The organism is Curtobacterium sp. P97 (genome assembly GCF_023712445.1).
GTDB lineage: Bacteria > Actinomycetota > Actinomycetes > Actinomycetales > Microbacteriaceae > Curtobacterium.
The window spans coordinates 287,221-335,727 of sequence record NZ_JAMAYF010000003.1 but is presented as its reverse complement, the minus strand read 5'-3'; the positions used below and the strand labels follow the sequence as shown (position 1 = coordinate 335,727).

The following is a 48,507-nucleotide window of genomic DNA, read 5'->3' as shown; positions in this document are numbered from 1 at the left end:
GTGGACCCCCGGACGGTCAGGTGGGTCGGCAGCGCGACGGCGCCCGACGGGTGCTCACCCGGCGGCTCGTCGGCCGGCAGCGCATCGAGTCGACCGAGCAACATCCGGATCGCCACCCGACCGGCGCGTTCGATCGGCGACGTCATGGTCGTCAGGGGCGGGTTGCAGAAGTCGGCACCGAAGATGTCGTCGCAGCCGACCACGCTCACGTCCTCGGGCACGCGGACGCCCCGCTCTCGGAACCGCGTCAGCATCCCGATCGCGATGAGGTCGTTGAAGGCGATGCACGCGGTGGCCCCGGCGTGCACGGCGGCGTCGGCGGCGGCCGCTCCGGAGTCGACGAACGGCGCGTGCGGGCCGATGCGGGCGACCCGGACACCCAGGCGCCCCGCCACGCGGACGAGCGCCCGCCAGCGGCGTTCGTTCGACCAGGAGCTGTCCGGGCCGGCCACGTAGAGCACGTCCCGGTGCCCGAGGGACACCAGGTGCTGCACGGCCTGCTCGACGCCTCCGGGGGTGTCGATGAGGACCGACGGCACCCCGGCCGGGCGACGGTTCACGACGACGAGCGGGGTGCGCTCGGCGAACCGGGCGATCTGCGCGTCGGACAGGCGGGACGCCGTGAGCACGGCGCCGTCGGCCTTGCCGGCGACGGCACGCAGCGCCGCGACCTCGGCCTCGGCGGACTCCTCGGTGTCGACGAGCAGCTGCGTCCACCCGGCGGCGGAGAGCTGGTGCTGCGTGCCGCGGATGACGTCGAAGTAGAAGGGGTTGGTGATGTCGGACACCAGGACGGCGACCGCCCGGGTCCGTCCCGAGGTGAGCGCCCGGGCCTGCGAGTTCGCGACGTAGCCGAGCTCGCGGGCGACCTGCTGGATCCGCTGCTGGGTGTCGCGGTTGACCCGGTCCGGCAGCGAGAGCGCGCGGGAGACCGTGGACGGGGCGACCCCGGTCGCGTCGGCGATGTCCCGGATGGTCACCCGCCGCGAGGTGTCCGTGTCTGCGCTGCTCACGAGGCGAAACTAGGCCGGCGTGGCAACAAGTGGCAACCGGTTGCCGGTTGTTGCCACGGCCGGGACAGTGGTGGCACGTCGGCAGCGCAGCCGCCGTCCCGGGCACCGTCGCCCGAGGAGAAGTCGAGGAGGACACCCCCGCATGAGCACAGGAAGACGCAGGACCCGCATCCTGGTCGGTGCCGCCGTCGTCGCCGTCGCCGCCCTCTCGCTGCAGGGCTGCGCGATCGTCGACGGCAGCGGCGACGACCCGGACACCCTCCGCGTGATGATGGGCGCGGACACGACCTACCCGAAGGAACGCGCGCAGTGGCAGCGGGAGACCGCCGCCGAGTTCGAGCGCACCACGGGTGCCGACATCCAGTGGGAGACCTACTCGACCCCGCAGGAGGAGCTCACCGCGATCCAGACCAGCGTCATCTCGGGCCAGGGCCCGGACGTCTACGCGATCGGGACGACCTTCACCCCGACCGCCTACGCCACCGGTGCCTTCGTCGAGATGGGGCCGGAGCAGTGGGACGCGGTCGGCGGCAAGGACCAGTTCGCACCGGCGTCCCTCGGTATCTCCGGTCCGAGCACGGCGGAGCAGATCGGGATCCCCTTCGCCAGCCGACCGTTCGTGATGGCCGTCAACACGGAGCTCCTCGAGCGGGCCGGGATCACGGACCTGCCGACGACCTGGGACGAGCTCACCGAGGACGCCCGGAAGACCACCGGCGACGGTACCTACGGCATGGCGATCGCCTACGCGGACGGCTTCGACCCGTGGAAGTTCGTGTGGGGCATGGCACAGAACGCCGGCAACACGATCATCGACGGTGGGAAGGCCGAGATCGACGCCCCCGCCGTCGAGCAGGCCTACCGCACCTACTTCGACTGGGTGACGGAGGACGGCGTGGTCGACCCCGCGGCGATCGGCTGGAACAACCCGCAGGCCCTCGCGCAGTTCGCCGACGGCAAGGCCGCGTTCTTCCCGATGACCACGACGACCTCCCTGAACTCGCTGCAGGGCTCGGCCGTCGACGGCAAGTACGAGTACGCCCTGCTGCCGACCGTGCCCCCGGGCGCGACCGAGCGTCCCGCCGACGGCATCGAGGCGGCGAGCATCCTGTCCGGGGACAACCTCGTCGTCGCCGACTACGGCTCGAAGCAGGACCTGTCGTTCGACTTCGTGCGGCAGGTGTCCTCGCCCGAGGCGCAGGAACGCTACTTCGAGCTGTTCGGGCAACTGCCGACGAACACCGTCGCGGCGGACCGCATCGCGCAGCAGAACCCCGACCTCGCCCCCATCGTCCGCGCCGGCGAACTGTCGAAGCCCACCGCCTTCACCGGCGCCTGGTCGGACGTGCAGCTCTCGCTGGTCGACGTCGTCGTGCAGTCGATCCCGTCGCTGAAGCGCGGCGAGGTCAGCGACGACCAGCTCCGGAAGCGCCTCGCAGCGGCGCAGCGGGACGCCCAGGCAACGCTCGACCGCCAGAAGAACGGAGGGCTGTGATGACCACCACGCAGACCCGACCCCGCCAGGAGACCCCGCGGGAGGTCCGCCCGCACGGGACGACCCCGCTGTACCAGCGCGAGCGTCCGCTCTGGATGCTCCTGCCCGGCGGCGTCCTCATGCTCGCCGTCATCGTCGTACCGCTGCTCGTCGGCCTGTACATCGCGATGCTCGACCTCGACCAGTACACGCTGCGCCAGTGGTTCAGCGCTCCCTTCGTCGGGTTCGCCAACTTCGCCGAGGCCTTCACCGACTCGCCGCTCCTGCACTCGATCTGGATCTCGGTGTCCCTGTCGGTGCTCGTCACCGCGGTCACCGTCCCGATCGGTGTCGCCGCGGCGGTCTCCACGCAGAACCGGTTCCCCGGGCGCGGCCTGGTCCGGTCGATCTACCTCGTGCCGTACGTGCTGCCGGCCTTCGTCGTCGGGACGTTCTTCCGCACGATGCTCCAGCCGCAGGGCGTGGTGAACACCGTCCTCGGCACCGACGTCCTCTGGCTGAACGGCTCCGCGTCCTACTGGGCGCTCGCCGGCGTCATGGTGTGGACGAGCTGGCCGTTCGTCTACCTGCTCTCGCTCGCCGGACTGCAGGCGGTCGACAACGAGGTGCACGAGGCCGCCGCCCTCGACGGCGTGACGTGGTGGGCGAAGCTCCGCTACATCGTCTTCCCGTACCTGCGCGGACCGCTGAGCCTGGCGATCATCATCTCGATCCTGCACAACATCAACAACTTCACGCTGCCCTTCGTGCTCTTCGGCAACCCCCTGCCCTCGAGCGTCGAGGTGATGCCCGTCCTGACGTACATCGCGAGCTTCCAGTCGTTCCGCTTCGGCCTGTCCGCGGCGATGGCGATCTGCTCGCTGGTGATCGTCGCGATCCCGCTGTTCGTCTACCTCCGGGCCGTCAAGCTCGACACCGGAGACGACGCGGGCCCCACCCGGAAGCAGCGTCGCGCGGACCGCGCCCTGCTCGCCGCCCCGGCCGCCGCCGACCTCGAGGGAGCCCGCGCATGAGCGCCTTCAGCCAGACCCGCACCCGTCCGACCGCGACGCTCACCGAGAGCATCACCGCCGGTGGCGCGAAGCGCCCGAAGCGTCCGTACGGCACCGACGTCACCCGGCTGCTGCCGCGGTGGCTGCTGGTCACCGTGATCGCGGTCCTCGTCGCGTTCATCGCCGTGCCGGTGCTGTACATCCTGTTCGGCTCGGTGAACTCGGACGTCGCGGTCGCCCGCGGTGAGTACTTCCCGTCCGAGTTCACGCTGTCGAACTACGTGGCGATCTGGGACACCGTGGCGCTCGGGCAGGGCCTGGTGAACTCCCTGCTCACCGCCGGTGCGGTGGCGGTCGCGAGTGCGGCGCTCGCCGTGTCCACCGCCTACGTGCTCGTCCGGTTCCGGTTCCTCGGCCGGCTGACGATCCTCCGCGGGCTGCTCGCCCTGCAGTCGATCCCCGGCACCCTGCTGCTCCTGCCCGTCTTCGTGGTCTTCGCCAACATCGCGAGCGCCACCGGCGTGCAGGTGATCGGCACCCGCTGGGGCCTCTTCGTCACCTACCTGACGTTCGCCCTGCCGTTCTCGACGTGGGTGATGGTGACGTACCTGCGCGGCCTGCCGAAGGAGCTCGAGGAGGCGGCCCGCATCGACGGCGCCTCGAGCACCCGCATCCTGCGGAGCGTCGTGCTGCCCCTCTCGTGGCCCGGCATCGTGGTATCGGCGATCTTCGCCTTCCTGCTCGGCTGGAACGACGTGCTCTTCAGCACGATCATGACGACCCCGAACACCCGCACGGTCGCCGTGGTGCTGCAGGTGCTCGGCACCGCCCAGGAGGGCGGCGCCGTCCCGATCTACGGCCAGATGATGGCCGCGTCGATCGTCTGCGCCGTGCCGGTCGTCGCGCTCTACCTCATCTTCCAGCGCTACCTGGTCGGCGGGCTCACCGCCGGCTCCGTCAAGTGACCTGGTCGGCGGGCAGAACCCATCGAGGCCGCCGGCTCCGTCAAGGAGCGAACGCAACCACACGACGGACGGGAGGCGCGGTGCCGGCCCGCCACGCGCCTCCCGTCCGACAAGGAAGGAACACGATGACCCAGCCAACGTGGGAGCTCTCCGGCTTCGGCGACGAAATCGATGCCGACCCGGCCGTCCAGGTCGCGGTGCTGCAAGCGCTCGGCGCGAGTGCGATCGAGGTGCGCAGCGCCTGGGGCACCAACGTCGCCGACCTCGACGACGACCAGCTCGCCGGCCTCCACCGCCTGTTCGAGGAGCGCGGGCAGACCGTGTCCGCGATCGCCTCGCCGATCGGCAAGGTGGTCGTCGACCGGCCAATCGAGCACGAGGTCGAACGGCTGGGCCGCGCGATCGCCGCCGCGCACGCCCTCGGCACGACGAACATCCGGATCTTCTCGTTCTACTTCGACGGGCGCACCGCGGACGAGGTGCGCGACGACGTCATGGTCCGGATGCGCGCGCTCGCCGACCTCGCCGAGCGCGAGGGCGTCACCCTGCTGCACGAGAACGAGAAGGACATCTACGGCGACGTCCCCGAGCGCGTGCTCGACATCGTCGAGAGCGTCGGGTCGAGCGCGCTGCGGCTCGCCTGGGACAACGCGAACTACGTGCAGTGCGGCGTCCGGCCGTTCACCGACGGCTGGGCGCAGCTCGCGCCGTACGTGGACTACCTGCAGGTGAAGGACGCCCTGGCCGCCGACGCGTCCGTCGTCCCGGCGGGGGAGGGCGACGGCGAACTGCTCGAGACCCTGACCGCCCTCCGCGACGCCGGCTACTCCGGGTACGCCTCCCTCGAACCGCACCTCAGCGACGTCACCTCCCTCGGCGGGTTCTCCGGCCCCGCGGCCTTCGGCCGTGCCGGACGGGCCTTCCGTTCCCTCACCGACCAGATCGGAGTCACCCTGCGATGAGCACCCCCCTGAAGTTGGCGGTCGTCGGCGCCGGCGTCATCGGACGCCACCACGCCCGCGTCGCCGTGCAGCACCCGGACCTGCAGGTCGTCGCCCTCGTCGACGCCGTCCCCGCAGCCGCCACCGGCGCGGCGGACGAGATCGAGGCGACGGGCGCCGACCGGCCCGTCACCACCGCGACCGTCGAGGAGGCCATCGCGCAGACCGACATCGACGTCGTCGCGATCTGCTCCCCGTCCGGCATGCACGTCCAGCTGGCCGAGGCGGCGCTCGCCGCGGGCAAGCACGTCGTCATCGAGAAGCCGCTCGACACCACGATGCCCCGGGCGCGCCAGATCGCGGCGCTCGCCGCGGACGCCCGCTCCCGTGGGGTGACGACGAGCGTGATCAGCCAGCACCGCTTCGACCCGGCCTCGGTCGCGGTCGCGGGAGCCGCGCACGGTGGCGACTTCGGCACCGTGACCTCCGGCGTCGCGAGCGTCGCCTGGTACCGCTCGCAGGGCTACTACGACTCGGGCGACTGGCGCGGCACGTGGGCGCTCGACGGCGGCGGCGCGGTGATGAACCAGGGCGTGCACACCGTCGACCTGCTCGTCTGGGCACTCGGTCGTCCCGAGGAGATCTCGGCGCAGGTCGGGCTCCTCGCGCACGACCGCATCGAGGTCGAGGACACCGCGGTCGCGACCGTCCGGTTCCGCGGCGGCGCGCTCGGCGTCATCCACTGCACGACCGCCGCCTACCCGGGACTCTCCGCGCGCTACGCGGTGTACGGCACGCACGGTTCGGCGATCGTCGACGACGACCGGCTCGCGTACTTCCACGTCGCACCGGACGCGGCGACGCTCGAGTCCGCGTCGACCACGGCGAACGCCACCGCGGTCGCCGACGCCGTCGACCAGAAGCACGACGTCGTCCCGCCGGAGCACGTCGTCGGCGGCCCGCCGGAGCCCGACCACTTCGCCGCGGGGCACGCCCGCCAGTACACGGACATCGTCGCCGCGATCCGCGAGGGGCGCGACCCCGGCGTGACCGTCGACGACGCCCTCGTGTCGCTCGCGACCGTCCGCGGCCTGTACGTCAGCGCGACGCTCGGGCAGCCCGTCCGGATCGACGACGTCATCGAGGGGAAGTACGACGACGTCGAACCGGTCGTCGCTCCCCGGGAAGGAGCAGTCCGGTGAAGTTCTCCGTGTTCACCGCGTCCACGCCCGACTGGACCCCGTCGCAGGCAGCCGACACCCTCGCCGAGCAGGGCTGGGACGGCATCGAGTGGCGGATCGTCGACGACCGCACCGAGGACGGCTCGTCCGGCTTCTGGGCCGGCAACCGGTCGACCTGGCAGTTCACCGGCATCGCGGACCGGGTCGGCGAGATCGCCCGCACCACCGCCGCAGCCGGCCTGCAGTACTCGGGCATCGGCGGCTACCAGCCGGTGTCCGACCACGAGGGCGTCGAGACGATGCTCCGGGTGACGAGCGAACTCGGCGCCCGCCAGGTGCGCGTCACCATGCCCTGGTACCAGCGCGAGCGCGAGCGGACCGGCGCCACCTACGGGGAGCTCTTCGACCGCACGCGCGCCGACCTCGAGTGGGCGGCGGTGCGTGCTGCCGCGCTCGGTGTCAAGGCACTCGTCGAGCTGCACCACATGACGATCACCCCGTCCGCGTCGGCCGCGCTCCGGCTCGTCGACGGGCTCGACCCCGAGCACGTCGGCGTCATCCACGACCTGGGGAACCTCGTGATCGAGGGGCAGGAGGACCACCTCGCGGCCTTCGAGCTCCTCGGGCCGTACCTCGCCCACGCGCACGTGAAGAACGCACGGTGGGTCGACACCGGCGAGACCCGGGCCGACGGCAGCCGGATCTGGCGGAACGAGTGGGCACCGCTGCGCGACGGCCAGGCGTCGGTGTCCGAGTACCTCGACGCCCTGCGACGGCACGGGTACGACGGCTGGGTCACCATCGAGGACTTCTCGACCGACCTGCCGCTCGCCGAGCGCACCGCCGACAACCTGGCGTACCTGCGCTCCCTGGTCCCGGTGACCGCATGAGTCGGCGCCCCGGCATCGCCCACCTCGGCATCGGCGCGTTCGCGCGCGCCCACCTCGCCTGGTACACGCAGCACGCCAGCGGTGATCCGTGGGGGATCACCGCCTTCACCGGGCGCTCGCCCGGAGCAGCCGATGCGCTCGCCGGGCAGGACTGCCGGTACACGCTGGTGACGCGAGCGGCCGACGGTGACACGGCCGAGGTGGTCGACTCGATCGTGGCGGCGCACCCCGGCGGCGACGGCACGGCCTGGAGGCACGTGGTCGCGTCCCCGGGGACGACCATCGTCACGCTGACGGTCACCGAGGCCGGCTACCGCGCCGACGCCGACGTGCCGGCCCGGTTGGTCGACGGGCTCGCCGCACGCCGGGCCGCCGACGGCGGACGCATCGCCCTGGTGTCGCTCGACAACCTGACGCACAACGGCGCCGTGCTCCGCGAGGCGGTGCTGGGGGCGACGGACGACCCGGCACTCCGGTCGTGGATCGAGTCGTCCGTCGCCTTCCCGTCGTCGATGGTGGACCGGATCACGCCGGCCACCACCGCCGCCGACCTCGACGAGATCGGCGACCTGCCCGGGGCGTTCGACGGCGACCGTGTGCCCGTGGTCACGGAACCCTTCGCCGAGTGGGTGCTCGAGGACGTGTTCGACGGCATCGACCGCCCCGAGTGGGAGACCGCCGGCGTCCGGCTCGTGCCCGACGTCACCCCGTACGAGCAGCGGAAGCTCTGGCTGCTCAACGGGGCGCACTCGCTCCTGGCGTACCTCGGCCTGCTGCTCGGCCACGACACCGTGGCGTCGGCGATGGACGACCCACGCTGCCGGACCGCCGTCGAGCAGCTCTGGGACGAAGCCGCCGCCGAACTCCCGCTGCCGGCCGACGAGGTCGCCGACGCCCGGGCCGCGCTCGTCGAGCGGTTCGCGAACCCGCGCATCCGGCACACCCTGCGCCAGATCGCGTCCGGCGGCTCGCAGAAGCTGCCCGTCCGCGTCGTCGACGTCCTGCGTCGGCGACTCGAGCGCGACCCCGACGCCGGGGTCGGCCCGGGAGCCGCGACCCTGCTCGCCGCCTGGTGGGTGCACTGCACCACGCAGGCCGAGCTGGTGGACGACGCCGGAGCACCCGGGCCAGACTCGGACGTGCACGACGTCCTGGGGGTCGTCGCGCCCGACCTCGACACCACCCCCGTGGTGGCCGCCGTCACCGCGGCCGCCGAACGCATCCGCGCCGCCGCGGCACCAGCACGCGGCCCCGTCGACGAAGGAGTCCACGCATGACCGACACCGGCACCACGAACCCCGCTGCGCCCGTCCCCGGCGCTGCCGACGGCGGCGGGGCGACGGACCCGACCGCCGGCCGACCGGACACCTGGGCGTCGGCCGACCGCGGACAGCTCATCGACCGGGCGGAGGTCATCGTCACGAGTCCGGACCGCAACTTCGTCACCCTGCGGATCACCACCGCCGACGGTGTCACCGGGCTCGGCGACGCCACCCTCAACGGCCGCGAGCTCGCCGTGTCCGCGTACCTGTCCGAGCACGTCGTCCCGCTGCTCGTCGGGCGGGACGCCAGCCGCATCGAGGACGCCTGGCAGTTCCTCTACCGCTCGTCGTACTGGCGCCGGGGCCCGGTCACGATGGCCGCCATCGCGGCCGTCGACATGGCGCTGTGGGACATCAAGGCCAAGGTCGCCGGGATGCCGCTCTACCAGCTGCTCGGCGGGGCGTCGCGCACCGGACTCATGGCGTACGGCCACGCCTCGGGCAAGGAGCTGCCGGAGCTCTTCGACTCGATCCGCGAGCACCAGGAGGAGGGCTACCGGTCCATCCGCGTGCAGACGGGCGTCCCCGGGCTCGAGAGCATCTACGGCATCGCGTCGAACCGGACGACCGAGGGCAACGCCGGCGTCCGGTACGACTTCGAGCCGGCACAGCGCGGTGCGTTCCCGGCGATGGAGGACTGGGACACCCGTGCCTACCTGCGCCACGTGCCGACCGTGTTCGAGGCCGTCCGGAACGAGTTCGGGCCCGAGCTGCCGCTCCTGCACGACGGCCACCACCGGATGACCCCGCTGCAGGCGGCCAAGCTCGGCAAGAGCCTGGAGCCGTACGACCTGTTCTGGCTCGAGGACTGCACCCCCGCCGAGAACCAGGAGGCGCTCAAGCTCGTCCGGCAGCACACCACCACGCCGCTCGCGATCGGCGAGGTCTTCAACACGATCTGGGACTTCAAGGACATCATCCGCGACCAGCTCATCGACTACGTGCGCGGTGCCGTGACCCACATGGGCGGCGTCACCCCGCTGCGCAAGACGATGGACTACGCCGCGATGTACCAGATCAAGTCCGGGTTCCACGGGCCGACGGACATCTCACCCGTCGGACTCGCCGCGCAGATGCACCTCGGGATGGCGATCCACAACTTCGGCATCCAGGAGTACATGCAGCACGGACCGAGGACGAACCAGGTGTTCCGGCAGACGTTCACCTTCACGGACGGGTACCTGCACCCGGGCGACGAGCCGGGCCTCGGCGTGACGCTCGACGTGGACGAGGCGGGGAAGTACCCGTACGAGCAGGCGTACCTGCCGTTCAACCGCCTGGCCGACGGCACCGTCCACGACTGGTAGTCCGACGCCGGACCGGCGGCCGACCCCGCCCCCGCCCCCGAGCGGGCGACGTACGGCACGGTCGCGCACGACGGTGACGTACGCGGCCCGCTCGGTGAGCGACGCGCGGCGTGTCGTGCCCGGTCGCTCGTGCTTCCGTCGAGAGCGCGGGTGCGTCGACGGGCATGCTGGGGGCATGGAGTTCGCGGACGAGGCGAGGGAACTGCTCCTCGTCGCGCCCGCCGACTTCGTCCGGGAACGCACCGCTCGGCAGCGTGCGGTGCGGAAGGACGACCGAGCGCTCGCGACGCGCATCGGCGGTCTGCGCAAGCCCGCGCCCGCGGCGTGGGTCGTCGACCTGCTCGCGCACGAGGGCGCCCTGGACGAGGCGGTCGACCTCGGCCCGGCGATCCGGCAGGCCCAGGCGGACGCCGACCCCGACGAGATCCGACGGCTCCGCCGCCAGCGGTCCGACGTCGTCGCCGCGCTGGCGCAGGCGGGGGCCGACCTGGCGTCCGACGCCGGCCACCCGCTGACATCCGCCGTCCTCGACCAGGTCCGCGCGACGATCGAGGCTGCGATGGCCGACGAGCACGCGGGCGCCGCCGTCCGGTCCGGCCTGCTCGTCCGACCGCTCGAGAGCGCCGGGTTCGACGACGTCGACCTCGACGGGGCACTGGCCGATCCCGACGCGGTACCGGACGCGTGGTCCGGTACCGACGCCGAACCCATCCCGATCACCAGCGCGCGCCGATCCCGGAAGGGGAGCCGAGCCTCCCGGCCGGAGCCGGAGCCGGAGCCGGAGCCGGAGCCGGAGCTGCAGCCGGAGCCGCAGTCCGAGCCGGAGCCGGAGCCGGAAGCCGAACCGCAGGCCGAACCCGGACCGCGTACCGACCCAGCTGCCGAGCGCCGCGCCGCTCGCGAGGCCGAGGCGACCGCTCGGGCCGAGTCCCGCGATGCCGACGCGGCCCTCGACGCGGCGGAGCAGGAACTCGAGGCCGCCGAGGACCGTCGTGCCGAGCTCGAACGGCAGCTCGCCGAAGCAGTCGTCGAGGTCGAGCGGGCCGAACGCGCGCGCGACGAGGCAGCGGACGCGAGTGACCGCGCGCGGGACCTCCTGCGCGCCGCGCAGCACCACCGCCGAGACGTCGGTCGCTGACCGGTGACGACCCTCAGGCACCAGCCGATCGCTCGGAACGCACCTCCGCGACGAGCCGCTGCACGCGCGACCACCGACGACGCTCAGCGACGGCGAGGACGACCACCAGGACGGCGGTCGCGAGGACGATGGCGGGGACGAGCGGCCCCGGGGAGCCGAGCAGGACGATCCCCAGTCCGACGAGGCTCGGCAGGGTCGCCGCCGACGTCCGGCGCTGCCACCGGGTGATCGCGTCGACCAGGTCGACCGATCGCGGCGTGGGTACCTCCGCACCGCGGAGCTGTCGGCGGAGGTCCCGACGATCGGCAGCCCCGAGGAGTGCGACCGGAGACCGGGCAGGGAGGAACGGTTCGAGTCGCCCGCGCCGTCGAGCGACCGACCACGCCCCGACCGCCACGACCCACCCGAGGACCGCGACGGCGACGCGCCAGTCGAGCCCACCGAGGACCGCGAGCGGCACGTCGATGCCGGCCACCAGCGTCGCGGCGGCGGCGAGGGCGGCCTGGATCGACGGCCCGCGTCCCCGCCTCGGTCCGCGGGCGAGCGCTTCGGCTGCGCGCGCCGCCGCTGCCCACCGGTCGTCGGTGGCCGGGTCGCGCGCGGGCAGGGACTCGTTCGTCGACACGCCCCGACGCTAGCGACGCGTCCTGACCGCAGGGCTCGACGGCACCTCATCCACTCGGATGAAAGGTGCCGCCCGAGCTCGCAGCCGCGTCGACGCCCGCCCTACGCTCGCCGACATGACCTCCTTCCTGCGTCGCCGCGTCCGGCACGTGCTGCCTCCGGTCGTCGGTGCCGTGTACCTGGTGCTCTGGATCGTCGCCGAGGCCGGACGCTCCGAGCTGACCGGGCACGTGCTCGTCGTCGCCGCGTTCGCCGTCGCCATCGGGTTGACGAACTGGATGCCCGCGACGGCGCTCGGCCTGGTCGTGGTGGTCCCGCTGCTGCAGGCGCTGCACCTGCTCGACCGCCCGCGCGCGACGACGTGGCCGGAGTACCTGGCGATCGCGATCGTCGTGGGCGTCGTCGGTGCAGGGCGGTCGGGGCTGCTCCGGTGGCTCGCGGTCCCGGTGCTCGGCGTCGCGAGCATCGCCGCCGCCTGGGCGATGGCGGTGCCGACGGTCGCCGACCCCGACGTCTGGGGCAACTGGACCGGGGCGCACTCGGGGACGCGGAGTGACCTCGTGCTCCTGTCGCTGGCGATCGCCGGCGCGAGCGGCATCGCCTGGGCCGCCGGCGTCGCCGTCGGTGCAGCGTGGCGGATCGGCCTCGCCAGGACCCGCGTCGTCGCGGCCGAGCGGGAGACCGAGGTCACGACCGCCGAGCTCCGCGCGGAACAGGAACGCGCCAGGATCGCCCGCGACGTGCACGACTCGCTCGCACACTCGCTCGCCGTGGTGGTCTCGCAGGCCCAGGGCGCCGCGGCGATCGCCGGTGCCGGCGCACCGGCAGCGACGGCCCTCCGCGACATCGCCGACGTGAGCCGGAGCGCCCTCGGCGACGTCCGTGCACTCGTCGAACGCATCCAGGGCACCGGGTCGGTGGCGGTGCACGGCCTCGTGGACGTCCCCGACCTCGTCGAGGACATGCGCGACCTCGGCATGCGTGCGACGTTCGAGCAGCACGGTGTGCCCGGAGCTGTCGGCACGGCGACCGGGGGAGCGGTGCACCGGATCGTGCAGGAGAGCCTGACGAACGTCCTCAAGCACCAGGGGCGGACGGCGTCGACCCGCGTCGTGCTCGACTGGCGCGGCCCGGGCCTCGGCATCGTGGTCACCTCGCGAGGGGACGCGCCCCTGGTGCAGCTCGACGGCGCGGGCTCGGGCATCGAGGGCATGCGGGAGCGGGCACGGCTCGCCGGCGGGTGGCTCCGGGCCGGTGCGGGTGACGACGCCGACGAGTTCGTCGTGACCGGTTGGGTGCCCGTCGAGGACGCCCGGTGAGCGCGATCCGCGTCGCCGTGGTCGACGACCAGCACCTCTTCGCCTCCGGCATGCGGATGCTCGTCGAGGCCCAGGACGACATGGTCTGCGTCGGCACCGCTGCCGACGGCGCCGCGGCGCTCGAGCTCTGCGCCGACGAGGACCCCGACGTCCTGCTCCTGGACCTCCGCATGCCGGTGCTGAACGGCATCGAGACCACCGCACGCCTGGCCGCGCAGGGCGGAGACCGTCCGAGGGTCGTGGTGTTGACGACGATCCGCCGCGACGAGGCCGTGCTCGCCGCCCTCCGTGCGGGAGCGGCGGCGTTCCTGACGAAGGACGCCCTGCCCGAGGTGGTGCTCGGCACGATCCGCGACGTCCACGAGGGGCGTCCGGCGCCGACCGAGGCCGAGGCGCTCGACCTGCTCCGCGCCGACGGGACCCTCGTCGAGACCCCGCGCCCGGACGAGGTGCTCGACGTCCTCACCGCCCGGGAGCGCGAGGTCTTCCTGCTCGTCGCGAAGGGGCTCAGCAACCAGGAGATCGCGGCGACCGTGTTCCTCAGCGAGGCCACGGTCAAGACGCACGTCCGCGCGGTGCTCACGAAGCTCGGACTCCGGAACCGGATCCAGGTCGTCATCACCGCACACGAACGCGGACTCGTCCGCGCCTAGGGGGAACACCATGCGCATCACCCAGCGTGCCGCGAAGTCCGGCGCACTCGTCCTCGTCCTCGCCGGCCTCGGGGGAGCCGTGCTGCACAGCCTGCCCGAGCCCGCCGACCACGCCGTCCGCCCGACGGTGGAGCGCGACCTCGACACGTGGTCGATGCCGCTCGACGGCTACGCCCAGCCCGGTTGGTCCGAGACCGGGTACGCCGAGTCGCTCCTCGACCAGTCCTGCCTGCGTGACGTCGGCATCGACTTCCCGGTGCCGTGGGCGACGTCCGCGGGCCTGCAGGCAGAGTCGATCGCCGACGAGACGCCGGAACGCGGCAACGACGCTCCCGCACTCGACTGGTCACGACCGCTGAGCAAGGCGGCGGCGGCGGACCTCGGCTACCACCGGCCGTCGGCACGGGGTGCGAACCGTGACGGCTGGCGGCAGTGGGCAGAGGACCCCGAGCACAACGCGGCGTTCGACCGCGCCGACCGGTCCGCCGTCGATCGGTGCTTCGAACGTTCCCGTCGCGCGCTCGGCACGGACGACGACGGGGAAGCCCAGGGCGCCTCGATGACCGCGAAGCGCCTCACCTACCTCGCCGCGGACGAGGCACGACGAGAACCGGCGGTCGTCGCTGCGGCGGCCCGCTGGCGCACGTGCCTGGGACCGCACGCCCCGAGCGCGCTCCCAGAGGACCCGCACGGGATGCCGACCGCTCCGATGCGCCAGGCGTTCGGCATCAGCGGCCTCGCACTGCCCGTCACGAAGCCCGAGATCGCCCTCGCCGAGCACGACCTGGCCTGCCAGCAGTCGTCCGGCTACCGGGAGGCGCTCTACGACGCGCAGTGGTCCCGGCTCCTCCACGTCACCGCCACCGACGCCGCCGTGCTGGCAGCCGCCCGGCCGGACCAGCTCGCGGTCGTCGACCGCGTCGCCAGGACGATCGAGCGACTGGCGCCGGAGGCACCGGAGGGCGTCGACTGACGGGCACCGGCGACGGACCCGCGGTCGCGGGCAGGTGGACCTGGGGGGACCGGTCCGCGACCGTGCGCAGGGACGGACGGGAGGCTCGTGGCGGCACCGCCACGAGCCTCCCGTCCGGTGGTGGGCGGTGCCGCGGTGCGACACGCCCGACGTCCCCTGCTAGACTCACAAACCGACTTCGGCGAGGGCCGCGCAGCGCGCGGCCGTGATCGACGCGGTAGGGAGACCCGGCCCAGTCCTGGGAGCGTTCCTCACGCGTGCACGCGTTCGAGTTGCAACACCACAGACCCCCCGATGCCGGCACCCCGGCGTCGACCCCGACACCAGGAGGCACCATGGCCGACTACACCAAGCTCGCAGCGGAGACCCGCACCAAGTTCGGCAAGGGCGCTGCACGCAAGCTCCGCGCCGCCGACAAGATCCCCGCGGTCGTCTACGGCCACGGCACCGAGCCGCAGCACATCACCCTCCCGGGCCACGAGACGATGCTGCTCGTCCGTACCGCCAACGCGGTCGTCGACCTCGACATCGAGGGTGCGGCCCAGCTCGCCCTCGTCAAGGACGTCCAGCGCGACCCGGTGCGCCAGATCATCGAGCACATCGACCTCGTCGTCGTGCGCCGTGGCGAGAAGGTCACCGTCGACGTCCCCGTCGTCGTCGAGGGCGAGTCGTTCTCCGGCACGATCCACGTCCAGGACCTCTCCTCGGTCTCGCTCCTCGTCGAGGCGACCGACATCCCGGAGCACGTGACCGTCGACGTCGAGGGCCTCGAGGACGGCACCCAGGTGCTGGCCTCGCAGCTCGAGCTGCCGACCGGCGCCGAGCTCGAGACCGACGGCGAGGCGCTCGTCGTGCAGATCGTCACCCCGCGTGGCACCGCTGACGACGACGCTGCCGACGAGGCTGCTGCCGAGGCGGGCGCCGAGGCCGGTGCCGAGGGCGGCTCCGCCCCGGTCGACTCCGAGTAACACACCCGCCGCGGAACGTCTGGCCGACGCTGATGACAGGAACGACCCTCGTCGTGGTCGGGCTCGGGAACCCCGGGCCCGGCTACGCGGGGAACCGTCACAACGTCGGCCAGATGGTCCTCGACGAACTCGCCGCCCGCATGGGTGCGACGTTCAAGAAGCACAAGACGCCGAACCAGGTCGCCGAGGGGCGCCTGGTGCCCGGCGGACCGAAGCTCGTCCTGGCGAAGCCAGGATCCTTCATGAACACCTCGGGTGGCCCGGTCTCGAGCGTGCTCGGGTTCTACAGCGCCACCCCGGCGGACCTCGTCGTCGTCCACGACGAACTCGACCTGCCGTTCGACACCGTCCGTCTCAAGGGCAGCGGCGGGCACGGCGGCCACAACGGGCTCCGCGACATCATCAAGGCGACCGGCACGAACGAGTTCACCCGGGTGCGGATCGGCATCGGCCGTCCCCCGGGTCGCCAGGACCCCGCCGACTACGTCCTGCGTGACTTCTCGCCGACCGAGAAGAAGACGCTGTCGAACCTGCTCGCCGACGGCGCCGACGCCGTCGAGGCGATCGCGGAGCTCGGGCTCCTCGCCGCGCAGCAGCGCGTGCACGCGCCCTCCTGACGCGTCCGGTCGAGTCCGCGGATCCGGCCGGGAGGCACGGTGTGGGTCGTCCACGCTGCTGTCCGGTTCCCGCCGGGTCCCCGAACTGGGGGACCGTCACGTCCCCCGGTCGTCGGTAGGTTCGCCGTCGGGGCGACCGTCCCGACGACGAGGGGGCGACGTGGGGCGAGCACGACACCGGGCAGGACCGGAAGACGTCGCACAGCGCTCCGGCACGGGGGTGCGTGCGGTCCTCGCCGTCGTCCCGGCCGCGGTCGCGCTCATCGCGGTCGGCATGGCCTCCCTGCTGACCCAGGACGGCGCGGTCGCCGCCACCGAGACCTGGACACCGACGAGCGCCGAGTCGTCCGCGCCACCGGTCGCGAGCAGCTTCTCCGCCCCGAACGACGTGCACCACGACGTCGACGGACGACTCCTGGTCGCCGACTTCGCCGGGAACGGCCTGCTGCGCCGCGGACTCGACGGCACCTGGAGCGTGGTCGCTCCGTTCGGCACGGCGCCGGGCGACATGTGGAACCCGTCGGCCGTGACCACCCTCGACGACGGCCGCATCCTCGTCGCCGAGGCCGGGCGGCGGTCGATCACGCTCCTCTCCCCGGACGGGCTCGTCGTCTCCCGGTGGGCCCCGCCTCCGAGCGGACGAGCCGTCTCCGAACTCGCGGTGCAGGGGACGACGGTCTTCGCGGCCGTGCCCGGCAGCGGATCGCTCTGGACGGCCGAGCTCGGCAGCGGGACGTGGACGGCGGTCGCGGGTCCGTGGTCCGACCCGAGCGGCGTCGCGATCTCCGCCGACGGTGGAACGCTCACCGTGACGGACGCCGGACCCGACGAGGTGTGGCAGGTCGACCGCGCGTCGGGCGTCGTCAGCGCGCTCGGGTTCCCGGCCGACGGGCAGACCCGGCTCCGCGGGGTGGCGGTCGACGACGGGGACGTCTTCGTCGTGGACAACGGGAACGGTCGCGTCTGGTCGGACGCCGGCGGCGCGTGGGCTCCGGCGTTCTCGACGGCGCCCGACGGATCGGCACTCGCGAACCCGACCGCCGTGTCCGTCGGCCCGGGTCGGAGCCTGGTCGTGGCGGACTACAACCGGCAGCGGATCGTCACCGCGACGTCGTCCGGCAGCGTCGAGGAGAGCCCGGGCACGAGCCCGACCGCACCGACGGCGGAGCCCCTGCCGTCGGACACCCCGACGCCCGAGCCGACGGCTGGCCCCACGACCGCCCCGTCTCCCGGACCTTCGGCGGAGCCGACGACTCCGGCGACCGGCGAGCCGACGACGCCGGCGAGCAGTGACCCGAGCAGCGGTTCGACCCCCTCGCCGACGGCCGACCCGACCGACCCGCCGACGCCTGACCCGACCGCCTCCCCGACCGACCCGTCGACGCCCGAGCCGACCGCCTCGCCGACGTCCGACCCGACGGGGGAGACCACCCCCGATCCGACGTCGGAACCGACCGCTGCACCGACGTCCGACCCGACGGGGGAGCCCACCCCCGGGCCGACGTCGGAACCGACCGCAGCGCCGACGTCGGATCCGACCGACCAGCCGACGCCGGCGACCGACGAGCCCACCCCCGCCCCCACGGGTGCGCCGACCGACGAGCCCTCCGACGAGCCGAGCGCGACGCCGACGGTGACCCCTGCACCGACCTCGTCGCCCTCCCCGACCGACGATCCCACCGCGGAGCCGACCGCCACGCCGCAGCCCGGTCCCTCGACGCAGCCCGGTCCCTCGACGGAGCCCGGTCCCTCGACGGACCCGGAGCCGACCGACGAGCCGGGCCCCACCCCGACGCCGCCCGGACCGACCACCCCGGAGCCGACCCCGACGCCGTCGGGCACCCCGGGCGCGACACCGACGACCGACCCGGACCCCCGACCCGAGCCGGATCCCGACCCGACGGGCGAGGCGAGCGCGCCCCCGACCCCCTCCGCCCCGGCCACGGCAGGACCGCTCCCGACCGGGACACCCTCGACGGGAGCGGAGCCGTCGCCCGCACCGTCCCCGACGGCCGAGCCGACCGCGGGGCCGGAGCCCGGACCGACCTCCGCGCCGGAGCCGACCTCGGCGCCCGGACCGACGACCGCGCCGGAGCCGACCTCGGCGCCCGGACCGACGACCGCGCCGGAGCCGACCACGGCGCCCGGACCGACGACCGCGCCGGAGCCGACCACGGCGCCCGGACCGACGACCGCGCCGGAGCCGACCACCGCGCCCGAGCCGACCACCGCGCCCGAGCCGACCACCGCGCCCGGACCCACCACGGCGCCCGAGCCGGGGGCGACCACCGCCCCGGAGCCCGGACCGTCGCCCGCGCCCGACGCCTCGTCCGGACCCACCCCCGGTCCGACCGGCGCCCCCGCACCGACGGCCGCACCCGACCCCGACCCGTCGCCCGGCCCGGACGGCTCCACCGGCGGGGGAGGACCGACCGCCCCGACCCCGACCGCCCCGACCCCGACCGCCCCGACCCCGAGCGCCGACCCGGGGGCGGCCGCCGGCCGCGGCGGGACCACCGGCGTGACGGGTGCCGACGCGGCGGACGGTGCCGCGCCTCCCGACCGGGCCGGCTCCACGTCTGCGGACCGCAGCCCGACCACCCTCGCCTGGACCGGCGCCGCACCCGTCGCGCCCGCGCTGCTCGTGGCCGCGCTGCTCGTCCTGATCGGGTCCCGACTCCGTCGCCGCAGCTGACCGTGTTCGCCGCCCGCGCACGCCGGGCCGGGTGTCGGACGCCGCCGGTACCATCGTCTGAGTGACGATCTCGGGCATCATCCCTGCGCTCTCGCGCGCCTCCGCGTTCGATCGCGTCCTCCGCGCTGCCGGGCGTGACGCGGACTTCTCCGTCGTCGACGGCCTCCGGGTCCCGTTGCTCGGCGCGCTGCTCGCCGAGCGCAACGGTCCCCAGTGCCTCTTCGTCGTCACCGCCACCGGGCGCGAGGCCGAGGCGGTGCGCGGCGCCTTCACGTGCACGGTCCCCGACGCCGAGGTCCTCGAGTTCCCCGCGTGGGAGACCCTGCCGCACGAGCGCCTCAGCCCGAGCGCCCAGACGGTCGGCACCCGCATCGCGACGCTCCGCAAGCTCGCCGCGTGGCAGGACGCCGATCCGGCCGACCGCCGCACGATCGTCGTGGTCGCGAGCGTCCGCGCCGCACTGCAGCCCATCGCGGGCAACCTGACGTCGCTCGCCCCGGTCGCACTCGCGACGGGTTCACGCGGCAACGACCTCGCGGCCATCGCGTCGCAGCTCGTCGACCTGGCCTACGCCCGGGTCGACCTCGTCACCCGCCGCGGTGAGTTCGCGGTGCGCGGTGGCATCCTCGACGTCTTCCCGCCCGGTGCCGACCACCCGGTGCGCGTCGACTTCTTCGGCGACGAGATCGAGGCGATCAAGGCGTTCTCGGTCGCCGACCAGCGCACCACCGACGACGACCTCGGCTCGGTCGAGCTCACCGCCTCGCGCGAGCTCCTGCTCAGCGACGACGTGCGCCAGCGGGCACGCGAGATGCTGCACGAGTTCCCGAACCTGTCGCAGATGCTCGCGAAGATCGCCGAGGGGATCCCGGTCGAGGGCATGGAGTCCCTCGCGCCGGCGCTCGTGCAGGACCTCGTGCCGATCACCACCTACCTGCCCGAGACCGCCACGGTCGCGGTCCTCTCGCCCGAGCGGGTCGCCGGTCGCGCGCACAGCCTGGCCGAGACGAACACCGAGTTCCTGCAGGCCGCGTGGAGTGCCGCGGTCGCGGGCGCACAGGCACCCATCGACCTCGACGCGGGCAACTTCCTGTCCGTGCAGCAGCTCAAGAACACCCGCGGCCAGCGCACCTGGTGGACGGTCACGCCGTTCGACTCGGGGCTCGACGAGGGTGACCGCGAGCGCGTGCTCACCGACGCCGAGGCCGCTGCCGAGGCCGGTGAGTACATCCGCGTCCGAGCGGAGTCGATCCCGAGCTTCGCGGGCAGCGCGGACGGTGCCGTCGAGCACGTCAAGCAGCTCGTCGACGACGGGTGGGGCGTCGTCGTGACGGCGCAGGGCAAGGGGCTCGTCGAGCGCGCGGTGCAGGTGCTCGCGGACGCGGGTGTCGCGGCTCGTGCCGAGGACCTCACCGCGCCGCCCGAGCCGGGCGTCGCGATCGTCACCACCGCCACCGTCGAGGCCGGCTTCGCGACCCCCGACCCGCGGATCGCCGTCCTGAGCGAAGCCGAGTTCTACGGCCGCAGCGTCCAGCAGGGCGCCCGCACCGTCAAGAAGCTCGCCGCCCGCCGCAAGAACGTCGTCGACCCGCTGCAGCTGAAGCCGGGCGACGTCGTCGTGCACAACACCCACGGCATCGGCAAGTTCGTCGAGCTCGTCTCGCGCGAGGTCAGCTCCGGCGGTCGCAACGCCGTGAAGACGCAGCGCGAGTACCTCGTGCTCGAGTACGCCCCGTCGAAGCGGAACTACCCGGGCGACAAGCTCTTCGTCCCGACCGACCAGCTCGACCAGCTCTCCCGGTACGTCGGCGGCGAGAACCCCACCCTGTCCAAGATGGGCGGCTCGGACTGGTCCGCAGCGAAGTCGAAGGCGCGCAAGGCCGTCCGCGACATCGCCGTCGACCTCGTGAAGCTGTACTCGGCGCGCATGGCCTCGAAGGGGCACGCGTTCGGTCCGGACACCCCGTGGCAGCGTGAGCTGGAGGAGGCCTTCCCGTTCGCCGAGACCGCCGACCAGCTCACCACCATCGACGAGATCAAGCGCGACATGGAGAGCCCGATCCCGATGGACCGCCTGCTCTCCGGCGACGTCGGCTACGGCAAGACCGAGGTCGCGATCCGCGCGGCGTTCAAGGCCGTGCAGGACGGCAAGCAGGTCGCCGTGCTCGTCCCGACGACGCTGCTGGTGCGTCAGCACATGGAGACGTTCCAGGAGCGCTTCGCGGGCTTCCCCGTGCACCTCCGCGCACTCAGTCGCTTCCAGACCGAGAAGGAGTCGAAGGAGACGATCGCCGGCCTCGCCGACGGCACCGTCGACATCGTGATCGGCACACACCGCATCCTGTCGCAGAACATCGCGTTCAAGGACGTGGGGCTCGTCATCATCGACGAGGAGCAGCGGTTCGGCGTCGAGCACAAGGACCAGCTCAAGAAGCTCAAGACCAACGTCGACGTGCTCGCGATGTCCGCGACCCCGATCCCGCGGTCGCTCGAGATGGCCGTCACCGGCATCCGGGAGATGTCGACGCTCGCGACCCCGCCGGAGGACCGCCACCCCATCCTGACCTTCGTCGGGCCGCAGTCCGACCTGCAGGTCGCCGCCGCGATCCGCCGCGAGCTCCTGCGCGAGGGCCAGGTCTTCTACGTGCACAACCGCGTGAAGGACATCCAGTCGGTGGCGTCGCACCTGGCCGAGATCATCCCCGAGGCCCGGATCCAGGTCGCCCACGGGCAGATGTCCGAGGGCACCCTCGAGCAGGTCATGGTCGACTTCTGGGAGCGCAAGTTCGACGTGCTCGTGTCGACGACCATCGTCGAGACGGGCTTGGACATCGCCAACGCGAACACGCTGATCATCGACAAGGCCGACAAGTACGGGCTGTCCCAGCTCCACCAGCTCCGAGGTCGCGTCGGCCGCGGGCGTGAGCGCGGGTACGCGTACTTCCTCTACGACGCCGACAAGCCGCTCTCCGAGACCGCGCAGGACCGTCTCGAGACCATCGCCGCGAACAACGAACTCGGCGCCGGTATGCAGGTGGCCATGAAGGACCTCGAGATCCGGGGTGCCGGCAACCTGCTCGGTGGTGAGCAGTCCGGGCACATCGCGGGGGTCGGGTTCGACCTCTACCTGCGGATGATCGGCGAGGCCGTGTCCCAGTTCAGGGGAGACGTCGCCGAGGGGCAGACCGAGCTCCGGCTCGAGATCCCGGTCGACGCGCACATCCCCGAGGACTACGTCGAGTCCGAGCGGCTCCGGCTCGAGGCGTACCAGAAGCTGTCGGCCGCATCGGCTCCGGCTGCGCAGCCCGAGGCGATCGACATGGTGCTCGACGAGCTCACCGACCGCTACGGCCAGCCGCCGCAGCCGGTGCTCACCCTGGTCGAGGTGTCGCGCCTGCGGCGCATGGCGCAGCAGGTCGGCCTGTCCGACGTCGTCGTGATGGGGTCGAACCTGCGGATCGCGGGCAAGGAGCTCGCCGACTCGGCCCAGGTCCGGCTGAAGCGCATGTTCCCCGGCGCGCGCTGGTTCCCGCAGCAGGACGCCGCGAGCATCCCGCTGCCGAAGCCGCACGGCGAGACGCTGCCCGACGACGGGCTCATCGAGTGGGTGGAGAGCATCCTGACGGCCGTCTACGGCGCGTCCAAGGCCCCCGCGGAGGCGCCCGCGTCCTGACACGCGGCCGGGCGCGGCCTGGAGGCGTGGCTCGACGCGGCTTGGAGGCGCGGCCCGACGCGGCTCGGAGGCGCGACCCGACGTGGCCTGGAGGCGCGGTGCCAGCCGGTACCGCGCCTCCAGGCCGTCGGGTGGCCGTCGTCCGACATCGCACGTGTCGATCGACCCGTGCGGAGTCGTACGATGCGCCTGCTGCGACACGTCCGCGGTCGTCCGACCGCGGACGTGTCGCAGCGCAGCGGCCGCTCGGTGCGCTACTCGGTGGCCTCGGCCTCGGAGAGCTCGCGTCGCGCGCGGTAGCGGCGGGCGCGCAGGCTGACGACGACGGCGGACGCGAGGATCGCGATGCCGGACCCGACGAGCACGGCGAGGACGCCCTCGTCGAGGATCTCCTCGTTCCGGGCGAACGCCAGCTCGTTCATGAGCAGCGAGACCGTGAAGCCGATCCCGCCGAGCACGCCGACCGTCACGATCGACCAGAACGAGAGCGTCGATCGACCGGGGGCGCGGAAGATGCGCGTCGCGACGGCACCGAACAGCGTGATGCCGATGACCTTGCCGACCGGGAGCGCGAGGACGACGGCCCAGAACGTGGGAGAGAGCTCGCCGATGCCGACGCTCGGGATCACGACCGCCGCCGATGCGAAGGCGAACACCGGCAGGACGACGGCGTTCGACCACGGCTCGACGTTCTCGTGCAGCGTGTGTCCCGGACGGCGGGGCAGGACGAGACCGAGCGCGACGCCGGCGATGGTCGCGTGCACGCCCGAGTGGTACACGAGCCACCACGTCACGAGGCCGACCAGCACCATCGCGGCGATGATCCACACGCGGCCGGTGCGGCCCGGACGCAGCAGCCGACCGAGCACCGCGAAGACGGCGAGGGCGACGACCGCACCGCCGAGCGCGAGGAAGTCGGTGCCGTGCGCGAAGACGACGGCGATGATGACGATCGCGATGAGGTCGTCGAGCACCGCGAGCGCGAGCAGGAAGACGCGGAGCGTGGAGGGCAGCCCTCGACCGAACATCGCCAGGACCCCGAGCGCGAACGCGATGTCCGTCGCGGTCGGGATGGGCCACCCGTGCTGGTAGGGCGTGCCCGAGGTCACCAGGAGGAAGATCCCGGCCGGCACGAGCACGCCGCCGACCGCGGCGATCGCCGGGATGACGGCCGTCTTCGGGTTCGAGAGTTCCCCGTCGAGCAGCTCCTGCTTCAACTCGATCGCGACCAGCAGGAAGAAGACCGCGAGCAGGCCGTCGCTGATCCAGTGCGACACGGACAGGTCGAGACCGACCGCTCCCCACGGCGAGTGCGCGTCGAGGGCTCGTTCGAGGCCCGGTCCGAGCGGCGAGTTCGCCACGAGGAGGCCGAGCACGGCGGCGGTCAGGAGCGCGATCGCGCTGAAACGGGGGGAGCGGACGAGTGCCGACATGGATCTCCGACGGTGTGCGGGTACGGGTACGAAACCGTCGACCAGACTTCCCGACACACCAGAGGTGAGCCTACCGGAGCGGCCTGCGTGCGAGCATGACGCCATGACCGCCGTCACGGACCTCGTCGAAGTCGTCGACCGCCTGCTCGCCCCCGACGGCGGTTGCGTGTGGAACCGTGCACAGACCCACGCATCGCTCGCGCGGTACGCCGTGGAGGAGTCGTACGAACTCGTCGACGCCATCGACTCCGGCGACGACGACGACCTCCGCGAGGAACTCGGTGACGTGCTCTACCAGGTCGTGTTGCACGCCGGACTGGCTGCAGCGCAGGGCCGGTTCGACCTCGAGGACGTCGCCGCCGGTGCGCGCGACAAGATGGTCCGTCGGCACCCGCACGTGTTCGGTGCCGAACGGGCGGACACGGAGGCGGAGGTCGTCCGGGTGTGGCGGGCGGCGAAGTCGGCCGAGAAGGCGTCGCGCACGAGCGTCCTCGACGGGGTCCCGAGGGCGATGCCGCCGCTGGAGCGAGCCGTGAAGCTGCTCGAACGCCTGGAGGAGCGTGGCGACGCCGCCACGGTCGTCGCCGCCGCCGTGCGCGCATCGGGGCGGGAGATCGGGAAGACAGACGGGTCGGCGGACGTGGGCACGGTCGGGTCGGCGGGTGCGAACGCTGTGGACGAGCGGTGGGGCGCGCGCATGCTCGCCGAGGTCGCCGCGGCGCGCGAGGCGGGCATCGACGTCGTCGCCAGCCTGCGGGACGCGGTGAGCCGGCTCGAGGCCGGCGCGCGCGTCGGGGAGTGAGCTGCGCCTCCTGTTCGGAGCGTGCGGGTGAGTGGGCTGCGCCTCCTGTTCGGAGCGCGCGGAGGAGTGCCGGACGGGCAGACGAGAGAGCGGGCACCCTCCCAACCCGAAAAAGGAGGGTGCCCGCGAGCGGGCCACGACGTGCCAGGGGGACACGACGACAGGGACGCCCGCTCGAACCGCGGGGCACCGTTGCAGCACACCGGCCCCGCGAACGATCTGGTGGCCGGATCAGGAGGCCGCCAGACCGAGGTTCTGCATCCAGAGTATCAGTGGACCGGATGCGGCGCAAGGTCGTGCCCTGGTTCTGGCAGGATTGGCGGCATGGCGACGACCGTGACGGCTCCCCGTGGCATGCGTGACTTCCTCCCGGCGGACAAGGCCCGTCGCGAGCACGTCCTCGGGGTGGTCCGGGACGTGTACGCGCGACACGGGTTCGACGAGATCGAGACCCCGGTCGTCGAGGACGCCGCACGCCTGCACTCGGGGCTGGGCGGCGACAACGAGAAGCTCGCGTTCGCGGTGATGCGCCGAGGGCTCACCACCGAGGACCTCCAGAAGGCGGATGCGCCGCTCGACCTCGCGGACCTCGGGCTGCGCTTCGACCTGACGGTCCCGCTCGCCCGCTTCTACGCCTCGCACCGCGCCGAGCTGCCCTCGGTGTTCCGTGCCGTGCAGATCGCACCCGTGTGGCGTGCCGAGCGTCCGCAGAAGGGGCGCTACCGGCAGTTCGTCCAGTGCGACATCGACATCCTCGGCGAGCCGGGGCAGCTCGCGGAGATCGAGCTCATCCGCGCGACCACCGCCGCGCTCGACGCGCTCGGCATCGCGGACACCACCATCCGGATCAACGACCGTCGCATCCTGCTCGCGCTGCTCGCCTCGTGGGGGATCACCGACCCGGACGCCGCGGACCGGGCGCTGATCACGGTCGACAAGCTCGACAAGATCGGTGCGGACGGGGTGGCCGCCGAGCTCCGCGCGACGATCGGCGCCGACCTGCCGGGCCTCGAGGACACGATCCGTGCGCTCGAGGCCGCGGACTGGGCGTCCGTCGAGGGGGCGCCGTGGCTCGATGCCGAGGCGTTCGCGGACCTGCTCCGCCTCCGCCGGGCCCTGCCGGGCGTGGACCTGCGCTTCGACCCGACACTCGTGCGCGGCATGGGCTACTACACGGGCACGATCTTCGAGGTCGCCCACCCCGACTTCGGCTACAGCCTCGGCGGCGGCGGTCGCTACGACGGCATGATCGGACGCTTCCTCGGGCAGGACGTGCCCGCAGTCGGGTTCTCGCTCGGGTTCGAGCGGCTCGTCGACCTCGTCACGCTGCCGGAGTCGGCCGAGTCGGACGCCGTCGTGCTCCTGTACGACAAGGACGTCGACCCGGTCCGCCTCGCGGCGCTCAAGACCGAGGCCCTCGCGTCGCACCGTCGCGTCCGGCTCGAGCGGCGGCCGAAGAACACCAAGAACCTGCTCGCGAGCCTCGCCGAGCAGGGCTTCGCGGCCTTCGCCGGTGTGCGGGCCGACACGGAGACCCTGGAAGGTGTCGAGTTCCGCCCGCTGGCGTGAACTCCTCCACACCCGACGTCATCCGCGGCGAGGCGTCCACCGCGCCTCGGTAGGATCGACCCGCTGTCCACCACAACCGAACTCGTAGGGAGTACCCCGTGGCCCAGATCGATGCCGTAGGCGCACGCGAAGTCCTCGATTCCCGAGGCAACCCGACGGTCGAGGTCGAGGTCCTCCTCGACGACGGCGTGGTCTCGCGCGCGCTCGTCCCGTCCGGTGCCTCCACCGGTGCGTTCGAGGCGTACGAACTCCGCGACGGCGACGCGAACCGCTACGGCGGCAAGGGCGTCCTGAAGGCCGTCGACGCCGTCCTCGACGAGATCGGCCCGGCGCTCGAGGGCTTCGACGCCACCGACCAGCGCCTCGTCGACGCCGCGCTCATCGAGCTCGACGGCACCGAGAACAAGTCCCGCCTGGGCGCCAACGCGGTCCTCGGCGCCTCGCTCGCCGTCGCCCGTGCCGCCGCCGACTCGGCCGACCTGCCGCTGTTCCGCTACCTCGGTGGCCCGAACGCGCACACGCTGCCCGTCCCGCTCATGAACGTCGTCAACGGTGGCGCGCACGCCGACACCAACGTCGACATCCAGGAGTTCTTCCTCGTGCCCTACGGCGCCGAGAGCTTCTCGGAGGCCCTGCGCTGGGGCGTCGAGACCTACCACGCCCTCAAGGGTGAGCTGAAGAAGCAGGGTCTCGCGACCGGCCTCGGCGACGAGGGCGGCTTCGCCCCCGAGCTCGCCTCGAACCGTGCTGCGCTCGACTTCCTGCTCGCCGCGATCGAGAAGGCCGGCTTCACCCCGGGCAAGGACATCGCGCTCGGCCTCGACGTCGCCGCGACCGAGTTCTTCCACGACGGCAAGTACGCGTTCGAGGGCAAGCAGCTCTCGAGCGAGGAGTTCACCGGGTACTTCTCGGACCTCGTCGCGAACTACCCGCTCGTCACCATCGAGGACGCCCTGGCCGAGGACGACTGGGAGGGCTGGAAGCACCTCACCGCCGAGCTCGGCTCGAAGCTGCAGCTCGTCGGCGACGACCTGTACGTCACGAACCCGAAGCGTCTGCAGCGGGGCATCGACGAGCAGGCCGGCAACTCGATCCTGGTCAAGGTGAACCAGATCGGCACGCTGACCGAGACCCTCGACGCCGTCTCCCTGGCGCACCGCCACGGCATGACCGCGATCCTGTCGCACCGCTCGGGCGAGACCGAGGACACCACCATCGCCGACATCGCGGTGGCCGTCGACGGTGGCCAGATCAAGACCGGTGCCCCGGCCCGCTCAGACCGCGTCGCGAAGTACAACCAGCTGCTCCGCATCGAGGAGGAGCTGGGCGATGCCGCCGTCTACGCCGGCCGCACCGCGTTCCCCCGCGCCGCTGCGCTCTAGGTCGCACCCGCACCACCACGAGACGCCGTCCTCCTCCGGGAGGGCGGCGTCTCGCCGTCTCCGGGCGCTCTCGTCGCCGTCGAACTGATCCGCCCTCGCCCTCGAATCGGTCTGCTCTCGCCCTCGAGCGGGCAACATCTGCGACGTCCGGCGCAGCAGTCCGACGGATCTCGCCCACTCGGCGGACGCGAGCGGCACGTCCTGCCCGTTCGACGGCCAGCTGGCTCAGCGGTGGACGCTCGGCGGTGGGTGGCGGACGGGAGGCGCGTGGCGGCCGTGCGCCGCGCCTCCCGGCCGCTGGGAGGGTGCCGAGCGACGCACGACGGTCCGCGTGCCGGGTCACGTGACCGTGCCGTGCCGGGTTATCGTCGAGCCGTGCCCAGCCAGAAGCCCCGCGTCCGCCGCATCCCCGTGGCCGTGCCGGAGTCCGGTGCGCACGAGCAGCCCTGGTACCGGTCCATCCGGTTCTCCGGCTTCAGCCTCCTCATGCTCGCGATCATCGTGCTGTTCGTCGTCGTGCTCGCCCCCTCGCTGCGGACGCTCATCCAGCAGCAGGAGCAGATCGCGCAGCAGCAGCGCGAGGTCGCAGCGCAGAAGGCCGACGTCGCGCAGAAGAAGCAGGACGTCGCGCGGTGGGACGACCCGGCCTACATCGAGGCCCAGGCACGCGACCGGCTGCTCTACGTGTACCCGGGCGAGGAGAGCTACCTCGTGATGGGTGCGGAGCAGGCGAAGGGGTCGGACCGGGCCGAGACCGACTCCGGCAGCCCGGTCAGCTCGACGGTGCAGACGCCGAAGGTCGACTGGGTGCAGGCAATGCTCTCCAGCGTGCTGCAGTCAGGACTGACCGAGAAGACCACTGAGCAGCTCGTGGCGCCCGACGTCTCCGGCACCGGAGACCCGACCGGCGCCGCGACGAGCGACAGCAAGTAGGGCAGCCGGGGGCGCCGCGGCGTCACGGAGTGGGACGGCGACCAGGACTCGGGTAGGCTCACGTGCCCGTGACGACCCCTCCCTTCGATCCGCCGTCCGACCGCGACATCCAGGTCGTCTCGGCGCAGCTCGGGCGACCGGCCCGCGACGTCGTCGGGATCGCTGCACGGTGCGCCTGCGGCAACCCCACCGTCGTGTCGACGAAGCCCCGACTCGCGAACGGCACCCCGTTCCCGACGTTCTACTACCTGTGCCACCCCGCCGCCACCGCGGCCGTGAGCACGCTCGAGGCGAACCACGTCATGCCCGAGCTCGCCGCCCTGCTCGAGGACGAGACCGTCGCGGCGCAGTACCGCGCGGCCCACGAGTCCTACCTGGCGGACCGCGAGTCGATCGAGCACGTCGACGAGATCGACGGCATCAGCGCGGGCGGCATGCCCACCCGTGTGAAGTGCCTGCACGCGCTCGTCGGCCACGCCCTCGCTGCCGGACCCGGCGTCAACCCCATCGGCGACCTCGCGCTCGAGCGCGTGGACTGGTCGCCCTCCCGCTGTGAGTGCCGGGCGTATGATGGCATCGCAGACGCTGGAGTCGGGGCGGGTGGCGGCGAAGACTGACCAGCCTCCCGGCAAGCAACCACCCCACTCCAAGGAGATCATCCCCCGTGCCCAAGATCCTCGTCGTCGGCGGCGGCTACGCCGGTTTCTACACCGCCTGGAAGCTCGAGAAGCACCTGCGTCAGGGTGAAGCCGAGGTCACCATGGTGGACCCGCTGCCGTACATGACGTACCAGCCGTTCCTGCCCGAGGTCGCCGCCGGCTCGATCGAGCCGCGTCACGCGATCGTGTCGCACCGTCGTCACCTGAAGAAGACCCGTGTCGTCACGGCGAAGGTCACGAAGGTCGACCACGCCACGAAGACCGCGACGATCACCCCGGCCGAGGGCGAGGCGTGGGAGGAGTCCTACGACCAGATCGTCATGACCGCCGGTGCCGTCTCGCGCACCTTCCCGATCCCGGGCGTCGCGGACGAGGCCATCGGCCTGAAGACCATCGAGGAGGCCGCGGCGATCCGCGACAAGATCCTCACGAACTTCCACAAGGCGGCGAACCTGCCGGCCGGTCCCGAGCGCGACCGACTGCTCACCGTCGTCGTGGTCGGCGGTGGCTTCGCCGGCATCGAGGTGTTCGCCGAGCTCCGCTCCTTCGCGTCCGACCTGCTGAAGAGCTTCCCGCAGCTGTCCTTCGACGACACGCACTTCCACCTGGTCGAGGCGATGGGCCGCATCATGCCCGAGGTGTCGCTCGAGACCTCGCACTGGGTGCTCGAGAACCTCGCGTCCCGCGGCGCGACGGTGCACCTCGAGACCCAGCTGGCCTCGGCCGAGGGCGGCGTGTGCCAGCTCAAGGCCAAGGACGAGTCGATCGAGACCATCGAGTCCGACCTCATCATCTGGACCGCCGGCGTCATGGCGAACCCGATGGTCAAGGGCACCGACTTCCCGCTCGAGCAGCGCGGTCGCATCCGCGTGCAGCCCGACCTCCGCGTGGTCGACGACAACGGCGTGATCGCCGACGCGTGGGCCTGCGGTGACGTCGCGGCCGTGCCGGACCTGACCGGTGGCGGTGTCGGCGGCTTCTGCGTGCCGAACGCCCAGCACGCCGTGCGTCAGGCGAAGCAGCTCGCGAAGAACCTGGTCGCGGTCGTCCGCGGCGAGGCGACGACGGACTACAAGCACGAGAACCTCGGTGCCGTCGCGGGCCTGGGTCTCGGCACGGGTGTGTTCCAGTCCGGCAAGTTCGCCATGAAGGGCTTCCTGGCCTGGGGCGCCCACCGCGGGTACCACGGCCTGGCGATGCCGTCGTGGGAGCGCAAGTGGCGCGTCATCGGCGACTGGGTCGGCGGCTTCTTCCTGGGCCGTGACATCGCGTCGCTCGACGACCGTGAGACCCCGCGTGCCGCGTTCGAGGCCTTCGCGTCGCGCCCGAAGCCCGCTGCAGCCGAGGAGCCCAAGGCCGTCGCTGCCCCGGCTCCGGCGGAGGGTCAGCCGGCCGACGCCGCCGGCCCCGCGTACGCCACCCCGGCCGAGGACGTCTCGAAGGACGCTGCGCCCGTCGCAGCCCCGGCGGACGCCAAGTAGCACCAGCACCAGCACCGACGGCCGTCGCCCCACGTGGGGCGACGGCCGTCGTCGCGTCGGTAGGCTGTTGCGGCCCGCCCCCGTGGCCCAATCGGTAGAGGCATGCGACTTAAAATCGCCGAGTTGTGGGTTCGAGTCCCACCGGGGGTACGCGAGATTTGGCGCGCCGTCGGCAGCGCCGCCGGCCGCGCCGCCGCGCTGGCCGCGCCGCCGGCGACGGCGACGGCGACGGCGGGCGAGTCTCGGCTCCGCGGACAGTTTCGCGGATCGGCCGTCGCGAACGTGTCCGCACAGCCGAGTCTCGTGCGAGCGCCCCGCCCGCACAGACGCCCCGCCCGCACAGACCCCCGCCGCGCAGTAGCATCGACGTCCGTGGTCGGACTCGGAAGCGCTCTCGCGAACCTGCGCAACGCGCTCAACCGACCCGAGGCGCACGTCGAGGTCGTCGACGGCGAGACGGTCCCCACCGGGATGCTGCTCGGGACCCTCGGCGCCCTGCTGCTCGACGCCGGCAGCTCCGTCACCGACGTCCGCTCCGCGCTCGAGAAGGCCCGCGACGCTGCCGGGGTCGGACCGACGCTCGCCGTCGGCGTCCTGCCCGCACTCGTCATGGTCAGCGAGGTCGCCACCGGCGCCGCCACCATCGTGAACGCCGAGGGCGTCGAGCTCTCGTCGCGTCAGGCAGCGCGGGCGAACCGCCTCGTGCTCGGCCTGGAACGCGGGTCCATCGCCCTCGCCGAGATCCCCGCCCGCGTGCGCGCCATCCGGACCGGTACCGTGCCGCCGCCGGCGCTGCCGTGGATCACCGGGAACGCCCTCACCTCGGTCGGACTGGCCGTCGTGTTCCGCTGCCCGTGGTGGGCGATCGTGCTCGCGCTCGTCGTCGGTGCCCTGGTCGGTGTGCTCAGCCTGGTGCTCCGCCGCTTCCGCGAGGCCGTCGCGATCATCCCGTTCCTGGCCGCGTTCATGTCGACGAGCGTCGTCGGCCTCGTCGCCGCCGGCACCGGGTTCGACCACGTGCCCCTGTTCGCGGTGTGTGCGCCCGTCGCGGTCTTCGTGCCCGGCGCGCTGATCACGAACGCGCTGCTCGAGCTGACGGCCGCCGACATCGTGACCGGAGCCTCGCGCCTGGTGCAGGGGCTCATCACGCTCGGCTTCATGGCCGCCGGTATCGCCGCGGGGAGCGCCCTCACCGGCCTGCGCGTCGACCCGTCGTCGGCGGCCCTCGTCGGCGAGGTCGCCGGCGTCGGCACGCTCCGCGGTGGTTGGGAGGCCGTGCCGTCCTACTGGGTGTCCTGGGTGGCGGTGGCGGGCCTCGCCGTCGGCCTCGGGCTCGTGTTCCGCTCCGGCTGGCGGCTCACCGTCGTGTCCGTCGCCGTCATGATCAGCGCGTACGCGGTCGTGAGCGGGACGACGCCGGTGTGGGGCAGCGTGGTCGCGACCGGAGCTGCGGCCGCGCTGCTGTTCGTCGCGACGCGGTTGCTCGAGCGTGTGGTCCCGGTGATCCCGGCGACGGTGTCGTTCTTCCCCGCGTTCCTGCTGCTCGTTCCCGGCACCGTGGGACTCGTCGCGGTGACCACGTTCGACCCCGTCGCGCTCGGCACGCCCCTGGCCACGTTCGTCAGCCTGTGCATCGGGACGAAGATCGGAGGCCTGCTGCCCGGTCTGTTCCGGCGGAACGCCCCGCACCGCGTGGCCTGAGACCTGGGGCTCGCGGCGGTCGGGAGGCGCGCAGCCGCCCCGTCACGCGCCTCTCGTCCGACCGGTGCGGGCCGGGAGGGGCGTGGCGGGCGAGCCCAGCGCCTCCCGTCCGGTGGGTGGCGGGCCAGGAGGCGCGTGGCGGGCGGGCGCGGCGTCTCCCGTCCGGTGGGTGGCGGGCCGGGAGGGGCGTGGCCAGCGGGCGCGGCGCCTCCCGTCCGGTGGGTGGCGGACCGGGAGGGGCGTGGCGGGCGGGCGCGGCGCCTCCTGTCCGGTGGGTGGCGGGCCGGGAGGGGCGTGGCCAGCGGGCGCGGCGCCTCCCGTCCGGTGGGTGGCGGGCCGGGAGGGGCGTGGCGGGCGAGCCCGGCGCCTCCCGTCCCGTGGACGGACCGGTCAGCGGTGCTGTGCGGCGGTGCGCGAGCCACGCAACCAGACCCAGCAGCAGGCGACGGCGGCGGCGCACAGGGCGGACGCCACCGCGGTCTCGGTCGGTGAGGGGACAGCGGGAGCTCCCGCGCCCGCCGTCACCGCCGCCAGCGCGACCCCAGCGGCGGTGAGGCCGACCCAGCGCGCACGCGCCCCGGCGACGAGCACCGCACCCGTCGACCCGGGCAACGGCAGCAGCGACACGACGAGTGCCCCGACCGCGCCGACGCAGAGCGTGGTGGCGAACTCGGCCGTCAGCGTCGTCCAGAAGCCCGACCCGTGCACCAGCGAGTGCAGGACCCAGCCGACGGTGGCGACGCCGAGCAGCGCGGCCGAGCGGGCCGTGGCGCTCCGGACCCCGCGGGCGAGGCTCGAGCCCAGTCGCAGGGCGGCGGTGTCGGCGCCGGGGCGGCCGACCGGGACGAGGACGGCCCCGACGACCAGGGCGGGGGAGAGGTCCGTGACGCGGGTCAGGGCGCAGCCCAGCACGGCGGCGAGCACGAGCCAGGGGGAGACGCGGAAACCGACGGCGGCGCGGTCCTTGCCGGCCGCCCAGCGGGTGGCCAGGACGACGACCCCGGTGGTGACCGCCGAACCGAGCAGCACCGCGAGCGCGAGCCGGACGTAGCGGGCCTCGAGCGCGACGCCGACACCGAGGAGCGTCGTGACGACCACGATCCCGACGCCGACGGCCGCCGCGGCCCAGGTGGGCAGGACCTCGTCCCCGAGTCGTCGCTCCGTGCGCGAGCGGTTGCGGCCGAGCAGCGCGGCGAACGGGTTGCGCAGGCGACCCCGGGCCGCGGCGCCGACCACCGCGAGCGGCACGGCGACGAGCACGAGGAACCCGGCGGCGACGCCGGTGGCGAGCAGGACGGTGCCCCACGAGAACGAGGCCTGGATCGTCGGGACGCCGCGGTCGTAGGCGGTGTCGGCGGTCCAGTCGCCCGCGGGGCCGGACCAGTCGGGCACCCCGCTGGTGCTGCCCCCGGCGCCTGCCGTGCCGCTGCCCCCGGCCGTCCCGGTCGACCCGCCGCCGCTCGTGCCGGTGTCGGTCGGGGTCCCGGTGCCGTCCGTCGCACCGGACGTGTGGTCCGGCGTCGTCCCCGGCGTGCCGGACGACGACGTCTGCCCGCCCGGGGCCCCGGAGGCACTCGCGCTCGGCCCGGCGCTCGGCGCTGCGGTCGCGTCGCTCAGCACGACGCGGACCCCGGACGACGACGGTGAGGAGTTGCCCGCGGCGTCCTGCTGCATCGCGCTCAGCACCCGGGTCCCGGCGGGTGCGGTCGCGCCCGTCGTCGTGCACGCCCACCGGCCGTCGGCACCGACGTCGGAGCGGCACACCGGCGAGCGGTCGACGTACACGGTGAGGACGGCGCCGGGCTCACCGGTGCCGCGCACGGTGAACGGCTGGGAGCGGACGCGCTCGTCGGACTCCGGCGTGGTGACGACCGGTGCTGCCGGGGCGGTCCGGTCCACGACCACCGTCCGCGGGGCCGAGGGGGCGCTCCGCAGGTCCGAGCGGAAGCCGTTCGCGGTGCTCGCGGTCTGCGCCGCGGAGACCGTGATGCGCCCGTCGCGCGCGCTGCCGGGCAGCGCGACGGTCCAGCGACCGCCGGCGTCCACCCGCGCGGTGCGGTCGGTCGGGGTGCCGGAGACCGACACGGCGACGGTCGCTCCGGGCAGGCCGGTGCCGGACACGGGACCCGAGGTGGGACCGTCGGTCATGACGGCCGGCGGGACGACGACGTCCGAGGCCGGAGCACGGGACGACCCGAGCGCGGCGTCGGTCTCGTCGGCGACCGTGAAGACCTGCTGCGGACCCGAGTGGACGGTGGCGATGCACGACCAGGACCCGTCGGTGGCCACGGTCGTCGTGCAGCCGCTCGAGCCCGTGGCCGCCGGTCCGGTGACGCGCAGCCGGTGCCCGGGGGTGCCGGCACCGTGCAGCCGGACGGTGGCGGTCGTGACGTCGCCGGGGTCGGCGATGCTCGGGCGGACGGCGGGGCGGTCCGTCGGCGAGGGTGCCGGGGAACCGGTGTCCGGTGGCAGGGTGCCGAACTGGGGGAAGGGCGTCGGGGAGGCGGTCCGGGCCGCGTCGTCGTCCTGCTGCGTCGCGGTGTGGGTGGTGGACGTCGTGGACGTCGTGGACGTCGTGGTCATCGCGGTCGCGGACGTCGTCGCGGGCGCGGCTGCGGCGGGCTGTGCGCCGAGCAGGACCGTCCCGGTGGCGAGCACCGTCACCAGCGCCGCGGCCAGCAGCCCGACGCGCGATCGGGGTCGACCGACGGGACCGCCGCCCCCGACGGTCCCCTCCTGCGCGTTGTCCCCGAGCCTGTCCACCGTCTCCATCACACGCGATCATCGGGCTCGGGTCAATCCACCACCCGGATGATGTGTCCCGGGACCGATCCCCGGCTGGGGGTCCCCGGACGGTGGGTGTGCGCCACTCGGGAATCCCCCGTGAACCAGACTGCGCGAACGGGTCGTGCCGGTGCGCCTCGGTACACTCGTGGACGGTCGTCCCACGGCCACGCACCGGCCGCGGTCCCACTGCGCCGGACCCGAAGCGCAAAGGAGTACGCCCAGATGGACACCGGACTCGTCACGACGCTGATCGTCGTCGGAGTGGTGGTGGTCCTGCTCGTCGTGGTCGGGATCTACCTCTGGGTGACCTACAACTCGCTCGTCACGCTGAAGCTGCGCGTGGACGAGGCGTGGAGCGACATCACGGTGCAGCTGAAGCGCCGCGCGGACCTCATCCCCACCATCGTCGAGACGGTGAAGGGGTACGCCGCGCACGAGAAGTCCGTGTTCGAGTCGGTGACGCGCGCCCGCGCCGAGACCCTCGGCGCATCGGACGCCTCGAGCGCCTCGGTGGCCGAGGGGCACATGCAGAAGGCCCTGAAGGGTGTGTTCGCCGTCGCGGAGGGCTACCCCCAGCTGCAGTCGAGCCAGAACTTCCTGCAGCTGCAGTCGGAACTCGTCGACACCGAGGACAAGATCCAGTCCGCCCGGCGCTTCTACAACGGTGGCGTGCGCGAGCTGAACACGAAGATCCGGGTCTTCCCCAACTCGACCTTCGCGAAGAGCAAGGGCTTCAGCGAGGCGACGTTCTTCGAGACGGCCGAGCCCGCGGCGATCGCCGAACCGCCGCGCGTCCAGTTCTGACGCCGACCGGGGCGGCCTGACCCGTGTACAGCGCCATCGCGCGGAACAAGCGCAACACCGTCGTCATCATCCTGGTCTTCCTGCTCATCGTCGGGGCGCTCGGGTTCCTGGGCGGCTACCTCGCGGGCAACGTCTCCGTGGGCGTCATCGTGCTGCTCGTCGCGCTCGGGTACGCGGTGCTCCAGTACTTCCTGGCCGGGCGGCAGGCGACGGCCATCGCCGGCGGCGTCGAGATCGACCGGAACACGGAGCCGCGGCTCTGGCGGACGGTCGAGAACCTGGCGATCACGAACGGCATGCCGATGCCGCGGGTGTTCGTCATCGAGGATCCGGCACCGAACGCCTTCGCCACCGGACGGGACCCGGAGCACGCGATCGTCGCGGCGACGACCGGGTTGCTCGCGATCATGGACGACAGCGAGCTGCAGGGCGTCATGGCCCACGAGCTCGGTCACGTCAAGAACTACGACATCCGCGTCTCGACCATGGTGTTCGGCCTGGTCGTCGCGGTCGGGTTCCTGGCGGACGTGCTCCTGCGCATCTCGATCTTCAGCGGGCTGAGCGGGCGCGGGCGGAACAGCGACTCCGGGGGTGGAGGTGGCAACCCGATCGTCCTCGTCGCGGGGATCGTGGCCGTGCTCGTCGCCCCGATCGCGGCCGCGGCGGTGCAGGCGGCCGTCTCGCGGCAGCGGGAGTACCTCGCCGACGCCACGGGGGCGATGACCACGCGGTACCCCGAGGGACTCGCCCGTGCGCTGGAGAAGCTCCAGGCGTACGGCCGACCGACCCGGTCGCAGAACTCCTCGATGGCGCACCTGTGGATCGCGGACCCGATGCGACCGGGCGTGATGGACCGGTTGTTCTCCACGCACCCGCCGCTGCCCGACCGGGTCGCGCGACTCCGGGGGAGCCTCGACCGGTTCTGACGGGCGCTGCCGCCGTCACCGCCGTCGCCGTCGCTGCGATGCCGGCGCCGAGACGCCGGTGTCCACACGAGACGGACTCGTGCCGGCGAGACGCCCTCGGAATCCGCGGCGCCTCGACGACGATGCGGCGTCTCGACGACGCTGCGGCGTCTCGACGACGTAGCGGCGTCTCGGCGACGACGCGGCGTCGCCACGACACGGCGGCGTCTCGCGGGCCGTGCACGACCGGCGCGACGGAGCGGCGGGTGACGGGGCCACGACCCGAGCCGGACGGGCGGGGCGGACGGGCGCCGTGCCTCCCGGCCGCTGGTCACACGACCGTGTCGTCCTCGGGAGCCGGAGCATCGGCGTCGTCCGCCGCCTCGTGCGGGACGAGCGTGACCCCGAGCGCCGCGGCCACCGCACCCGCGGCGGTGCCGCGATCCGTGACCTCGACGCCGTCGAGGCCCTGCCACGCCGCCGCCCGCCGCAGCGTCTCGGCGAGGCGCTCCGCGTCGAGGTGTTCGCCGGGCTCCTGCCAGGCAGTCCGGACCCGGAGCACGCCGCGCTGCCGATCGCTCTTCAGGTCGACGCGTCCGGTCAGCCGGTCGTCCTGCAGCACGGGCAGCACGTAGTAGCCGTACACACGCTTCGGTGCCGGCGTGTAGATCTCGATGCGGTAGTGGAAGTCGTACATGCGCTCCGCGCGACGCCGGAACCACACGACGGGGTCGAACGGGCTGAGCACCGCGTCGGCGGCGACGTGGCGTGGGACCCTGGCGTCGACGTGCAGCCAGGCACGGTCCCGCCAGCCCGCCACCCGCACCGGTACGAGTTCGCCGCGCTCCTCGAGGTCCGTGATCGCGGCGGCGGTGTCGTCCGCACGCAGGCGGAAGTAGTCGGCGAGGTCCGCGCGGGTCCCGACGCCGGACGCGCGCGCGGCACGCCGGACCAGCTCCGTGACGGCCGTGTGGCGGTCGGGCGCGGCCTCGAGCGTCCCCACCGGCAGCACCTGGTCGGGCAGGGCGTAGACACGCTCGAACCCGGCGCGTCCGGCGCTCACGACCTCGCCCCAGCGGAACATCTGCTCGAGCCCCGCCTTCACGTCGCTCCACCCCCACCACGGCCCGCGTCGGACGTTCGCCTCGTGCTCGACCGCGCTGGCGGGCAGGGGCCCCTCGGCGGCGAGCAGTGCGCGGAGCTCCCGGCGGACGCTCGCGGTCCGTTCCACGCCGGCGATCCGGTTCGGTCGGGCGTCGCGTTCGCGGTACGCGTCCATCCGCCACCGGAAGAGCGGGAGGTCCGTCCGCGGCAGGAACGCCGCCTCGTGCGCCCAGTACTCCGCGTAGGGGCCGGAGCGCCGCATGGTGAGCCGGTCCAACGTTGCCCGGTCGTAGGGACCGAGGCGGGCGAAGAGGGGCAGGTAGTGGCTGCGTTCGAAGACGTTGACCGAGTCGATCTGCAGCAACCCGAGCCGGCCGATCGTGCTGGTCAGGGTGCGGGTGCCCACCGCGTCGCGCGGGGGTGCGCCGAAGCCCTGGGCCGCCAGCGTGACGCGGCGGGCCTCGGCGGCGGAGAGCGTGGACCGGACCATGGCACGACGCTACCGATCGGCGCCGACACCGGGGTCGCGCCGACGTATGCCGCATCTGGAACACACACCGGCACGCGTCGGTACACTCACCGCATGGCCTGGGGAAAGAAGACGCATCCGGATCCCGTCGTCGAACAGGTCGTGCCGACGGGCATGCGGATCGCGGGCGCGTGGTCGTGGCGCGTGCTGGTGGTCGTCGGCGTGGTCGCGGTCTTCATCTACCTCGTGACGCTGTTCAGCGAGGTGCTCATCCCGTTCCTCATCGGGATCGTCGTCGCCGCCCTGCTCGTGCCGCTGTCGAACTGGATGCAGCGCCACCACGTGCCGAAGTGGATCGCCGTCGTGGTCAGCCTCGTCGGTGGCCTCGCGGCCGTCGGCGGACTCATCTGGCTCGTCGTCGACCAGATCGCGGCGGCCTACCCCTCGCTCCGCGACCGGACGCTCTCGCAGTACGACAACATCCGCGAGTTCGTCCTCAGCTCCGGTCTGGGCATCAGCCAGTCCGACCTCAACAACTACCTCAACCAGGCGACCGACTGGCTGTCGAGCAACTCCGGCTCGATCCTGTCCGGGGTCGCGAGCGCGGGATCGTCGCTGACGCACCTGCTCACCGGCTTGTTCGTGGTCATCTTCACGGTGATCTTCCTGCTCATCGACGGCAAGAACGTGTGGCGCTGGACCGTCCGGCTGTTCCCGAAGAACGCCCGCGCCGCGATCGACGGCGCCGGGGTCGCCGGGTGGACCACCCTGACGAGCTTCATCCGCGTGCAGATCTTCGTCGCGTTCGTCGACGCCGTCGGCATCGGCATCGGTGCCGCCGCGCTGCAGCTGCCGCTCGTCATCCCGATCGCCGTGTTCGTGTTCCTCGGCGCGTTCATCCCGGTCGTCGGCGCCATCGTCACGGGCTTCCTCGCCGTCTTCATCGCCCTGATCTTCAACGGCTGGGTCGCGGCGCTCGTCATGCTCGGCGTGATCCTCGTCGTGCAGCAGGTCGAGGGGCACATCCTGCAGCCGCTCGTCATGGGCAGCGCGGTCAAGGTGCACCCGCTCGCCGTCGTCCTCGGCGTCACCGCGGCGTCCGGGCTGGCCGGCATCGCCGGAGCCTTCTTCGCGGTGCCGCTGATCGCGACCGTGAACTCGATGGTGACGACGATCGCGAGCGGCCGGTGGAAGGGGCTCGACTCCGACCACGTGCTCGAGGCGAAGCAGCGCGACCACCACGCGAGCGTCGAGGCGAAGAAGCGCCGTCGCTGGCGGAAGCGCCACCCCGACGGCGTCCCGGCCCCGGGCAGCGACGAACAGCCCACCGCCGCGAAGGGGACCGCGGGCTGAGCGGGCGTTCACCGACGGACCGTCACGAGTTCGCCGTGACGGCTCCGACGGACGATGATGGGTCCGTGACCGACACCTCCGCGCCCCAGCAGCAGACCGACGCGTTCCCGACGCTGGCGGACATCGAGGCCGCTCGGCAGACCATCGCGGGCGTCGCACGCGTCACGCCGATGGAGACGTCGCAGTTCCTCGCGGAGCTGCTCGGCTCGCCGGTGCACCTGAAGTGCGAGAACCTGCAGCGCACGGGCGCGTACAAGGTGCGCGGTGCCTACAACCGACTCGCCGCCCTCAGCACCGAGCAGCGAGCGGCGGGCGTCGTCGCCGCGAGCGCCGGCAACCACGCGCAGGGAGTCGCCCTCGCCGCTCGTGAGCTCGGCATCCCGGCCACGATCTTCACCCCGGTGGGCGTCGCGCTGCCGAAGCTCCAGGCGACGCGGCACTACGGCGCCGAGGTCGTGCTGCGGGGTCACTCGGTGGAGGAAGCGCTGAGCGCCGCGAAGGACTTCGCCGCCCACACCGGTGCGGTGTTCATCCCGCCCTTCGACCACCCGGACGTCATCGCGGGCCAGGGCACGCTGGGCCTCGAGATCATCGACCAGGTGCCCGACGTCGACACGGTGGTCGTGCCGATCGGTGGCGGCGGGGTCATCTCCGGCATCGCGCTCGCGGTGAAGGGCATGTCCGAGCGCCTCGGTCGTCCGATCCGGGTGATCGGCGTGCAGGCGGAGAACGCCGCGGCGTACCCGTCGTCGATCACCGCGGGAGCACCGGTGACGATCACGACGAAGCCGACGATCTCGGACGGCATCGCGGTCGCCCGACCGGGCGACCTGAACTTCCCGATCATCCGCGACCTGGTCGACGAGATCGTGACCGTCTCGGACGACGACACCGCCCGTGCCCTGCTGGTGCTGCTCGAGCGCGCGAAGCTCGTGGTCGAGGCCGCCGGCGCCGTCGGCGTCGCGGCGATCATGTCGGGCGCCGTCCGCGACACCGGCCGCACCGTCGTGCTGCTGAGCGGTGGGAACATCGACCCGCTCATGATGGAGCGGATCATCACCCGCGGTCTCGTCGCGGCGTCGCGCTACATCGGCATCCGGATCATGCTGCCCGACCGCCCCGGGCAGCTCGCCCGCGTCGCCCAGGTCATCTCGGACGCCGGCGCCAACGTGGTCGAGGTACTGCACACCCGGCACGGGCAGGGCCTGGTGATCAACGAGGTGGCCCTGGACCTGTCGATCGAGGCACGCGGTCCCGAGCACGCGCAGGAGGTCATCCAGCGCCTGCACGAGGTCGGCTTCCGCCCGGAGCTGCTCGAGAACTGACCCCGCCGCGCTGGCTGCACGCGTCGGTGTCAGCGGTGCGCACGGGACGGCCGCGCAGGCCTCAGGGTCGCGTGAGCGACACCGCGGACGGCCGGGAGGCGCGTGGAGCTCCCGTCATGACCCTCACGGTGATCCTGCCCTCGCTCCGCGACGTGGTCGCGCACTGACCGGCGCCGAGAGCCCAGTCGGCCCCTGCACAACGAAGAGCAGCTCGCGCCACGTGGTTCCGTGGTGCGAGCTGCTCCTCGTTGTGCACTGGCACGTCGCGCCGCCTGCTGGCCCGCCGCGCGCTCTGCGCCGCCCGCCCCGGCCGTCGCGCCGGGCGCACTGCGGCGCCGGGCGCCTACGGCTCGTAGCGCTCGACCTTCGTCACCTTGGCGCTGATCTCCTTGCCGTTCGGCGCGGTGTAGGTCGTCTCGTCGCCCGCGCGCAGCCCGAGGATCGCGGCACCGACCGGGCTCACCGGGCTGTACACGGTCAGGTCGGACCCCTCGGCCACGATCTCGCGGTTGCCCACGAGGAAGGTCGACTCGTCGCCGGCGATGACCGCCGTGACGACGGTGCCCGGCTCGACGGTGCCGTCGAAGTCGGCCTCGCCCACGGTGGCGTGCTTGAGCAGCTCGGTGAGCTGCCGGATGCGGGCCTCGATCTTGCCCTGCTCGTCCTTCGCGGCGTGGTAGCCGCCGTTCTCCTTGAGGTCGCCCTCTTCACGCGCCGCCTCGATGCGGTCCGCGATCTCCTTGCGGGCCGGGCCCGACAGCTGTTCGAGCTCGGCCGTGAGACGGTCGTGCGCCTCCTGGGTCAGCCAGGTGGTCTGCGTGTCGTTGCTCATCGGTCTCCCTTTCGACAAAGGACGAGACCGGCCGGTGTGGCCGGTCTCGTCCGCGAATCAGTCGAGTCTAGGGAACCCAGCAGTCGTGGATCAAGCCGGTCACGCCGCGGGTCGTGGTGTTCACCTCGGTCGAGATCGAGCGGGTGCGCTGCTCGGATGCCGGCAGCGTCACCTCCTTCCACCCGACGATCGAGTACGACTTGTCGAGCACCTGCACGGCGCACCGGACCTCGGTGCCCGGGTCGGCCGACACCTGTGAGTGCACGACGGTACGGTGGTCGGAGACGACGGTGTACCCGAGCTCGGTGTTGTCGAGCCCGTGTGACTCCTGGTCGAGGCCGGCCCAGACCACCCACGCGACGAACACGAGCACGACGGCGATCGCCGCGAGGACCCCGAACAGCTTCCCGCGGCGCCGACGATCCGGCGTGCGCCCGTACCGGTCGTCCAGCGACGCGGTGGTGGCCGTGGCCGACGCAGCGGTGGGGGTGGGGTGCAGCGGTTCGGACAGTTCGGGGCTCCTGGGGTGATTATCCTGGTCCCAGGGTAGTTCACGCCCCGCTGTGCGCTGCCCCCACGCCCGGGTCGATCCGTGCGCGTCCCGCCCGCTCCGTCACCCGTGAGGATCCTCCGTGCCGTACCGCCTGCTGGCCGTCCACGCCCACCCCGACGACGAGTCGAGCAAGGGTGCCGCGACGGCCGCGAAGTACGTCGCCGAGGGGCACCAGGTGATGGTCGTCTCCTGCACCGGCGGCGAGGCCGGGGACATCCTCAACGACCAGCTCGGTGAGCCGGCGACGAGCCGCGCCCACCGCGACATGGCGGGCTACCGGCGCACCGAGATGGCGGCTGCGCAGGCAGCGCTCGGCATCGACCACGTCTGGCTCGGCTACCACGACTCCGGGCTGCCGGACGCCGAGAAGGGCGAGACGGTCCGTCCGGGCACGTTCTCGACGGTGCCCCTCGAGTACTCGACCGAGGCACTCGTCCGCGTCGTCCGCCGCTTCCGTCCGCACGTGCTCGTCACCTACGACGAGAACGGCGGCTACCCGCACCCCGACCACATCCGCACGCACGAGGTCTCGGTCGCCGCCTGGCGCGCCGCCGCCGACCCCGCGGAGTACCCGGACGCCGGGGAGCCGTGGTCGATCAGCAAGCTCTACTACGAGCGCACCATGAACCCGCGCCGCTTCCGCACGATCTACGAGGCACTGCGCGAGCGCGACCCGGACAGCGCTGCCGTCGAGCAGCTGCGCGAGTGGGTGGAGCGGTTCGCCGACCGGCCGGACCTGGCGACGACCCACGTCGACGTCCGCGACCACTTCGACGCCCGCGACGCCGCCCTGCACGCGCACGCCAGCCAGGTGCCGCCGGACAGCGTCTTCTTCTCGTGGCCGAACGACCTCCTCGCGACGGTGTGGCCCACCGAGGACTACCAGCTCGTCGAGGCCCGCGTGCCCACCGACCTGCCGGAGTCCGACCTGTTCGCGGGGCTCCCTGACGACGAGGACACCACCGCGTGAGCACCATCCTGACGGCCATCGCCGCCGCCCCCAGCCCGAGCCCGTCGGTCGTGCCCGACGTCGACGTCACCCCCGGGGTCGCCGGCTTCGTCGCGATCGCGGTCGTCGCGGTCGTCACGATCCTGCTCGTGGTCGACATGACCCGCCGGATCCGTCGGACCCGCTACCGCGCGGAGATCCGCCAGCGGCTCGAGTCCGACGCGGGCGACGGCACGACGACGGACGAGCCGGTGCGTCGCGCCGACGAGGACGGCCGGACCGACGTGGGCGACGACACCGAACGCGGCTGAGCCCGCGACGTCGGCAGCGGCGACACCAGCAGCGGCGACGTCGGCAGCAGCGACGTCCCCAGCAGACGGACGAGAGGCCCGTGGCGAGCGTGCCACGGGCCTCCCGTCCGTCGTCCGGTCGCCCCTGCCGGCCGGTGCCGCGGTCCGCAGCGGCTGCGGTCAGCGCACCGGGTCGAGGGCCACGATGAGCACGCCGACCCACTGCGCGGCGAACGCGACGACGGTCAGTGCGTGGAAGACCTCGTGGAAGCCGAACACGGTCGGGGCGGGGTCGGGGCGCTTGAAGCCGTAGACCAGGGCGCCGATGACGTACGCCAGGCCGCCGGAGAGCACGAGGACCGTCATCGGGACGCTCGCGGCGAAGAACTGCGGGAGCAGACCGAGCGCGGCGCACCCGAGCACGAGGTAGATCGGCACGTACAGCCAGCGCGGGGCGCCGATCCACAGGACGCGGAAGGCGATGCCCAGCGCGGCTCCGGACCACATCACCCAGAGCACGACCACCATGAGCGTGTGCGGCAGCGCGCAGATCGCGATCGGCGTGTAGGTGCCGGCGATGAGCAGCAGGATGTTCGTGTGGTCGATCCGCTTGAGGACCTTCTTCACCGTCGGGCCCCACGGGAAGCGGTGGTAGGTCGCGGAGACGCCGAACATGAGCAGCGACGTCGCCATGAACACGGCGCTGCCGGCCTTCGCGGCCCCGCTGTCGGCCAGCGAGATGAGCACGATGCCCATCGCGATGGCGAACGGGAACGTGCCGAGGTGGATCCAGCCGCGCCAGGCGGGACGCGGCGGCTCGGTGGTGTCCGCTTCCTCGGTGAACGGGACGTGGGGGAGCGTGGCGGTCTCGTCCTGCATGGGGCGACAGTAGGGCCCCCGGCCGAACGGCAGCAGGGAATGCACAGCCCCGCACGACCGACGCCACGGTGCACTACAGTCGTGGCGTGACCGGCAGGGTGGGATGGGCAGGGCGCGGCGTCCTCTACCGTGCCTACCAGCGTCGTATCCGCCGCCAGATCGACGGCCAGGCGATGCCGAAGCACGTCGCCATGATCGTCGACGGCAACCGTCGCTGGGCCAAGCAGCTCGGCCTCGAGTCGGCCGCCCACGGGCACCGTGCCGGCGCCGCCAAGATCCCCGAGTTCCTCGACTGGTGCGACGAGCTCGGCATCGAGGTCGTCACGCTCTACCTGCTGTCCGCCGACAACCTGACCGGTCGGGGCGGCGAGGAGCTCGAGCAGCTCGTCGGCATCATCGGCGACCTGGCCGGGACGCTCGCCGTGCACCGCGACTGGCGCGTGCAGCACGTCGGGTCCGACGAGGGGCTGCCCGCGGGTCTCCTCGGGGCGCTCGCGGACGCCGAGGCCCGGAGCGCAGCCCACACCGGCCTGCACGTCAACCTCGCGGTGGGCTACGGCGGACGCCGGGAGATCGCCGACGCCATGCGGAGCATCGTCCGGGCGCACGGCGAGGGCGGCGGCACGCTCGACACCCTGGCCGAGGTGCTGACGCCCGAGCTCATCGGCGACCACCTGTACACGCAGGGCCAGCCCGATCCCGACCTGGTGATCCGCACCTCGGGTGAGCAGCGGTTGTCGGACTTCATGCTGTGGCAGAGCGCGCACAGCGAGTTCTACTTCGTCGAGGCCCTCTACCCGGACCTGCGCGAGGTCGACTTCCTGCGGGCCGTGCGCGACTTCGGTCTGCGCTCCCGTCGTTTCGGCGGCTGATCGCGGGAGGCTCCCGACGGCGGCGGCGAGTGCGTCGGGCGGCTCAGGTTCGCGCGGCCTCCGTGCGTCCCAGTAGACTCACAGGGTTTTCGTCCCACGGAAGGTTGCCCCTGTGAACATCGCCGAGTACGCGGCCGGCTTCGACGAGGAGCCCGGCTACCTCGACCACGCCGCCTTCGGGCCGGTGCAGACCGCCGTGCTCGAGGAGCAGCGGGTGCTCGGGACGATCCAGGAGCGCATGCGCTTCGGCGCCGTGGAGACCCTCGACGAGCAGGACGCCCGGGTGCGCACCGTCGCTGCCCGGCTCGTCGGCCGTCGCGAGGACCAGGTGGTCTCGCAGACCGCCACGACGCCGGGGCTGCTGCACACGGCGTTCGGCCTGACCGGCGGTGTCCTCGTGGCCGCCGACGAGTACCCGTCGCTGCCGCTCGCACTGGCGAGCGCCGCCTCGGCGACGGGTGGCCGCGTGCAGCCCGTCGTCGTCGAGTCCGGTGCCGGCTGGATGACCCCGACGCTGGTGCGGGAGCGCCTGACCGACGACGTCGCCGCCGTCGCCGTGTCGCTCGTCGACTGGCAGACCGGGTACCTCGCCGACCTCGCTGCGATCCGGGAGGTCATCGGGGACCGCCTGCTCATCGTCGACGCGATCCAGGGCTTCGGCGTCGTCGACGCCCCGTACGAGGTCGCCGACGTCGTCGCCACCGGCGGGCAGAAGTGGCTGCACGCCGGGTGGGGCACGGGCTTCCTCGCGTTCAGCGACCGCGCCCTGAACCGCCTGCGCCCGGCGCTGTCCGGGCCGCACGGCACGACCGGTTGGCCGACCGAGGTCCCCTCGGTGAAGCCGGGCGCCGCGGGGTACCAGATGACGCGCGTCGACCCGGTCGCCCAGGCCCGGATGGCGGTGTCCCTCGAGCGGCTGGTCTCCGTCGGGGTCGGAGCCGTGCAGGAGCGCGTGGCCGACCGGGTCGAGCGGGTGCTCGACATCGCCGACGAGTTCGGCCTGTCGGTCGAGTCCAGCCGTGACCCGCGCGAGCGTGCCGGCATCGTCGTGCTGCGTCCGCCGCAGGGTCGGCTCACGGCGCTGTCCGCGGCGCTGCACAACCACGGGGTCACGGCGACGACGCGGCTCGGGGTCGCGCGGGTGTCGGTGTTCGCGTCCACCACGGACGCGACGCTCGACATGTTCCGCGACGCGTGCCTGTCCTACGCCACGATGCAGTAGCGCGCCCGCCGGCCGCCGGCCGGCCCGCCGGCCCGCCGACCTGGCCGCGGTCCGCGAGACTCGGCCGGGCGGACGTGTTCGCGCCTCCCAGCCCGCGAATCCGTCTGCGTCCGCGAGTCTCGCCGCTGCGCGCCTGCGCGCGAGGCGGCCGGGAGGCCCGTGGCGGGCCCGCCCCGCGCCTCCCGGCCGTCGTGGTGCGCGTTCACGTGACCGTAACCTCGGGGACCGCGTGTCGCGGTCCGGCTGTCGGGGGCCGGTCGTAGCTTGGCCCCACCGGGCACGGTGCCCGGTCGGAGCGGCCAGGCAACGGTGCTTCGGGACCGCTCTCCGGCCGCGTCGAGGACACTGACCGGGCCGAGCGCGGCCCGGGGATGGAGTGGTCGTGACCTCTCGCAACGTCGCTCGCGAACCCGCCCAGCGGTCCACCGCGGACTCGTCCACGTCGGTCGCTCAACGCACGTACGTGCTCGACACGTCGGTGCTCCTCAGCGATCCGCGGGCGCTGTTCCGCTTCGCCGAGCACGCCGTGGTGCTGCCCGTGGTCGTCGTCAGCGAGCTCGAGTCCAAGCGTGACGACCCGGAGATCGGGTACTTCGCGCGCCAGGCCCTGCGGCTGCTCGACGAACTGCGGGTCGAGCACGAGCGACTCGACTTCCCGGTCGCACTCGACGACGGCGGTTCCTTCCGCGTCGAGCTGAACCACTCCGAGCAGTCCGTGCTCCCGTCCGGGCTCCGGCTCGGGGACAACGACTCGCGGATCCTCGCGGTCGCGTCGAACCTGGCGAACGACGGGCTGGACGTCGTCGTCGTGTCGAAGGACCTGCCGCTGCGCGTGAAGGCGTCGTCGATCGGCATGGCCGCCGAGGAGTACCGCGCCGAGCTCGCCGTCGACTCCGGCTACACGGGCATCACCGACCTGCAGGTGTCCGGTGAGCAGATGAGCGACCTGTACGAGCACGAGGAGATCCGGTCCTCGCGGCTCGACGGCGTCCCGGTCAACACCGGCGTCGTCATCCACTCGGAGCGCGGGTCGGCGCTCGGCCGCGTGCACGAGGCCGGCGCGGTGTCGCTCGTCCGCGGCGACCGCGAGGTCTTCGGGCTGCGCGGGCGCTCCGCCGAGCAGCGGCTCGCGATCGACGCCCTGCTCGACCCGGAGATCGGCATCGTCTCGCTCGGGGGCTCGGCCGGCACCGGCAAGTCGGCGCTCGCGCTCTGCGCCGGGCTCGAGGCGGTGCTCGAACGACAGCAGCACAAGAAGATCATGGTGTTCCGGCCGCTCTACGCCGTGGGCGGGCAGGAGCTCGGGTACCTGCCCGGCGACGCCGCCGAGAAGATGAACCCCTGGGCGCAGGCCGTGTTCGACACCCTCGGCGCGCTGGTGTCCGACAACGTCCTCGACGAGGTCGTCGAGCGCGGGATGCTCGAGGTGCTGCCGCT

40 protein-coding genes and 1 tRNA gene (1 of these 41 only partly in view) are annotated in these 48,507 nt (G+C 72.9%); 33 read left to right on the top strand and 8 right to left on the bottom strand.

Features of this window, described 5'->3' with window-relative positions:
• The coding region (locus M3677_RS04930) for a LacI family DNA-binding transcriptional regulator (RefSeq protein WP_251159919.1) at positions 1–1,013 on the bottom strand (1,013 nt) is incomplete at its 3' end.
• A 142-nt stretch (positions 1,014–1,155) separates the two neighbouring features.
• Here M3677_RS04930 and M3677_RS04925 point away from each other — a divergent pair.
• The 9 genes from M3677_RS04925 (at position 1,156) to M3677_RS04885 (ending at position 11,244) form a co-directional block, all read left to right on the top strand.
• A complete protein-coding gene (locus M3677_RS04925; RefSeq protein ID WP_209683786.1) occupies positions 1,156–2,508 on the top strand; it encodes an ABC transporter substrate-binding protein in 1,353 nt (450 codons plus the stop codon).
• Positions 2,508–3,521 carry a carbohydrate ABC transporter permease gene (locus M3677_RS04920; RefSeq protein WP_066652494.1) on the top strand — a complete coding sequence of 338 codons (1,014 nt, stop codon included), beginning with the start codon at positions 2,508–2,510 and terminating at the stop codon, positions 3,519–3,521. Before M3677_RS04925 ends, M3677_RS04920 begins: the two co-directional genes overlap by 1 nt.
• On the top strand, positions 3,518–4,465 hold the full coding sequence (locus tag M3677_RS04915; protein ID WP_251159918.1) for a carbohydrate ABC transporter permease: 948 nt from the start codon (positions 3,518–3,520) through the stop codon (positions 4,463–4,465). Before M3677_RS04920 ends, M3677_RS04915 begins: the two co-directional genes overlap by 4 nt.
• Before the next feature lie 125 nt (positions 4,466–4,590).
• The gene (locus M3677_RS04910; protein WP_251159917.1) at positions 4,591–5,427 is read left to right on the top strand and encodes a sugar phosphate isomerase/epimerase; all 837 of its coding nucleotides are present in this window, start codon (positions 4,591–4,593) and stop codon (positions 5,425–5,427) included.
• On the top strand, positions 5,424–6,608 hold the full coding sequence (locus M3677_RS04905; protein ID WP_066652507.1) for a Gfo/Idh/MocA family protein: 1,185 nt from the start codon (positions 5,424–5,426) through the stop codon (positions 6,606–6,608). Before M3677_RS04910 ends, M3677_RS04905 begins: the two co-directional genes overlap by 4 nt.
• Positions 6,605–7,477, top strand: a complete 873-nt coding sequence (locus M3677_RS04900; protein ID WP_251159916.1) for a sugar phosphate isomerase/epimerase family protein — start codon at positions 6,605–6,607, stop codon at positions 7,475–7,477. The genes M3677_RS04905 and M3677_RS04900 overlap by 4 nt, the downstream gene beginning before the upstream one ends.
• On the top strand, positions 7,474–8,754 hold the full coding sequence (locus tag M3677_RS04895; RefSeq protein WP_066652516.1) for a mannitol dehydrogenase family protein: 1,281 nt from the start codon (positions 7,474–7,476) through the stop codon (positions 8,752–8,754). Before M3677_RS04900 ends, M3677_RS04895 begins: the two co-directional genes overlap by 4 nt.
• Entirely contained in the window at positions 8,751–10,106 is a 1,356-nt protein-coding gene (gene manD / locus M3677_RS04890) for a D-mannonate dehydratase ManD (RefSeq protein ID WP_235426496.1), read from the top strand. Before M3677_RS04895 ends, manD begins: the two co-directional genes overlap by 4 nt.
• Positions 10,107–10,281: 175 nt before the next feature.
• A complete protein-coding gene (locus tag M3677_RS04885; RefSeq protein ID WP_251159915.1) occupies positions 10,282–11,244 on the top strand; it encodes a hypothetical protein in 963 nt (320 codons plus the stop codon).
• A gap of 13 nt (positions 11,245–11,257) precedes the next feature.
• On the opposite strand, the gene M3677_RS04880 is transcribed toward M3677_RS04885, so the two are convergent.
• A complete protein-coding gene (locus M3677_RS04880) occupies positions 11,258–11,869 on the bottom strand; it encodes a hypothetical protein (protein WP_066652521.1) in 612 nt (203 codons plus the stop codon).
• Between the two features lie 115 nt (positions 11,870–11,984).
• Here M3677_RS04880 and M3677_RS04875 point away from each other — a divergent pair, with 115 nt between their 5' ends.
• The 7 genes from M3677_RS04875 to mfd all read left to right on the top strand — a co-directional run bounded on the left by M3677_RS04875 (position 11,985) and on the right by mfd (position 22,766).
• Positions 11,985–13,187, top strand: a complete 1,203-nt coding sequence (locus M3677_RS04875) for a sensor histidine kinase (RefSeq protein ID WP_066652525.1) — start codon at positions 11,985–11,987, stop codon at positions 13,185–13,187.
• Entirely contained in the window at positions 13,184–13,840 is a 657-nt protein-coding gene (locus tag M3677_RS04870; protein ID WP_251159914.1) for a response regulator transcription factor, read from the top strand. Before M3677_RS04875 ends, M3677_RS04870 begins: the two co-directional genes overlap by 4 nt.
• A gap of 10 nt (positions 13,841–13,850) precedes the next feature.
• Positions 13,851–14,813: a hypothetical protein gene (locus tag M3677_RS04865; protein WP_251159913.1), complete on the top strand. Its 963-nt coding sequence runs from the start codon at positions 13,851–13,853 to the stop codon at positions 14,811–14,813.
• Positions 14,814–15,148: 335 nt separating this feature from the next.
• Positions 15,149–15,781, top strand: a complete 633-nt coding sequence (locus tag M3677_RS04860) for a 50S ribosomal protein L25/general stress protein Ctc (RefSeq protein ID WP_066652537.1) — start codon at positions 15,149–15,151, stop codon at positions 15,779–15,781.
• A gap of 32 nt (positions 15,782–15,813) precedes the next feature.
• Complete coding sequence (gene pth / locus M3677_RS04855; RefSeq protein ID WP_251154676.1) at positions 15,814–16,398, top strand: aminoacyl-tRNA hydrolase; 585 nt, start codon at positions 15,814–15,816, stop codon at positions 16,396–16,398.
• Between the two features lie 160 nt (positions 16,399–16,558).
• Positions 16,559–19,093 carry a hypothetical protein gene (locus M3677_RS04850; RefSeq protein ID WP_251159912.1) on the top strand — a complete coding sequence of 845 codons (2,535 nt, stop codon included), beginning with the start codon at positions 16,559–16,561 and terminating at the stop codon, positions 19,091–19,093.
• A 61-nt stretch (positions 19,094–19,154) separates the two neighbouring features.
• Positions 19,155–22,766, top strand: coding sequence for a transcription-repair coupling factor (gene mfd, locus M3677_RS04845; protein ID WP_251159911.1), 3,612 nt, complete (start codon positions 19,155–19,157; stop codon positions 22,764–22,766).
• Between the two features lie 254 nt (positions 22,767–23,020).
• Here mfd and nhaA read toward each other — a convergent pair whose 3' ends face one another.
• The gene (nhaA, locus tag M3677_RS04840; RefSeq protein WP_251159910.1) at positions 23,021–24,199 is read right to left on the bottom strand and encodes a Na+/H+ antiporter NhaA; all 1,179 of its coding nucleotides are present in this window, start codon (positions 24,197–24,199) and stop codon (positions 23,021–23,023) included.
• A gap of 103 nt (positions 24,200–24,302) precedes the next feature.
• Between nhaA and M3677_RS04835 the strand changes: the two genes are divergently transcribed.
• From M3677_RS04835 to M3677_RS04800, 8 genes are all read left to right on the top strand, one after another.
• Positions 24,303–25,001 (top strand): MazG family protein, encoded by a 699-nt coding sequence (locus M3677_RS04835; RefSeq protein WP_251159909.1) that lies wholly within the window; start codon positions 24,303–24,305, stop codon positions 24,999–25,001.
• Positions 25,002–25,325: 324 nt separating this feature from the next.
• A complete protein-coding gene (gene hisS / locus M3677_RS04830) occupies positions 25,326–26,570 on the top strand; it encodes a histidine--tRNA ligase (RefSeq protein ID WP_251159908.1) in 1,245 nt (414 codons plus the stop codon).
• Between the two features lie 98 nt (positions 26,571–26,668).
• Positions 26,669–27,952: a phosphopyruvate hydratase gene (gene eno, locus M3677_RS04825; protein ID WP_251154681.1), complete on the top strand. Its 1,284-nt coding sequence runs from the start codon at positions 26,669–26,671 to the stop codon at positions 27,950–27,952.
• A gap of 375 nt (positions 27,953–28,327) precedes the next feature.
• Positions 28,328–28,885: a septum formation initiator family protein gene (locus tag M3677_RS04820; protein WP_066652590.1), complete on the top strand. Its 558-nt coding sequence runs from the start codon at positions 28,328–28,330 to the stop codon at positions 28,883–28,885.
• 68 nt (positions 28,886–28,953) lie between these two features.
• Positions 28,954–29,502 carry a DUF501 domain-containing protein gene (locus tag M3677_RS04815; RefSeq protein ID WP_066652599.1) on the top strand — a complete coding sequence of 183 codons (549 nt, stop codon included), beginning with the start codon at positions 28,954–28,956 and terminating at the stop codon, positions 29,500–29,502.
• 47 nt (positions 29,503–29,549) lie between these two features.
• Positions 29,550–31,025 (top strand): NAD(P)/FAD-dependent oxidoreductase, encoded by a 1,476-nt coding sequence (locus M3677_RS04810; RefSeq protein WP_066652606.1) that lies wholly within the window; start codon positions 29,550–29,552, stop codon positions 31,023–31,025.
• Between the two features lie 76 nt (positions 31,026–31,101).
• Positions 31,102–31,175: transfer RNA gene (locus tag M3677_RS04805), tRNA-Leu, on the top strand.
• Between the two features lie 222 nt (positions 31,176–31,397).
• Positions 31,398–32,726 carry a threonine/serine exporter family protein gene (locus M3677_RS04800; protein ID WP_081984684.1) on the top strand — a complete coding sequence of 443 codons (1,329 nt, stop codon included), beginning with the start codon at positions 31,398–31,400 and terminating at the stop codon, positions 32,724–32,726.
• Positions 32,727–33,116: 390 nt separating this feature from the next.
• Here the strand turns inward: M3677_RS04800 and M3677_RS04795 are convergent, their stop codons facing one another.
• Positions 33,117–35,498 carry an Ig-like domain-containing protein gene (locus tag M3677_RS04795; RefSeq protein ID WP_251159907.1) on the bottom strand — a complete coding sequence of 794 codons (2,382 nt, stop codon included), beginning with the start codon at positions 35,496–35,498 and terminating at the stop codon, positions 33,117–33,119.
• A 237-nt stretch (positions 35,499–35,735) separates the two neighbouring features.
• On the opposite strand from M3677_RS04795, the gene M3677_RS04790 reads away from it, so the two are divergent.
• Together M3677_RS04790 and M3677_RS04785 are read left to right on the top strand one after the other, a co-directional pair.
• Positions 35,736–36,317, top strand: coding sequence for a LemA family protein (locus M3677_RS04790; RefSeq protein WP_066652615.1), 582 nt, complete (start codon positions 35,736–35,738; stop codon positions 36,315–36,317).
• Between the two features lie 23 nt (positions 36,318–36,340).
• Positions 36,341–37,243, top strand: coding sequence for a M48 family metalloprotease (locus tag M3677_RS04785; protein WP_251159906.1), 903 nt, complete (start codon positions 36,341–36,343; stop codon positions 37,241–37,243).
• A 310-nt stretch (positions 37,244–37,553) separates the two neighbouring features.
• Here M3677_RS04785 and M3677_RS04780 read toward each other — a convergent pair whose 3' ends face one another.
• Positions 37,554–38,816, bottom strand: a complete 1,263-nt coding sequence (locus M3677_RS04780; RefSeq protein ID WP_251159905.1) for a winged helix-turn-helix domain-containing protein — start codon at positions 38,814–38,816, stop codon at positions 37,554–37,556.
• A 93-nt stretch (positions 38,817–38,909) separates the two neighbouring features.
• Between M3677_RS04780 and M3677_RS04775 the strand changes: the two genes are divergently transcribed.
• Entirely contained in the window at positions 38,910–40,148 is a 1,239-nt protein-coding gene (locus M3677_RS04775; RefSeq protein WP_066652641.1) for an AI-2E family transporter, read from the top strand.
• Between the two features lie 65 nt (positions 40,149–40,213).
• Positions 40,214–41,473 carry a threonine ammonia-lyase gene (gene ilvA, locus M3677_RS04770; protein ID WP_251159904.1) on the top strand — a complete coding sequence of 420 codons (1,260 nt, stop codon included), beginning with the start codon at positions 40,214–40,216 and terminating at the stop codon, positions 41,471–41,473.
• 343 nt (positions 41,474–41,816) lie between these two features.
• On the opposite strand, the gene greA is transcribed toward ilvA, so the two are convergent.
• Positions 41,817–42,305 (bottom strand): transcription elongation factor GreA, encoded by a 489-nt coding sequence (gene greA, locus M3677_RS04765; RefSeq protein ID WP_066652650.1) that lies wholly within the window; start codon positions 42,303–42,305, stop codon positions 41,817–41,819.
• 67 nt (positions 42,306–42,372) lie between these two features.
• Positions 42,373–42,687 carry a DUF4307 domain-containing protein gene (locus tag M3677_RS04760; RefSeq protein WP_268746777.1) on the bottom strand — a complete coding sequence of 105 codons (315 nt, stop codon included), beginning with the start codon at positions 42,685–42,687 and terminating at the stop codon, positions 42,373–42,375.
• A 250-nt stretch (positions 42,688–42,937) separates the two neighbouring features.
• On the opposite strand from M3677_RS04760, the gene mca reads away from it, so the two are divergent.
• Together mca and M3677_RS04750 are read left to right on the top strand one after the other, a co-directional pair.
• A complete protein-coding gene (gene mca / locus M3677_RS04755; protein ID WP_144411239.1) occupies positions 42,938–43,828 on the top strand; it encodes a mycothiol conjugate amidase Mca in 891 nt (296 codons plus the stop codon).
• Complete coding sequence (locus tag M3677_RS04750; protein WP_251159903.1) at positions 43,825–44,118, top strand: hypothetical protein; 294 nt, start codon at positions 43,825–43,827, stop codon at positions 44,116–44,118. The genes mca and M3677_RS04750 overlap by 4 nt, the downstream gene beginning before the upstream one ends.
• Positions 44,119–44,277: 159 nt before the next feature.
• On the opposite strand, the gene M3677_RS04745 is transcribed toward M3677_RS04750, so the two are convergent.
• Entirely contained in the window at positions 44,278–44,976 is a 699-nt protein-coding gene (locus tag M3677_RS04745; RefSeq protein ID WP_209683735.1) for a hemolysin III family protein, read from the bottom strand.
• Between the two features lie 86 nt (positions 44,977–45,062).
• Here M3677_RS04745 and M3677_RS04740 point away from each other — a divergent pair, with 86 nt between their 5' ends.
• The 3 genes from M3677_RS04740 to M3677_RS04730 form a co-directional block, all read left to right on the top strand.
• Positions 45,063–45,848 (top strand): isoprenyl transferase, encoded by a 786-nt coding sequence (locus tag M3677_RS04740; protein ID WP_235426501.1) that lies wholly within the window; start codon positions 45,063–45,065, stop codon positions 45,846–45,848.
• 112 nt (positions 45,849–45,960) lie between these two features.
• A complete protein-coding gene (locus tag M3677_RS04735) occupies positions 45,961–47,070 on the top strand; it encodes an aminotransferase class V-fold PLP-dependent enzyme (protein WP_066652665.1) in 1,110 nt (369 codons plus the stop codon).
• Positions 47,071–47,446: 376 nt separating this feature from the next.
• Positions 47,447–48,507, top strand: partial view of a PhoH family protein gene (locus M3677_RS04730; RefSeq protein ID WP_251159902.1) — the 5' portion only. The gene runs 301 nt beyond the window's last position; the window shows 1,061 of its 1,362 coding nt (coding positions 1–1,061); its start codon is at positions 47,447–47,449; its stop codon lies off the right edge, out of view.

Excerpts from the sequence above, each read along its gene's own strand:
- nhaA (WP_251159910.1), bottom strand. The coding sequence starts at position 24,199 with ATGTCGGCACTCGTCCGCTCCCCCCGTTTCAGCGCGATCGCGCTCCTG.
- M3677_RS04865 (WP_251159913.1), top strand. The coding sequence starts at position 13,851 with ATGCGCATCACCCAGCGTGCCGCGAAGTCCGGCGCACTCGTCCTCGTC.
- M3677_RS04875 (WP_066652525.1), top strand. The coding sequence starts at position 11,985 with ATGACCTCCTTCCTGCGTCGCCGCGTCCGGCACGTGCTGCCTCCGGTC.
- M3677_RS04775 (WP_066652641.1), top strand. The coding sequence starts at position 38,910 with ATGGCCTGGGGAAAGAAGACGCATCCGGATCCCGTCGTCGAACAGGTC.
- M3677_RS04860 (WP_066652537.1), top strand. The coding sequence starts at position 15,149 with ATGGCCGACTACACCAAGCTCGCAGCGGAGACCCGCACCAAGTTCGGC.
- M3677_RS04920 (WP_066652494.1), top strand. The coding sequence starts at position 2,508 with ATGACCACCACGCAGACCCGACCCCGCCAGGAGACCCCGCGGGAGGTC.
- pth (WP_251154676.1), top strand. The coding sequence starts at position 15,814 with ATGACAGGAACGACCCTCGTCGTGGTCGGGCTCGGGAACCCCGGGCCC.
- M3677_RS04895 (WP_066652516.1), top strand. The coding sequence starts at position 7,474 with ATGAGTCGGCGCCCCGGCATCGCCCACCTCGGCATCGGCGCGTTCGCG.
- M3677_RS04885 (WP_251159915.1), top strand. The coding sequence starts at position 10,282 with ATGGAGTTCGCGGACGAGGCGAGGGAACTGCTCCTCGTCGCGCCCGCC.
- hisS (WP_251159908.1), top strand. The coding sequence starts at position 25,326 with ATGGCGACGACCGTGACGGCTCCCCGTGGCATGCGTGACTTCCTCCCG.
- M3677_RS04905 (WP_066652507.1), top strand. The coding sequence starts at position 5,424 with ATGAGCACCCCCCTGAAGTTGGCGGTCGTCGGCGCCGGCGTCATCGGA.
- greA (WP_066652650.1), bottom strand. The coding sequence starts at position 42,305 with ATGAGCAACGACACGCAGACCACCTGGCTGACCCAGGAGGCGCACGAC.
- M3677_RS04780 (WP_251159905.1), bottom strand. The coding sequence starts at position 38,816 with ATGGTCCGGTCCACGCTCTCCGCCGCCGAGGCCCGCCGCGTCACGCTG.
- M3677_RS04910 (WP_251159917.1), top strand. The coding sequence starts at position 4,591 with ATGACCCAGCCAACGTGGGAGCTCTCCGGCTTCGGCGACGAAATCGAT.
- M3677_RS04795 (WP_251159907.1), bottom strand. The coding sequence starts at position 35,498 with ATGGAGACGGTGGACAGGCTCGGGGACAACGCGCAGGAGGGGACCGTC.
- M3677_RS04790 (WP_066652615.1), top strand. The coding sequence starts at position 35,736 with ATGGACACCGGACTCGTCACGACGCTGATCGTCGTCGGAGTGGTGGTG.
- manD (WP_235426496.1), top strand. The coding sequence starts at position 8,751 with ATGACCGACACCGGCACCACGAACCCCGCTGCGCCCGTCCCCGGCGCT.
- M3677_RS04925 (WP_209683786.1), top strand. The coding sequence starts at position 1,156 with ATGAGCACAGGAAGACGCAGGACCCGCATCCTGGTCGGTGCCGCCGTC.
- M3677_RS04835 (WP_251159909.1), top strand. The coding sequence starts at position 24,303 with ATGACCGCCGTCACGGACCTCGTCGAAGTCGTCGACCGCCTGCTCGCC.
- M3677_RS04745 (WP_209683735.1), bottom strand. The coding sequence starts at position 44,976 with ATGCAGGACGAGACCGCCACGCTCCCCCACGTCCCGTTCACCGAGGAA.
- M3677_RS04915 (WP_251159918.1), top strand. The coding sequence starts at position 3,518 with ATGAGCGCCTTCAGCCAGACCCGCACCCGTCCGACCGCGACGCTCACC.